At 65.5% G+C, this 57,671-nt stretch carries 50 protein-coding genes and 2 tRNA genes (1 of these 52 only partly in view); 26 read left to right on the plus strand and 26 right to left on the minus strand.

Features of this window, described 5'->3' with window-relative positions; translation table 11 throughout:
* From gltB to KXD98_RS12760, 5 genes are all read left to right on the plus strand, one after another.
* Positions 1–3,708: the 3' portion of a glutamate synthase large subunit gene (gene gltB, locus KXD98_RS12740; protein ID WP_260764744.1), read on the plus strand. 849 nt of this gene lie to the left of the window's left edge; 3,708 of the gene's 4,557 nt are visible here — the last part of the coding sequence; the start codon falls outside the window, past its left edge; it ends in the stop codon at positions 3,706–3,708.
* Complete coding sequence (locus tag KXD98_RS12745; protein WP_260764745.1) at positions 3,701–5,209, plus strand: glutamate synthase subunit beta; 1,509 nt, start codon at positions 3,701–3,703, stop codon at positions 5,207–5,209. The genes gltB and KXD98_RS12745 overlap by 8 nt, the downstream gene beginning before the upstream one ends.
* Before the next feature lie 27 nt (positions 5,210–5,236).
* Complete coding sequence (gene pyk / locus KXD98_RS12750) at positions 5,237–6,655, plus strand: pyruvate kinase (RefSeq protein WP_260764747.1); 1,419 nt, start codon at positions 5,237–5,239, stop codon at positions 6,653–6,655.
* 125 nt (positions 6,656–6,780) lie between these two features.
* Positions 6,781–7,773, plus strand: coding sequence for an IS481 family transposase (locus KXD98_RS12755; protein WP_260764748.1), 993 nt, complete (start codon positions 6,781–6,783; stop codon positions 7,771–7,773).
* A gap of 29 nt (positions 7,774–7,802) precedes the next feature.
* Positions 7,803–8,702, plus strand: coding sequence for an acyl-CoA thioesterase II (locus KXD98_RS12760; RefSeq protein WP_260764749.1), 900 nt, complete (start codon positions 7,803–7,805; stop codon positions 8,700–8,702).
* Here KXD98_RS12760 and KXD98_RS12765 read toward each other — a convergent pair.
* The 6 genes from KXD98_RS12765 to KXD98_RS12790 all read right to left on the minus strand — a co-directional run bounded on the left by KXD98_RS12765 (position 8,680) and on the right by KXD98_RS12790 (position 15,438).
* Positions 8,680–9,165, minus strand: a complete 486-nt coding sequence (locus KXD98_RS12765; protein WP_260764750.1) for a DUF4190 domain-containing protein — start codon at positions 9,163–9,165, stop codon at positions 8,680–8,682. The two genes, KXD98_RS12760 and KXD98_RS12765, sit on opposite strands and share 23 nt — an antisense overlap.
* Positions 9,162–10,643 (minus strand): ATP-binding cassette domain-containing protein, encoded by a 1,482-nt coding sequence (locus KXD98_RS12770; protein WP_396883020.1) that lies wholly within the window; start codon positions 10,641–10,643, stop codon positions 9,162–9,164. Before KXD98_RS12770 ends, KXD98_RS12765 begins: the two co-directional genes overlap by 4 nt.
* On the minus strand, positions 10,630–12,192 hold the full coding sequence (gene cydD, locus KXD98_RS12775; protein WP_260765169.1) for a thiol reductant ABC exporter subunit CydD: 1,563 nt from the start codon (positions 12,190–12,192) through the stop codon (positions 10,630–10,632). Before cydD ends, KXD98_RS12770 begins: the two co-directional genes overlap by 14 nt.
* Before the next feature lie 53 nt (positions 12,193–12,245).
* Positions 12,246–13,286 carry a cytochrome d ubiquinol oxidase subunit II gene (gene cydB, locus KXD98_RS12780; RefSeq protein WP_260764752.1) on the minus strand — a complete coding sequence of 347 codons (1,041 nt, stop codon included), beginning with the start codon at positions 13,284–13,286 and terminating at the stop codon, positions 12,246–12,248.
* A gap of 14 nt (positions 13,287–13,300) precedes the next feature.
* Complete coding sequence (locus KXD98_RS12785; RefSeq protein WP_260764753.1) at positions 13,301–14,764, minus strand: cytochrome ubiquinol oxidase subunit I; 1,464 nt, start codon at positions 14,762–14,764, stop codon at positions 13,301–13,303.
* Positions 14,765–14,844: 80 nt separating this feature from the next.
* Positions 14,845–15,438 (minus strand): HdeD family acid-resistance protein, encoded by a 594-nt coding sequence (locus tag KXD98_RS12790; protein ID WP_260764755.1) that lies wholly within the window; start codon positions 15,436–15,438, stop codon positions 14,845–14,847.
* A 192-nt stretch (positions 15,439–15,630) separates the two neighbouring features.
* Between KXD98_RS12790 and KXD98_RS12795 the strand changes: the two genes are divergently transcribed.
* The 7 genes from KXD98_RS12795 to KXD98_RS12825 are packed head-to-tail and all read left to right on the plus strand — an operon-like array spanning position 15,631 to position 22,418.
* Positions 15,631–16,548 (plus strand): ABC transporter substrate-binding protein, encoded by a 918-nt coding sequence (locus KXD98_RS12795; protein ID WP_260764756.1) that lies wholly within the window; start codon positions 15,631–15,633, stop codon positions 16,546–16,548.
* Between the two features lie 17 nt (positions 16,549–16,565).
* Positions 16,566–17,477, plus strand: coding sequence for an amino acid ABC transporter permease (locus tag KXD98_RS12800; RefSeq protein ID WP_260764757.1), 912 nt, complete (start codon positions 16,566–16,568; stop codon positions 17,475–17,477).
* Positions 17,478–17,512: 35 nt separating this feature from the next.
* The gene (locus tag KXD98_RS12805; protein WP_260765170.1) at positions 17,513–18,265 is read left to right on the plus strand and encodes an amino acid ABC transporter ATP-binding protein; all 753 of its coding nucleotides are present in this window, start codon (positions 17,513–17,515) and stop codon (positions 18,263–18,265) included.
* Positions 18,262–19,395 carry a MacS family sensor histidine kinase gene (gene macS / locus KXD98_RS12810; RefSeq protein WP_260764759.1) on the plus strand — a complete coding sequence of 378 codons (1,134 nt, stop codon included), beginning with the start codon at positions 18,262–18,264 and terminating at the stop codon, positions 19,393–19,395. The genes KXD98_RS12805 and macS overlap by 4 nt, the downstream gene beginning before the upstream one ends.
* A complete protein-coding gene (locus tag KXD98_RS12815) occupies positions 19,392–20,042 on the plus strand; it encodes a response regulator transcription factor (protein WP_260764760.1) in 651 nt (216 codons plus the stop codon). Before macS ends, KXD98_RS12815 begins: the two co-directional genes overlap by 4 nt.
* 43 nt (positions 20,043–20,085) lie before the next feature.
* Complete coding sequence (locus KXD98_RS12820; protein WP_260764761.1) at positions 20,086–21,879, plus strand: DUF2339 domain-containing protein; 1,794 nt, start codon at positions 20,086–20,088, stop codon at positions 21,877–21,879.
* A 41-nt stretch (positions 21,880–21,920) separates the two neighbouring features.
* Positions 21,921–22,418: a Dps family protein gene (locus tag KXD98_RS12825; protein ID WP_260764762.1), complete on the plus strand. Its 498-nt coding sequence runs from the start codon at positions 21,921–21,923 to the stop codon at positions 22,416–22,418.
* Here KXD98_RS12825 and KXD98_RS12830 read toward each other — a convergent pair.
* Together KXD98_RS12830 and KXD98_RS12835 are read right to left on the minus strand one after the other, a co-directional pair.
* Complete coding sequence (locus KXD98_RS12830) at positions 22,393–23,658, minus strand: adenylate/guanylate cyclase domain-containing protein (protein WP_260765171.1); 1,266 nt, start codon at positions 23,656–23,658, stop codon at positions 22,393–22,395. The two genes, KXD98_RS12825 and KXD98_RS12830, sit on opposite strands and share 26 nt — an antisense overlap.
* Before the next feature lie 68 nt (positions 23,659–23,726).
* Positions 23,727–24,104 (minus strand): VOC family protein, encoded by a 378-nt coding sequence (locus KXD98_RS12835; protein ID WP_260764763.1) that lies wholly within the window; start codon positions 24,102–24,104, stop codon positions 23,727–23,729.
* Between KXD98_RS12835 and KXD98_RS12840 the strand changes: the two genes are divergently transcribed.
* Positions 24,088–24,915, plus strand: coding sequence for a TetR/AcrR family transcriptional regulator (locus KXD98_RS12840; RefSeq protein WP_260764764.1), 828 nt, complete (start codon positions 24,088–24,090; stop codon positions 24,913–24,915). The genes KXD98_RS12835 and KXD98_RS12840 overlap by 17 nt on opposite strands.
* Before the next feature lie 90 nt (positions 24,916–25,005).
* Here KXD98_RS12840 and KXD98_RS12845 read toward each other — a convergent pair whose 3' ends face one another.
* The 4 genes from KXD98_RS12845 to KXD98_RS12860 form a co-directional block, all read right to left on the minus strand.
* Positions 25,006–25,848, minus strand: a complete 843-nt coding sequence (locus KXD98_RS12845; protein WP_260764765.1) for a class I SAM-dependent methyltransferase — start codon at positions 25,846–25,848, stop codon at positions 25,006–25,008.
* 7 nt (positions 25,849–25,855) lie between these two features.
* Entirely contained in the window at positions 25,856–27,382 is a 1,527-nt protein-coding gene (locus KXD98_RS12850; RefSeq protein WP_260764766.1) for an amidase, read from the minus strand.
* A 10-nt stretch (positions 27,383–27,392) separates the two neighbouring features.
* Positions 27,393–28,103, minus strand: coding sequence for a TetR/AcrR family transcriptional regulator (locus tag KXD98_RS12855; protein ID WP_260765172.1), 711 nt, complete (start codon positions 28,101–28,103; stop codon positions 27,393–27,395).
* Positions 28,104–28,369: 266 nt separating this feature from the next.
* Positions 28,370–28,446 (minus strand) — tRNA-Leu (locus tag KXD98_RS12860).
* Positions 28,447–28,516: 70 nt separating this feature from the next.
* Between KXD98_RS12860 and KXD98_RS12865 the strand changes: the two genes are divergently transcribed.
* Together KXD98_RS12865 and KXD98_RS12870 are read left to right on the plus strand one after the other, a co-directional pair.
* A complete protein-coding gene (locus KXD98_RS12865; protein ID WP_260764767.1) occupies positions 28,517–29,149 on the plus strand; it encodes an ANTAR domain-containing response regulator in 633 nt (210 codons plus the stop codon).
* A 128-nt stretch (positions 29,150–29,277) separates the two neighbouring features.
* Entirely contained in the window at positions 29,278–30,606 is a 1,329-nt protein-coding gene (locus KXD98_RS12870; protein WP_260764768.1) for an ABC transporter substrate-binding protein, read from the plus strand.
* Positions 30,607–30,670: 64 nt separating this feature from the next.
* On the opposite strand, the gene KXD98_RS12875 is transcribed toward KXD98_RS12870, so the two are convergent.
* From KXD98_RS12875 to KXD98_RS12890, 4 genes are read right to left on the minus strand one after another with little or no spacing between them, the layout of a single operon-like run.
* On the minus strand, positions 30,671–31,477 hold the full coding sequence (locus KXD98_RS12875; protein ID WP_260764769.1) for an ABC transporter ATP-binding protein: 807 nt from the start codon (positions 31,475–31,477) through the stop codon (positions 30,671–30,673).
* Entirely contained in the window at positions 31,474–32,442 is a 969-nt protein-coding gene (locus tag KXD98_RS12880) for an ABC transporter ATP-binding protein (RefSeq protein WP_260764770.1), read from the minus strand. Before KXD98_RS12880 ends, KXD98_RS12875 begins: the two co-directional genes overlap by 4 nt.
* Entirely contained in the window at positions 32,439–33,425 is a 987-nt protein-coding gene (locus KXD98_RS12885; protein ID WP_260764771.1) for a branched-chain amino acid ABC transporter permease, read from the minus strand. Before KXD98_RS12885 ends, KXD98_RS12880 begins: the two co-directional genes overlap by 4 nt.
* A 7-nt stretch (positions 33,426–33,432) precedes the next feature.
* Positions 33,433–34,734: a branched-chain amino acid ABC transporter permease gene (locus KXD98_RS12890; RefSeq protein ID WP_396883186.1), complete on the minus strand. Its 1,302-nt coding sequence runs from the start codon at positions 34,732–34,734 to the stop codon at positions 33,433–33,435.
* Between the two features lie 426 nt (positions 34,735–35,160).
* Here KXD98_RS12890 and KXD98_RS12895 point away from each other — a divergent pair, with 426 nt between their 5' ends.
* The gene (locus KXD98_RS12895; protein WP_260764773.1) at positions 35,161–36,285 is read left to right on the plus strand and encodes a branched-chain amino acid ABC transporter substrate-binding protein; all 1,125 of its coding nucleotides are present in this window, start codon (positions 35,161–35,163) and stop codon (positions 36,283–36,285) included.
* A 36-nt stretch (positions 36,286–36,321) separates the two neighbouring features.
* Here KXD98_RS12895 and KXD98_RS12900 read toward each other — a convergent pair whose 3' ends face one another.
* On the minus strand, positions 36,322–37,530 hold the full coding sequence (locus KXD98_RS12900) for a lipid-transfer protein (RefSeq protein ID WP_260764775.1): 1,209 nt from the start codon (positions 37,528–37,530) through the stop codon (positions 36,322–36,324).
* The gene (locus KXD98_RS12905; protein WP_260764776.1) at positions 37,527–37,964 is read right to left on the minus strand and encodes a Zn-ribbon domain-containing OB-fold protein; all 438 of its coding nucleotides are present in this window, start codon (positions 37,962–37,964) and stop codon (positions 37,527–37,529) included. Before KXD98_RS12905 ends, KXD98_RS12900 begins: the two co-directional genes overlap by 4 nt.
* A 182-nt stretch (positions 37,965–38,146) precedes the next feature.
* Between KXD98_RS12905 and polA the strand changes: the two genes are divergently transcribed.
* Complete coding sequence (polA, locus tag KXD98_RS12910) at positions 38,147–40,807, plus strand: DNA polymerase I (RefSeq protein ID WP_396883188.1); 2,661 nt, start codon at positions 38,147–38,149, stop codon at positions 40,805–40,807.
* Between the two features lie 25 nt (positions 40,808–40,832).
* Here polA and KXD98_RS12915 read toward each other — a convergent pair whose 3' ends face one another.
* Positions 40,833–41,996 (minus strand): PrsW family intramembrane metalloprotease, encoded by a 1,164-nt coding sequence (locus tag KXD98_RS12915; RefSeq protein ID WP_260764778.1) that lies wholly within the window; start codon positions 41,994–41,996, stop codon positions 40,833–40,835.
* A 108-nt stretch (positions 41,997–42,104) separates the two neighbouring features.
* On the opposite strand from KXD98_RS12915, the gene KXD98_RS12920 reads away from it, so the two are divergent.
* The 3 genes from KXD98_RS12920 (at position 42,105) to coaE (ending at position 46,132) form a co-directional block, all read left to right on the plus strand.
* A complete protein-coding gene (locus KXD98_RS12920) occupies positions 42,105–43,364 on the plus strand; it encodes a threonine/serine exporter ThrE family protein (protein WP_260764779.1) in 1,260 nt (419 codons plus the stop codon).
* A gap of 88 nt (positions 43,365–43,452) precedes the next feature.
* Positions 43,453–44,895: a 30S ribosomal protein S1 gene (rpsA, locus tag KXD98_RS12925; RefSeq protein WP_260764782.1), complete on the plus strand. Its 1,443-nt coding sequence runs from the start codon at positions 43,453–43,455 to the stop codon at positions 44,893–44,895.
* Positions 44,896–44,983: 88 nt separating this feature from the next.
* The gene (coaE, locus tag KXD98_RS12930) at positions 44,984–46,132 is read left to right on the plus strand and encodes a dephospho-CoA kinase (RefSeq protein ID WP_260764784.1); all 1,149 of its coding nucleotides are present in this window, start codon (positions 44,984–44,986) and stop codon (positions 46,130–46,132) included.
* Here the strand turns inward: coaE and KXD98_RS12935 are convergent.
* Together KXD98_RS12935 and KXD98_RS12940 are read right to left on the minus strand one after the other, a co-directional pair.
* Complete coding sequence (locus KXD98_RS12935) at positions 46,129–46,689, minus strand: hypothetical protein (RefSeq protein ID WP_260764787.1); 561 nt, start codon at positions 46,687–46,689, stop codon at positions 46,129–46,131. The genes coaE and KXD98_RS12935 overlap by 4 nt on opposite strands.
* Positions 46,690–46,699: 10 nt before the next feature.
* Complete coding sequence (locus KXD98_RS12940; RefSeq protein ID WP_260765174.1) at positions 46,700–47,206, minus strand: DUF402 domain-containing protein; 507 nt, start codon at positions 47,204–47,206, stop codon at positions 46,700–46,702.
* A gap of 68 nt (positions 47,207–47,274) precedes the next feature.
* Between KXD98_RS12940 and uvrB the strand changes: the two genes are divergently transcribed.
* From uvrB to KXD98_RS12955, 3 genes are all read left to right on the plus strand, one after another.
* Complete coding sequence (gene uvrB, locus KXD98_RS12945) at positions 47,275–49,434, plus strand: excinuclease ABC subunit UvrB (RefSeq protein ID WP_260764789.1); 2,160 nt, start codon at positions 47,275–47,277, stop codon at positions 49,432–49,434.
* A 39-nt stretch (positions 49,435–49,473) separates the two neighbouring features.
* A complete protein-coding gene (locus tag KXD98_RS12950; RefSeq protein ID WP_260764791.1) occupies positions 49,474–50,901 on the plus strand; it encodes an MFS transporter in 1,428 nt (475 codons plus the stop codon).
* A gap of 47 nt (positions 50,902–50,948) precedes the next feature.
* Positions 50,949–51,019: transfer RNA gene (locus KXD98_RS12955), tRNA-Cys, on the plus strand.
* A gap of 11 nt (positions 51,020–51,030) precedes the next feature.
* Here KXD98_RS12955 and KXD98_RS12960 read toward each other — a convergent pair.
* From KXD98_RS12960 to KXD98_RS12980, 5 genes are read right to left on the minus strand one after another with little or no spacing between them, the layout of a single operon-like run.
* Positions 51,031–51,444, minus strand: a complete 414-nt coding sequence (locus tag KXD98_RS12960; protein ID WP_260764794.1) for an ATP-binding protein — start codon at positions 51,442–51,444, stop codon at positions 51,031–51,033.
* Entirely contained in the window at positions 51,431–51,772 is a 342-nt protein-coding gene (locus KXD98_RS12965; RefSeq protein ID WP_260764795.1) for an STAS domain-containing protein, read from the minus strand. Before KXD98_RS12965 ends, KXD98_RS12960 begins: the two co-directional genes overlap by 14 nt.
* On the minus strand, positions 51,772–53,748 hold the full coding sequence (locus KXD98_RS12970) for a glycosyltransferase family 2 protein (RefSeq protein ID WP_260764797.1): 1,977 nt from the start codon (positions 53,746–53,748) through the stop codon (positions 51,772–51,774). The genes KXD98_RS12965 and KXD98_RS12970 overlap by 1 nt, the downstream gene beginning before the upstream one ends.
* Positions 53,745–54,977 carry a PP2C family protein-serine/threonine phosphatase gene (locus tag KXD98_RS12975; protein ID WP_260764798.1) on the minus strand — a complete coding sequence of 411 codons (1,233 nt, stop codon included), beginning with the start codon at positions 54,975–54,977 and terminating at the stop codon, positions 53,745–53,747. The genes KXD98_RS12970 and KXD98_RS12975 overlap by 4 nt, the downstream gene beginning before the upstream one ends.
* A gap of 1 nt (position 54,978) precedes the next feature.
* A complete protein-coding gene (locus KXD98_RS12980; RefSeq protein WP_260764799.1) occupies positions 54,979–55,857 on the minus strand; it encodes a glycoside hydrolase family 26 protein in 879 nt (292 codons plus the stop codon).
* Between the two features lie 289 nt (positions 55,858–56,146).
* On the opposite strand from KXD98_RS12980, the gene KXD98_RS12985 reads away from it, so the two are divergent.
* From KXD98_RS12985 to KXD98_RS12995, 3 genes are all read left to right on the plus strand, one after another.
* The gene (locus KXD98_RS12985; RefSeq protein WP_260764800.1) at positions 56,147–56,497 is read left to right on the plus strand and encodes a multidrug efflux SMR transporter; all 351 of its coding nucleotides are present in this window, start codon (positions 56,147–56,149) and stop codon (positions 56,495–56,497) included.
* A gap of 4 nt (positions 56,498–56,501) precedes the next feature.
* On the plus strand, positions 56,502–56,822 hold the full coding sequence (locus KXD98_RS12990; RefSeq protein WP_260764801.1) for a multidrug efflux SMR transporter: 321 nt from the start codon (positions 56,502–56,504) through the stop codon (positions 56,820–56,822).
* Between the two features lie 169 nt (positions 56,823–56,991).
* Entirely contained in the window at positions 56,992–57,627 is a 636-nt protein-coding gene (locus KXD98_RS12995) for a cutinase family protein (RefSeq protein WP_260764802.1), read from the plus strand.
* Positions 57,628–57,671: the final 44 nt, after the last annotated feature.

Genomic DNA, 57,671 nt, shown 5'->3' on the forward strand with positions numbered 1-57,671 from the left:
CGATTGTCGCCGGTGTGCACGCCGGGGGCGTCGGACTCGGCTTGTTTCGACGAAGTCCTCGAACTTCTGCACCTCGGTGGACGCAGCCTGCCGCACGCGGTCCTGATGATGATTCCCGAGGCGTGGGAGAACAATGCCGCCATGGACGCCCAAGAGCGGGCATTCTGGCAGTTTCATGCCTCGGTGATGGAGCCGTGGGACGGCCCTGCGTGCGTCACCTTCACCGACGGCACGTTGGTCGGAGCGGTACTGGACCGCAATGGGTTACGACCGGGTCGGTGGTGGCGGACCCTTGACGACCGGATCATCCTCGCCAGCGAGACCGGTGTTCTCGATGTACCGTCGGCGCAGATCGTGGCCAAAGGCAGATTGCAGCCGGGCAAGATGTTCCTGATCGACACCGATGCCGGACGCATCGTGCCCGACGACGAGATCAAAAGGGAGCTCGCCGAATCGGAGGCTTACGGTGAGTGGCTGCACGCCGGACTGCTGGATCTGAAGTCGCTGCCTGATCGAGCACGGGTGCAGCCCAACCACGAGTCGGTGGTGCGACGCCAGATCAGCTTCGGCTATACCGAAGAAGAGTTGCGGATCCTACTGGCCCCGATGGCTGCACTCGGTTCCGAACCGCTGGGCTCGATGGGCACCGACACCCCGACCGCTGTGCTGTCCCAGCGGTCGAAGCTGCTCTACGACTACTTCGTCGAGCTTTTCGCACAGGTCACCAATCCACCTCTGGACGCCATCCGCGAGGAGATCGTCACGTCGATGTCCCGTGTGATGGGGCCAGAACAGAACCTGCTGGAACCCACCGCGGCGTCATGCCGGCAGATCGTACTTCGCTGGCCGGTGCTGGACAACGACGAACTGAACAAGATCGTCCACATCAACGACGACGGGGAGCATCCCGGGCTGCGTTCCACGGTGCTGCGCGCACTCTACGACGTCGAGCGAGGCGGCGAAGGTCTGGCCGACGCGCTCGAAGAGCTGCGCCTGCGTGCATGTGAGGCGATAGCCAAAGGGTCGCGCACGCTGGTCATCTCCGACCGAGACTCCGACCATCGGAAGGCCCCGATTCCGTCGCTGCTGGCGGTATCGGCGGTGCATCACCACCTGGTGCGAACCAAACAGCGCACCAGCGTCGGTCTCGTCGTCGAGAGCGGCGACGCGCGCGAAGTACACCACATTGCCATGCTCATCGGTTTCGGCGCCGCCGCGGTGAACCCATACCTGGCCTTCGAGTCGATCGAGGACCTGATCCGTGAGGGCGAGCTCACCGGCGTGGAACCTGCTGCGGCGGTGCGTAATTACCTCAAGGCCCTCGGGAAGGGCGTGATGAAGGTGATGAGCAAGATGGGCATCTCCACCGTCGCTTCCTACACCGCAGCACAGGCATTCGAGGCGATCGGCATCGACAAGGACGTCATCGACGAGTACTTCACCGGTACCCCGACACAACTGGGCGGAATCGGTCTGGAGGTGATCGCCGAGGAGGTCAAACTTCGTCATCGCCGCGCCTACCCGGAGAACCCCACCGAACGGGTGCACCGCCGCCTCGAGGTCGGGGGAGAGTACGCCTATCGGCGAGAGGGTGAACTGCACCTCTTCACCCCCGAAGTCGTGTTCCTGCTGCAGCATTCCACCCGCACCGGACGGTACGAGGTGTTCGAGAAGTACTCCGATGAGGTCAACCGGCTGGCCCGCGAGGGTGGCGCACTTCGTGGCCTGTTCACCTTCCGCACCGATCTGCGCCCGTCGGTGCCCGTGGACGAAGTGGAACCGGTGGAGTCCATCCTCACCCGGTTCAACACCGGTGCGATGAGCTACGGGTCCATTTCGGCGGAGGCCCACGAGACGATGGCGATCGCGATGAACAACATCGGTGGTCGATCCAACTCCGGGGAGGGCGGCGAAGATGTCGACCGGCTCTATGACCCGGTTCGGCGCAGCGCCGTCAAGCAAGTCGCCTCCGGCAGGTTCGGGGTCACCAGCGACTACCTGGTCAATGCCTCAGATATCCAGATCAAGATGGCCCAAGGCGCCAAACCTGGTGAAGGCGGACAGCTTCCGGGATACAAGGTGTATCCCAACATCGCCCAGACCCGGCATTCCACTCCGGGGGTGGGGCTGATCTCCCCTCCGCCGCACCACGACATCTACTCGATCGAGGACCTCGCCCAGCTGATCCACGACCTGAAGAACGCCAACTCCGACGCCCGCATCCATGTCAAGCTCGTCAGCTCGGTCGGCGTCGGGACGGTCGCTGCGGGGGTGTCCAAAGCCCACGCCGACGTGGTGCTGATCTCGGGCTATGACGGCGGGACCGGGGCCGCACCACTGACCAGCCTCAAACATGCCGGCGCACCATGGGAGATCGGGCTCGCCGATACGCAGCAGACATTGATACTCAATGGGCTGCGCGATCGCATCACCGTCCAGTGCGACGGTGGTATGCGCACGGCACGGGACGTGATGGTCGCCATGCTGCTCGGCGCCGAGGAATACGGGTTCGCCACTGCTCCATTGGTCGTCTCCGGCTGCATCATGATGCGGGTGTGTCACCTCGACACCTGCCCGGTGGGCGTGGCAACCCAGAACCCGGAACTTCGCGACCGCTTCAACGGCAAACCCGAGTTCGTCGAGAACTTCTTCCGCTTCGTTGCCGAGGACATTCGAAAGTATCTGGCCGAGCTGGGTTTCCGCAGCATCGACGAAGCAGTCGGGCATGCCGAGGTGCTCGACACCGCCACAGGGGTCGCGCACTGGAAGAGTGCCGGTCTGGACCTGACACCGATCTTTGCGGTGCCGAGCGCAGGTGACGATACCGAGCCCACCGTGCGCCGACGGGTGCGCGCACAGGACCACGCCCTCGACGAGGCATTGGACCAAACGCTGGTTCAGCTCGCCGAAGGCGCCCTGGAAGACGCCCACCCGGTGCGCCTCGAGCTGCCGGTGCGCAACGTCAACCGTACGGTCGGCACGCTCCTGGGCAGTGAGGTCACCCGGCGCTACGGGGCCCAAGGACTGCCCGAGGGCACCATCCACGTCACGTTGACCGGTTCGGCGGGGCAGTCGATCGGCGCGTTCTTGCCGCCCGGGATCACTCTGGAGCTGATCGGGGATGCCAACGACTATGTCGGCAAGGGACTTTCGGGTGGCAGGGTGATCGTCAAGCCGCAGGATGATGTGCTGTTCGTACCCGAGGACAACGTCATCGCCGGCAACACATTGCTCTACGGCGCGACATCGGGTGCGGTCTATCTCCGCGGTCGGGTGGGTGAGCGGTTCGCTGCCCGCAACTCCGGAGCGTTGGCTGTCGTCGAAGGTGTCGGTGACCATGCCTGCGAATACATGACCGGTGGGCGTGTGGTGGTGCTGGGCCGAGTCGGGCGCAACATGGCGGCGGGCATGTCCGGCGGCATCGCCTTCGTGCTCGGGCTGGACCCCCGCCGGGTCAACACCGATATGGTGGAGCTGCAACGGCTCGAACCCGAGGACCTGTCGTGGCTGCACGACGTGGTCGCCGACCACGTGCGCTACACAGGCAGCACCGTGGCCGCCTCGATCCTGTCGGACTGGCCACGCCGCAGTGCACAGTTCACCAAGGTGATGCCGCGCGACTACCAGCGCGTACTGCACGCCACCCGGATGGCCAAAGCCGAGGGTCGCGATGTGGATACCGCCATCATGGAGGCCAGCCGTGGCTGACCCGTACGGATTTCTCGAGGTCGGTAAGGCCGACGCGCCCAAACGACCGGTCGACGAACGCGTCGGCGACTGGCGGGAGGTGTATGAACGCCAGAACCCGCACGAGCGCGCCGGCGAGGTGTCTCAGCAGGCCCGCCGCTGCATGGACTGCGGGATCCCGTTCTGCCACTCCGGGTCAGCGGGCTGCCCGCTGGGCAATCTCATTCCGGAGTGGAACGACCTGGTCCGCCGCGGACGGTGGGACGCTGCCAGCGATCGGCTGCACGCGACCAACAACTTCCCGGAGTTCACCGGCCGGCTCTGCCCCGCACCGTGTGAAGCGGCCTGCGTGCTGTCGATCGCCGAGGAGCAGACCGGCGGCAGCGTGACCATCAAGCGCATCGAACAGACCATCGCCGATCAGGCCTGGATGGACGGCCTCGTCGAGCCCCAGACGGCGGCCATCGCCACCGGCAAGCGGGTCGCGGTGGTGGGGTCCGGTCCGGCGGGTCTGGCCGCTGCCCAACAGCTCACCCGGGCCGGCCACGACGTCACCGTCTATGAGCGCGACGACCGTATCGGCGGCCTGATGCGCTACGGCATCCCCGAGTACAAGCTGGAGAAGTCCACCCTCAACCAACGACTGGCCCAGATGCGTGCCGAGGGGACACGGTTTGTCACCGATTGCGAGGTCGGGGTGGACGTCAGCGTCGACCATCTGCAGGCGCAGTATGACGCTGTGGTCCTTGCCGTCGGCGCGCTGAAGGCACGTGATGCCGAAAGCGAAGGTCGTCACCTCGACGGTGTGCACCTGGCGATGGAACATCTAGTCCCGGCCAACAAAGAATGTGAAGGTGACGGTCCCAGCCCGATCAGCGCGGCCGGCAAGCACGTGGTCATCATCGGCGGCGGCGACACCGGCGCCGACTGTCTGGGCACCGCGCACCGGCAGGGGGCGCGTTCGGTCACCCAACTGGACTACAACCCCGAGCCGCCCCAGCGCCGTGACGACTCCCGTTCCCCGTGGCCGACCTGGCCGATCGTGATGCACACCCGGCTGTCCCCGGCGCACGCCGAGGGCGGCGATCGCCGCTACGAGGTCGCCGTCCAACGGTTCGTCGGCGATGAGCACGGCCGCGTGCGGGCCGTCGAGATTGCCGAAGTGCGCGTCGAACGTGACGAGCATGGCCGGCGCCGCATCACCCCGGTCGGTCAACCGATGCAACTGCCCTGTGAATTGGCCTTGTTGGCAATTGGTTTCGAGGGTGTGGAGCAGATGCCACTTCTCGATGACCTCGGTGTCCGGGTCAGCCCGCGCGGAACGGTGCAGTGCGGTCAGGACTGGCAGACTTCTGTCTCGGGCGTGTTCGTGTGCGGTGACGCGCAGCGCGGCGCGTCGCTGATCGTCTGGGCGATCGCCGAAGGCCGCAGCGCCGCGCACGCCGTGGATGCCTACCTGATGGGCGATTCTGATCTACCGTCTCCGGTCCGGCCGGGTGCACTACCGCTGACCGCCGTCTGAATCGATACACGACTATGCTCAAGTCCCGTGAATAGACGCGGAAAGATCGTCTGTACGCTCGGCCCCGCGACAGCCTCCGAGGAGGCTGTCCGCAGGCTCGTGGAGTGCGGGATGGACGTGGCCCGGCTCAACTTCAGCCACGGTGACTACCCGGATCACGAAGCCAACTACAAGAGGGTCCGGGCCGCCTCGGATGCCACCGGACGCGCTGTCGGAATCCTCGCTGACCTGCAGGGACCCAAAATACGGCTGGGCCGCTTCGCTGACGGGCCAACCTTCTGGGACGCCGGCGAAACGGTGCGGATCACCGTCGAGGATTGTGAGGGTGATCACGACCGGGTGTCGACTACCTACAAGCGACTGGCCGAGGACGCCAAACCCGGTGATCGGGTTCTGGTCGACGACGGCAACATCGGTCTGGTCGTCGATCACATCGAGGGCAACGACGTGGTGTGCACCGTCACCGAGGGTGGCAAGGTCAGCAACAACAAGGGCATGTCGCTGCCGGGCATGAACGTCTCGGCACCCGCGCTGTCGGAGAAAGACATCGAGGACCTCGAGTTCGCGGTTCGTCTGGGCGTGGACCTGGTCGCGCTGTCGTTCGTGCGGTCGCCCGCCGATGTCGAACTCGTCCACGAGGTGATGGACCGCGTGGGCCGCCGGGTACCGGTGATCGCGAAACTGGAGAAACCTGAGGCCATCGACAACCTGGAGGCCATCGTGTTGGCCTTCGACGCGATCATGGTCGCCCGCGGTGATCTCGGTGTGGAGCTCCCGCTCGAAGAGGTGCCGCTGGTGCAGAAGCGGGCCATCCAGATGGCAAGGGAGAACGCGAAACCGGTGATCGTGGCGACCCAGATGCTGGAGTCGATGATCGAGAACTCCCGACCAACCCGCGCCGAGGCCTCCGACGTCGCCAACGCGGTGCTCGACGGCGCCGACGCGGTCATGCTCTCCGGGGAGACGTCGGTGGGCAAGTATCCGTTCGAGACGGTCAAGACGATGGCGCGCATCATCTCGGCTGTTGAAGAAAACTCCGTGGCCGCGCCGCCGTTGACCCATGTACCGCGCACCAAGCGCGGGGTCATCTCCTACGCCGCCCGCGATATCGGCGAACGACTCGACGCCAAGGCGTTGGTGGCCTTTACCCAATCCGGGGACACGGTGCGCCGCCTGGCCCGGCTGCACACCCCGCTGCCGGTTCTGGCGTTCACCGCGCTACCGGAGATTCGCAGCCAGCTTGCGCTGACCTGGGGCACCGAGACCTTCATCGTGTCGCACATCGACACCACCGACGGCATGATCCGCCAGGTCGATCAGTCGATGCTGGAGATGGGCCGTTATAAGCGTGGCGACCTGGTGGTCATCGTCGCGGGCGCTCCGCCGGGCACAGTAGGCTCCACGAATCTGATTCACGTACACCGAATCGGAGAGGATGACGTCTAGGTGTACTGCCCAGGCAGGTTGGTTGAGAAAGTGTGACGACGCGCTATAGCGATCGTTGATCGGCGAAGGTCTCCTGTCGTGGAGTGGAGCTGCTACCACTTCACTTCAACGAACAGGAGACCTTCGTGGTCCACGCTAACGCTGTTCTGACTCCGCGCGGGCGCTTGATGCTCGCTCGTCTGATCGTCGACGAGGGCTGGCCGATCGTTCGGGCCGCCGAGCACTTCCACGTGTCCTGGCCGACGGCCAAACGCTGGGCGGTCCGTTATCTGGAAATGGGTCCGGCGGGCATGGCAGATCGATCCAGCCGGCCCCATCACTGCCCCCATCGCACACCTTCGGCAATTGTGCGCAAGATCGTTGAGCTGCGATGGAGACATCGGCTCTCACCGCTGGCGATCGCGTCGCGACTGTCGATGGCCGCGTCTACCGTGCATGCCGTACTGGTGCGGTGCCGCCTGAACCATCTGTCACACGTCGATATTCGCACCGGCGAGATGATCCGTCGGTACGAACATGGCCAGCCCGGCGCAATGATTCACGTTGATGTCAAGAAGCTCGGCAACATCCCCTTCGGCGGCGGATGGCGCTTCGTCGGTCGCGCGCAAGGCGGGAAGAATCGACGCCTAACCCCGGGCAAGGCTCGCAGCAAGTACCACCACGAGCTGATCGGACATGCATTCGTGCACACCGTGATCGACGATCACTCACGGGTTGCTTACGCCGAGATTCACGACGATGAAACGGCCACTACAGCCGCCGCGGTATTACGACGCGCCGTGGGGTGGTTCGCCGCTCGCGGAGTCACGGTCAGTCGAGTGCTCTCCGACAATGGTGGCTGCTACCGCTCCTTCGTCTGGCGCGATACCTGCGCCGAGCTGCAGATCAAACACGTCCGCACTCGGCCCTACCGGCCGCAGACCAACGGCAAGATCGAGAGATTTCACCGCACGATGGCCAACGAATGGGCGTTTGCCCGCCACTACCGCGACGAACGCACCCGTCGCTCAGCACTGCCAGGCTGGCTACACACCTACAATCACCATCGGCAACACTCGGCGATCGGCAAGGTCCCACCCATCACCCGATTGATCAACCTGCCTGGGCAGTACATCTAGCGGCGGGCGCCGCAAAGAGGAGGTTGGTGGTGTCGGAGGCCGGGTCGCCCCGCAGTGACTTCGACGAACTACTGGCGATCCTGGATCTCGAGCAGCGCGACGAGGACGTTTACCTCGGCGGGCACCCGAGCAAGAACCCTGTTCGAACCTTCGGTGGCCAGATGATGGCCCAGGCGTTCGTCGCGGCCAGCCGCAGCCTGAGCCACCCGGTGGCTCCCAGCGCGATGTCGGTGCATTTCATCGCCGGCGGCGACCCACAGTTCGACCTGGAGTTTCATGTGGTGCGCCTGCGCGACGAGCGACGGTTCGCCAACCGACGTGTCGATGTCATGCAGGGTGGGCAGCTGCTCACCACGGCCATGGTGTCCTACCTGACCGGAGGGCGTGGACTCGAACACGGCGTCGGCGCGCCGGCTACCGCCGACCCCGAGACACTGCCGCCGATCGACGACCTGCTCACCGGCTACGAAGAAGTGGTCCCGCACTTCGTCGACGCGTTGCGTCCCATCGAGTGGCGCTACGCCAACGACCCGGCGTGGATCATGCGAGACAAGGGCGAGAGTCTCGACCACAACCGGGTGTGGATGAAGGCCCAGGGTGTCATGCCCGACGACCCGGTGCTGCACGCCGCCGCGATGGTCTATTCATCGGACACCACGGTCTTGGACTCGATCATCACCACACACGGGTTGTCGTGGGGCCATGACCGCATCTTCGCGGTCAGCGCAAACCACTCCGTGTGGTTCCACCGGCCGGTGCATTTCGACCAGTGGGTGCTCTACGCCACGGCGTCGCCGGTGGCCGCAGAATCCCGCGGACTCGGCGGCGGGCACTTCTTCGACCAGCAAGGTCAGCTGCTCGCCACGGTCGTACAGGAGGGGATAGTCAAGTACTTCCCGAATCGGGCTACGGGTTCGGCGTCATCGTGATCGAGAACTTTTCCTCGACGCGCTGACTGAATTCGTCTGCGCACCGCTGCGCCGCCTCGGAGTCGGCGCCGGCTCGGCTCAGACAATCGACGTAATCAGTGCCGCCGACCTGGTTGAACAGCCCGATGTAGATCGGAATGAACACCAGGGCCGCCACGATCGCCACGATCCCCAAGACGACGCCGGCAATCGCCACGCCACCGTTGGTGGCCTCACCGCGCTTGACCCGGCCGCGAGCGACAAACCCGATGATCACCGCGCACAGGCCCAAGATGATGCCACCGGCGACAGTCCAGCACAGCACCAGACCCACGATCGCGAGCACCAGCGCCGCGATGCCCAGCCCGTTCTTCGGTGCGACCGGCATCGGTGGTGGATAGCCCCCGTACTGCATCGGCGGTGGCGGTGGATAGCCCCCCGGGGTCGGCCCGTAATGCGGTGGTGGCGGCGGCGGTTCGCTCATAGGGGCGAGATTACTCGCACAGCGAGGCTTTCCGGCAGGTGATGAGTAGCCACGACCACGGTGCGATCGGGTCCGAACATCCGACCGGGGGTCAGCAGGTCAGTCAGGATGTGGGCGGCGTCTCGTGCATCCAGGTGTTCGGTGGGCTCGTCGAGCAACACCGTGGGTGCGTCCGAGACGATCGCCCTGGCCAGCAGCAGTCTGCGCCGCTGCCCCGCCGACATCGCGGTTGCGCCGCCAACGAGCACCGTGGACAGGCCATCCGCCAGTCCCGCCAGCCAGGACTGCAGACCCACCCGGGCCAGGGCGGCGCGCAGTTCGTCGTCGGTAGCGTCGCCGCGGGCCACCAGGAGGTTGTCGCGCACGGTGGTGGCGAACACGTGGGCGTCTTCGGCGAAGAATGTGCCGTCGGTCTGCATGAGCAGCGTCGTCTTTCCGCATCCACTGGGCCCGACGACGGCGAGCCGATCGCCGGGGCGAAGGTCCAGCGGCGCCACGACCGGGCGGCGTCGGTCGTCACCCTCGATGTCGTCGGTGAGCTCGAGCACACGCCGTGCGGCGATGCGGGCCCGCGTCAGCGCCACCGCGGCTCCCGGCAGGGCTGTGCTGGCTTCGAACGCGGACAGCGGAAGCAGCATCAGAATGGCGACGGTGGTCGGAGCAACCGTGTCCGCCAGGGCGATTCCCGCAAGCAACGCGCCGAGCACACTGACCCCGATCGCTGCCGTGGGCGTCGCCGCTGCCCATGCGGCAGGCGCTGCGGCGCGGTCCATCGCCCGTCCCCACCGCCGCTGTTCGTCACCGGCCTGGGCGATGACATCGGCCAGGCGGCCGCTGACCCGCAGCTCAGGGGCATGCTCGAGGGCCAGTAGTGCCGCGCTGTCGCGTTGCGAATGATGCTCTGCAGCAATACGTTCGGTCGAGGTGGTGGCACGTGCTGCGATGGCCGGCGCGGCGACACCGGCCAACAACATGCTCAGCGCGAGCACGACGGCGGCGGCAGGGGAGATGAGCGCGATCGTCGCGGCGGCGGCGGCCCCGAGGACGGCGGCCACCCCGATCGGGACCACGGCGCGCACCAGGACGTCGGAAAGCTCGTCGACGCCCGCGCCGGCGCGGGCTGTCAGCTCACCGCTGTGCCGGCGCAACACGGCGTCGACCGGTGCGGTGGCCAACCGTGCGAACAGCTGCTCACGGGCACAACCCGCGGCCCGCAGTGCGGTGTCGTGCGATGCCAGACGCTCGCAGTATCCGAGCAGGCCCCGCGAGATTCCCAGTGCGCGCACAGCGACCACGGCGACGGTGAGGTCCAGCACGGGCGGCATCTGCCAGGCCCGGGTGATCAGCCACGCCGATACCCCGGCAAGGGCGAGCGCGCTGCCCAGCGATACCGCACCGAACATCACCGCCATCGCCACCCGGGGCAGACGCGGGCGCATCAGCGGCCAAGCCAGCAGCAGAGGATCAGGGCGCGACACCGACACCCCCCATGTCGACGATGGTGTCGGCGATGGCCAACACCGGGGCCCGGTGGCCCACGACGATGACCGTGGCGCCGCGGGCTGCGCGCTCGGCGATCGATTCCAGAACACGGCCCTCGGTGGCCTCGTCGAGATGGGCGGTGGGCTCGTCGAGCAACAGCACTGCGGCGGCCGAGCCGAGAACGCGGGCCAGGCCGAGTCGCTGTCGCTGGCCGAGCGACAGCCCGACGCCGTCGCGGCCGACGACGGTGTCCAGCCCACGAGGCAGATCGGTGAGCACCTCGTCGAAACACGCTGCCCGACAGGCGCTGGGCACGTCGCGTAGCGGCCCGAAGAGTTCGAGGTTCTCGCGTATCGTGCCAGGAATCAGGACGGGTCGGTGCGCCAACCAGGCCACCTCTGACCACCACCGGTTCAGGTCCAGCTCGCCGATGTCGATGCCGTCGACACGGACGCGTCCCGACGTCGGTGGATTCAGTCCGAGCACGGCCTGCAGCAACGTCGACTTACCTGCCCCGTTGGGCCCGGTGATCACTGTCACGTGCCCCGGGACCGCCGACAGGGACGGGCTGTCGGCCTGCACGGTGTGCGCGCTGCCGTGCGGTGCCGCGGTGCCCGATACGACGGGTGTCGCCGTGTCGATGAAGTCGAAGGCAGCCGCGACGGCGGTCTTTCCGTCCTGAGCGGAGTGGAATGCGGCGCCCACGCGACGCAGCGGCCAGAACACCTCTGGCGCCAGGAGAAGTGCGGTCAGAGCCGTCTGTAGCGGTATGTGACCGTACACCAGGCGCATGCCCACGCTCACCGCCACCAGCGCTACGCCCAGGGTTGCGAGCAACTCGAGCACCAGCGCAGACAAGAAAGCGATCCGCATGGTGGCCATCGCCGAACGACGGTGTGTCGCATTGAGTTCGGCGATCTGGGTCACCGAACCTTCGGCGCGGCCCAGTGCCCGCAGTGTCGGTAGGCCGGCTAGCAGGTCGAGCAGCCGGGCCTGCAGCGTGGTCATCGCGGCCAACGCCGCCGCCGAACGATCCGTGGTGGCCAGGCCGATCAGCACCATGAAGATCGGGATCAGCGGTAGCGCGATCAGCACTATTGCCGCTGACTGCCAATCGATCACAGCGATCACCAGCGCGGTGGCGGGTGTGAGGACGGCGGCCAGAAACAGTGACGGCAGGTAGGTGGCGAAGTACACCCGCAAACCGTCGAGACCCCGGGTGATCAACGTGGCGGCGTCGTCGCGTCGACGGGCGAGTTCGCGCGGCGGCCCTGCGGTGGCGGTGACCAGCACCTGTTCGGTGAGGTCGGCGATCACCGAACTGGCTCCGCGCTGGGAAAGCCTGCCCTGCAGCCACTGGGCGAGCGTGCGAACAGACCACAGCACCAACAGGATCAGGATCGAGGGACCGAGCGCGTCCCACGAGCGAGCGGCGGGATCACTGATGACCCGCGCCACGATGCCGGCGAGTACCACGGCCGAGGCGATCGTGGCGCCCGCGATGAGTAGGCCGCACGCGGTGGTCGCCGCCAAGAATCGGCGCATCGCCGCCGAGACCCGCCACAACCGCGGATCTATCGGGGCCCGCCCGCTGTCGGTCAGGACCGACGCCTCGACAATCCGACGGACGCCGGGATGGAGTCGGCGGTGATCCGCTTGCGAAAGACCCAATAGGTCCACGCTTGATAGCCGATTACCAGCGGCAGCAGCGTCAGCGATGCCCAGCTCATGATTTTGAGGGTGTACGGCGTCGAAGATCCGTTGTAGATCGAGATGCTCCACTCGGGGTTCAGCGTGGAGGGCAACAGGTTCGGATACAGCGAACCGAAGATGAGCACCACCACAGCAGCGACCACCACGACCGTCGCGATGAACGCGACGCCTTCGCGGCGTCGGCCCCACATCAGCGCCACCGCGATCAGCAGTGCAGACACCGCGATTGCCAGCGGGATCCAGGTCCACGTCTTGCCCCGAGCCAGTTGGGTCCACAAACCGAAACCGCCGACGTGCGCGATCACCGGTAGCGACAGCGCCCGCGCGAAGGTGATGGCATCCTCGCGTACCGGTCCGGCGGTTTTCAGTGCCACGAAAACCGCCCCGTAGAACGCGAACAACAAGGCGGTCGCGAGCCCGCCGAGCAGCGTGTAGCCGTTGACGAGGTCAGACAGCGCAGCCTGCGAACGTCCGTCGGCATCGATCGGGAGTCCTTGCAGCAACACCGCGAACGCGACACCCCACAGAATGGCGGGCAGCCACGATCCAACCGCGATCCCGATGTCAGCCCACCGGCGCCAGCGGGGGTCGTCGATCTTGCCCCGCCACTCGATACCGACGATGCGCAGAATCATGCCGAAAAGGATGGCCAGCAGGGGCAGGTACAGCGACGAGAAGACAGTGGCATACCAGACCGGAAAGGCAGCGAACATCGCAGCGCCGGCGGTGATCAACCACACCTCGTTGGCATCCCAGACCGGTCCGATCGTGTTCAGCGCCGCGCGTCGATGCTTCTCCCGATCACCCTTGCCGATGGCGCCGAACGGAATCATCAGCATGCCGACGCCGAAGTCGAAGCCCTCCAGAATCAGGAAGCCGAGAAACAGTGCGGCGATGAGCAGGAACCAGAGTTCTTGTAGTCCCATGAGATCGCGTCCTCTCAGTAAGCGAAGGACAGAGGTGCCACGTCGTCGTCACTCGGCGGCTTCGGCGGTGCAGGTTCGGTGTCGTGCTCCTGCGGTCCCTCGACGACGTACCGGCGCATCAGCCAGAACCAGATCACCGCCAGCCCGCCGTAGACGAGGGTGAAGATGACCAGAGAGAACAACACCATGCCGGTGGAATGTCCGGACACGCCGTCCTGCACCGTCATACGCACCATCTGGTCGCCGGTGGGGTTGGGTACCACCACCCAGGGCTGGCGACCCATCTCGGTGAAGACCCAACCGGCCGAATTCGCCAGAAACGGGGTGGGGATGGTCAGGATGCCGAACCGCCCATACCACCGCTGATCGGGGATCCGACCGCGACGAGTCAGCCAAAGACTGACAAGCGCGAAGGCAACAGGTATCAGCAGCAGGCCGATCATCGCGCGGAACGACCAGTACGTGACGAACAGGTTGGGACGGTAGTCGCCGGGGCCGAATCGTTGTTGATACTGCTGTTGCAGATCCTGCACGCCCTCCAACGTCACGCCGCTCAGCCGGCTCTCGGCCAGGAACGGCAGCACATACGGCACTTCGACGAGGTGAATGACACTGTCGCAGTTGTTGTGCGTACCCACCGTGAGAATGGAGAACATCGGATCGGTTTCGGTGTGGCACAACGACTCCGCCGAGGCCATCTTCATCGGCTGTTGGACGAACATCAATTTGCCCTGGAAGTCGCCGGTGACGAACAGCCCCAGTGCGGCTACGACGGCGACCATGCTGCCCAGGATGGTTGCCGGTCGGTACAGTCGTCGGGCGTCGTCGGGGTCGGTGTTCGACCGCCTGGTCGATCGCACCATCAGCCAGGCCGAGACACCGGCGACGAACGCACCGGCGGTCAAGAACGCGCCGGCGACAGCGTGCAAGAAAGCCCAGATGGCGGTGTTGTTGGTCAGCAGCGCCACGAAGTCGGTCAGCTCGGCGCGGCCGGTCTCCGGATTGAACCGTGCGCCGACGGGGTGCTGCATGAACGAGTTCGCCGCGATGATGAAGTACGCCGACGCATTGACCGCGAACGCCACGATCCAGATGCATGCCAGGTGCACAGCTCGAGGCAGCCGACTCCATCCGAAGATCCACAGACCGATGAAGGTGGATTCGAAAAAGAACGCGATGAGACCCTCGAACGCCAGTGGCGCGCCGAAGATGTCGCCGACGAATTTGGAGTACTCACTCCAGTTCATCCCGAACTGGAACTCCTGGACGATGCCGGTGGCGACGCCGAGGGCGAAGTTGATCAGGAACAACTTGCCGAAGAAGCGGGTCAGCCGGTACCACGCGGTGTCGCCGGTGATGTGCCAGGCGGTCTGCATGGCGGCGATCAGCGGGGCCAGCCCGATGGTGAGCGGGACGAATATGAAGTGGTAGACGGTGGTGATTCCGAACTGCCACCGGGACACATCCAACGCGTCCATGCGCCACTCCAAGGTTGATCGCTATACTACGACGCAGTGTAGTAGATTTTCTCTTGTTTCACTCGCGACCGTGTCCGACTTCACTCGGGTGCGGGAGCGGTGACTTCCTGCCGCGCTTCGGGCAACTTCTTGCTCTCCTTGCGGATCCCGAAGGCCGAAACCACCTCGAAGATGCCGAGCACGATCAGCCAGATGCCGACCACCAGGGTCAATGTCGCCAGCGACTCGAAAGGGGAGGCCAGGATGACTACGCCGGCGATCAGGCTGATGACGCCGATGAAGATCTCCCACGCCCGCCCGGGCAGGGTCGGGTCGCTGATCGCCGACACCGCGGTGGCCACGCCGCGGAAGATGAACCCGATGCCGATCCAGATGGCCAGCAGCAGGACCGACTCCTGCAAGCTGCGGAAGCACAGGACCGCAAGAATCAGTGCGGCTGCGCCGCTGAGAAACAGCAGCACCCGCCCGCCGGCGGACACGTGCAGGCTGAAGGCAAAAATCACCTGGCTGATACCGGTGACCAACAGGTAGGCGCCGAAGAAGATGGCCGCGACAACGATCGTGATCGCCGGCCACAAGAGCACCATCACACCCAACAGCGCCGTCAGGACTCCCGAGAACAGGACGTTCTTCCACAGATGCTGCAGCAGGGTAGGGGTCGCAGTGGTTTCCATGCGGCGCAGTGTGACACATCGGCGCTGGCAGTCGGTCCTTTTTGGCAGCACGGCTGTGAGGTGGCAGTGCGGTCGTTAACGTTCCGTTACCGACACTGCACGCCGGCTTGCCGGTCATTAACCTCCATGGCGCAAGTGGCCGTACGTATTCGGCCGCCCGCGACATAACCCCTACAGAAGGTGGAGGCGACTGTGCTGGCTCAATGGAAAGACCGCCGGACGCCGATATGGCGTGCCTCCGCAGTGGTCATCGCAGCGGGGGCGCTGATGCTGTCGGGCTGTTCGAGTAACACCGAGACCACCGGGCCCGCGACGGAGACAACCGCAGCCAATGCCGAGCGGGTCGATGCCATCGCCGGCACCGTCCCCGCCGAGATCAGAGAAGCCGGGACGTTGGTCATCGGTGTCAACGTGCCGTATCCGCCCAACGAGTTCAAAGACTCCGACGGCAAACTCGTCGGTTTCGATGTCGATCTGATGAATGCGATCGCGGCGACATTGGACCTCACGCCCGACTACCGCGAGGCGGACTTCGACAAGATCATCCCGTCCATCCAAGGGGGAACCTACGACGTCGGCATGTCGTCGTTCACCGACACCAGACAGCGTGAAGAGGTTGTCGACTTCGTCACGTACTTCTCTGCAGGCTCGGCGTGGTTGCAGAGGGTCGGTGCGGGTGTCGATCCGGAGAATGCATGCGGCAAGAAGGTCGCTGTGCAGTCGAATACGACCCAGGCGACCGAGGAGTTGCCGGCCCGCAACCTGAGGTGCACCGAAGCCGGTGCGCCACCGATCGAGATCATCCCGTTCGATGGCCAGGACGCGGCGACCAACGCGGTCGTGCTCGGTCAGGCCGACGCCATGTCGGCAGACTCGCCGGTGACGCTGTACGCCATCAAGCAAAGCGAGGGCACGCTCGAACAAGCCGGGGAGGTTTTCGACTCCGCTCCGTACGGCTGGCCGGTGGCCAAGGGGTCACCGCTCGCGCAGTCGCTGCTGCAGGCTCTCGAGCACTTGATCGACAACGGCGCCTATGCGCAGATCGCCACCAACTGGGGCCTGGAAGAAGGGCTCATCGACAAGCCGGTCATCAACGGGGCGATCAACTGAGCGGGCGCACCGCAGCGATGAACGACGTCGACAACGCGCCTGAGTCGATCAACGCGGTGCCGTTGCGGCACCCGTGGCGCTGGGTCGCGGCAGGAGTCATCGTCGTCTTGGTCGGACTGTTCCTCTACGGTGCGGCGACCAACGATGCCTACCGCTGGGCGACGTTCTGGCAGTACCTTTTCGACGACCGTATCCCCAGCGCGATCTGGTACACGGTTCAGCTGACGGTTCTGTCGATGGTGCTGGCGGTCATCCTCGGGGTGACGCTGGCGGTGATGCGGCTGTCGCCGAATCCGGTGTTCCGGTCGGTGTCGTGGGTTTATCTGTGGATCTTCCGCGGCACACCGGTCTACGTGCAGCTGGTGTTCTGGGGGCTGTTCCCGACGATCTACCAGAACATTCAGCTCGGTGTGCCGTTCGGTCTGACGCTTTTCCATCTCGATCTGCAGAGCCTGTCCATCCCGTTCCTCCTGGCGATAATCGGGCTGGGGCTCAACGAGGCCGCCTACATGGCTGAAATCATCCGCGCCGGAATCAGTTCGGTGCCGGAGGGGCAGATGGAGGCGTCGACGGCGTTGGGTATGTCGTGGGGCCTCGCAATGCGTCGCACCGTGCTCCCACAGGCGATGCGGGTGATCATCCCGCCGACCGGTAACGAAATCATCAGCATGCTCAAGACCACGTCGCTGGTCACCGCGGTGCCGTTCACGCTTGAGCTGTACATGGTCACCCGCAATATCGGCGCGGTCCGCTTCGAACCCGTACCCCTGCTCATGGTCGCCGCCGTCTGGTATCTGGTCATCACCAGCATATTGATGGTCGGACACTACTACCTGGAGAGGTATTTCTCCCGTGGTGCGTCGCGCAAGCTGACCGACAAGCAACTCGCAGCGCTTGCCAAGGCGCAAACCGGTACCGGGGCGATGTGAGCGCGGTGCTGGACCCGTCCGCGATACCGCACCCGATGGTCCGAGCGGAGAAGGTGTGCAAGGACTTCGGGGCGCTGAAGGTACTCAAGGGTGTCAGCCTCGAGGTGAACAAGGGTGAGGTGCTGGTCCTGGTGGGGCCATCGGGATCGGGCAAGTCGACCTTCCTGCGTTGCATCAACCACCTCGAGACCGTGACTGCCGGGCGGCTCTACGTCGACGGTGAGCTCGTCGGCTACCAGGAACGTGGTGGCCGGCTCTATGAGATGAAACCCCGGGACGTCGCCAAGCAGCGTCGTGACGTGGGCATGGTGTTTCAGCATTTCAACCTGTTTCCGCACCGTACCGTTCTGGGGAACGTCATCGAGGCACCGATGAAGGTCAAGGGCGTCGCCAAGGACGAGGCCGTGCACCGCGGACGTGAACTGCTCGACCGAGTCGGGCTGTCCGAGAAGGTCGACGCCTATCCACTGCAGCTGTCGGGCGGCCAACAGCAACGGGTCGCGATCGCGCGTGCGCTCGCGATGGAGCCCAAGCTGATGTTGTTCGACGAGCCGACTTCCGCACTGGACCCGGAGCTGGTGGGCGAGGTGCTCGGGGTGATGAAAAGCCTCGCCGCGGAGGGCATGACAATGATTGTCGTCACCCACGAGATGGGCTTTGCTCGGGAAGTGGCCGATGAGTTGGTATTCATGGATGCTGGTGTCGTCGTCGAGCGTGGAAGCCCTCGCGAGATGATGGCCGATCCGCAACACGAAAGGACCAAGACGTTCCTGTCCAAGGTGATGTGAAGCCTGATCCGACCACGCCGTTGTGGCGGGCCGCCCAGGTGTTCCGTCTCCTGAGCTGTGTCTACGCGCTGGGCTTTGCGGTGGCGGTCAACCGGGACCTGGAGCATCCGCTGGGGGGCTGGGTCCTGCTGGCTGTTCTGATCACCTGGAGCGTCGCGTGCGCGGTGGCCTATTTGCAGGGCTTCGGACGGCGCCCGCTGTGGGTGCTGGCCGAGATCGTGGTCGTGGTTGCCTTGATGCTCAGCACCGAGCTCGTCGCCTCGGATCAGTGGATCCTGGACAACCAGTCACTACCGACCACGTTGTGGGCGACCAACGCCACCATCTCGGCGGCCATCCTCATCGGCCCGGTCGCTGGAATGTGCACCGGGTTGCTGGTGATGGCCGCCGGCGCGGCGCTGAAGGGATACGTGCACATCGATCTGGGCCGCAACGCCACCATCATCGTCGAATTGGCGGTCGGGCTGGCGGTGGGAATGGCGGCGCAGACCGCGCGCCGCGCTCACACCGAGCTCGAGCGCGCAGCTCGGTTGTCGGCATCCCTGGAGGAACGCGACCGACTCTCCCGGCAGGTCCACGACGGCGCCATCCAGGTTCTGGCGCTGGTTTCTCGACGTGGTCGCGAGATCGGTGGAGAGACAGCGGAGTTGGCCGAACTTGCCGGAGAGCAGGAACGTGCGCTGCGCCGGCTGGTCAGCGCGGCCGGCGACCTGCGCTTTGGTGATACGGTGACCGTCGACCTGGCCGCGATGCTGCGGGGCTGTGCCGGCGACCAGGTGTCGGTGGCGGTGCCCGCCGAGCCGGTGCTGCTCGATGCGGCCACCGCCGACGAACTGTTGGCTGCAGTGACCAATGCCCTCGATAACGTTGTCGCGCACGCCGGTCGGTCCGCGCGGGCCTATGTGCTCCTCGAGGATCTCGGCGACTCGGTGACGGTCAGTGTGCGCGACGACGGTGTCGGAATTCCGGATGGCCGGTTGGCCGAGGCCGAACAGCAGGGCCGGGTCGGTATTTCGAAATCCATTGTGGGTCGTTTGGACTGGCTGGGCGGGCGGGCCACGCTGACCACATCGCCGGGTGCGGGTGTGGAGTGGGAGCTCAGCATTCCGCGACGGAAAGAGGCCCGATGAGCGAGGACGCAGTGACCGTCATGGTCGTCGATGACCACCCGATCTGGCGTGACGCGGTGGCCAGGGACCTGGCCGGTGCGGGCTTTGACGTGGTCGCCACCGCCGACGGGGTGGCCACAGCCAAGCGACGCGCGGCCGTCGTCAGGCCTGCGGTCGTGCTGATGGACATGCGGCTGGGCGACGGCGATGGCGCCCAAGCCACCGCCGAGGTGCTGGCGGTGTCGCCGAGCAGCCGGATACTGGTGTTGTCGGCATCCGATGAGCGCGACGACGTCCTGGAAGCGGTGAAGGCCGGTGCCACCGGTTATCTGGTCAAGAGTGCGTCACGCCAGGAGCTGGTCGACGCCGTGGAGGCCACGGCGCAGGGCAGGGCGGTGTTCACCCCCGGTCTTGCCGGTCTGGTGCTCGGCGAGTACCGGCGCATCGCCAGGGACACCACGAATCCGGCCGCTCCGAGTTTGACCGAGCGGGAGACCGAGATCTTGCGCCACGTCGCCAAAGGCTTGACTGCCAAGCAGATCGCGGCGCGACTGTCGCTGAGTCACCGCACAGTGGAAAACCATGTCCAGGCGACGTTCCGCAAGCTGCAGGTCGGCAATCGCGTCGAGCTGGCCCGTTACGCGATAGAACACGGTCTCGACGAGTAGTTGTACTCATCCGCCCGGGGGCGAAACCGACGACGATGGGTCCATGACCGAACCGCCCAATGTCGTCATCGCGCGACTTTCTGCTGAGTTCGCCGCGATGTCTCACCAACTCGCCCGAGCGTCTGCCGATCTACGTCAGTTGAATCTGATGCTGACGCCGCACGGCGCGGCCGCGCCGATGCCGGCACACCCCGCAGTGTCGCCGGGACCGGCGCCACCCGTCGTGCCCCCACCCGGGCCGTATCCGCAGTACCTACCGCCACCGCCACCGCCAAGGCCGCCGGTGCGCTCAGGGCCGGTGGAACCACCCGCGCAAGGCTGGATCGGCAAGCTGCTGGCGATTGCCGGCGTCGGCGTCACGCTGATGGGCGTGGTCCTGCTGCTGGTGCTGGCGGCCCAGGCCGGGATCCTGCGTCCCGAGTTCCGGGTCGCCGCGGGTGCGGCGCTCGCCGCCGGCCTGGTCGGTGCGGGGCAGTGGCTGTCTGGCCGTTCCGGTGGCCGGGTCGGCGCGATCGCGTTGGTTGCCACCGGGGTGGCCGCGGCGTACATCGATGTCATCGCGGCGACGACCATCTACGACTGGATTTCGGCCCCCGCCGGGCTGGTGCTCGCCGCGTTGGTCGCGGGCGCCGGACTGACGCTGGCGCGTCGTTGGGACTCCGAACAACTCGGGTTGCTCGTCGTGGTTCCGCTGGTGGTGCTCGCGCCGATAGTCACCGGCGGTATCACCTTGCTGCTCATCGGATTCATGCTGGCGCTGGCGGCTGTGTCGGTTCCGGTTCAGCTGGGCCGAGACTGGATCTGGTTGCACGGCGCACGCATCGCGGCCGTGGTCTTGCCGCTGCTGGCGGCGCTGGTCGTGCGCCATTTCGACGCGCGGGAGGACCTGGCGCTGGCGGGTGCGTGTGCACTCGGCGCGGCGCTGGCCGTCGTCACTGCTCTGATGCTGCTGCCCAGCACCGCCAGGCCTGCCGTGATCGCCGTGCTGACCGCGGCGGGCACGACCCCGCTGCTGGGGGTCAATCTTGCCGTCGACGACGGCCTCGCAGCGTTGCTGGTGGCCGCACTTGCGGCGTCCCTGCTGACGTTGGTTTTGCTGGTTGAGCGACTGCCGGGGGTGGCAGGGCCGGCGCAACAGGTGTTCGCCGTGTGGGCGGCCGTGGCGGCGCTGGTGGCCGTCGTCACCGCGTTCGACGGCACACTGGCCGCGCCGATTCTGCTGGCGATGGCACTGCTGGTGGTCGTGGCGGTGCGTCGTGATCGAGTCGCGCGCTGGGTCAGCGTCGGATTCGCGGTGGTGGGTGGCGCGGGGTATCTGATCAACGCGCCGATCGTCAATCTTCTGACCCCGTGGACCATCGACACCGGCACCAGTCTGTCGATCCTGTTGTCCAGCGTCCTGCTGGCCGCGGTCGCGATCGTCTGGACCGGGACGGCCGGCAGTCCCAGCGGAGTGCTCTGGACGGCGACTGCAGCAGTTGTGGTCTACGCGATCACCCAGTTCAGTGTCACCGCCGCGACGCTGATCGCTCCGGACGCCTGGGGGTTCTATGCCGGCCATATGGTCGCGACGATCTGTTGGATCGCGATGGCCGCCGCCGTGTTCGGCTACGCGCTGCGCCTGGACCGGTCTGCGCGGTCGGTGCCGATCAGCGGGGGACTGGGGCTTGTCGGCGCCGCCGTGGCGAAGCTGTTCCTGTTCGATCTGGGTGCCCTCGACGGCATCTTCCGGGTCGCAGTTTTCATCGTGGTGGGCCTGATTCTGCTGGCCATGGGCGCCGGATACGCCCGGTTGCTGGACCGGCAGGACCAGATGGCTGTGACCAACGACACCTGATAAACTGGACTCAGTCCAAACTAGGAGGCGTTGTGACGAACATGAGTGCAACAGTGAACAATCGCAGGACAGAAGCAGAGGTCACGGGTTTCCAGGCCTCGCCGGAACTGAATGCGGCGCTGCAGCGGGTGCTCGTGGACCTGATCGAGCTGCATGTGCAGGGCAAGCAAGCCCACTGGAACGTGGTCGGATCAAACTTCCGCGACCTCCATCTGCAGCTCGACGAGGTCGTCGACTTCGCCCGGACGGGCAGCGACACCATCGCCGAGCGGATGCGCGCTCTCGACGGCGTGCCGGATGGCCGCACCGATACCGTGGCGGCATCCACTTCGCTGCCGCAGTTCCCGTCCTACGAACACAGCACCGCCGACGTGGTCGATCTGATCACCGGTCGGGTCTATGCGGTGGTCGACACGATTCGTGAGGTCCACGACGGGGTCGACGCCGAGGACCCGGTAACTGCTGACATCCTCCACGCGCTGACCGACGGTCTGGAGAAGCTGGCCTGGCTACTCAAGTCGGAGAACCGGAAGGTGTAGCAACTCCGGAGCGATGGCCGACCAGGTACCAGGTGTGCATCAGGCCCTTGCCTTTCACCTCGACCAGTCCACGCTCTTCAAGGTCAAACGACGAGCGAAGCCTCAGATAGACATCCTCGGGCACCTGAATTCGGCCCTCGATATCGGTGGTCTCCATCCGTGAGGCGACGTTGACGGCATCGCCCCAGACGTCGTAGAAGAACTTCTTCGCGCCGACCACCCCCGCGACAACCGGTCCCGCTGCCATCCCGATGCGCAGCGGGACCGCGCGTCCTTGCCCGTCTTTCATGTCGGTGACGGCATCGGCCATGTCGAGGGCCAACGCGGCCAGGGCTTCCAGGTGGTCTGCGCGCGGGGTCGGCACGCCGGCGACCACCATGTACGCGTCGCCGCTGGTTTTGATCTTCTCCAAACCGTGCCGGTCGACCAGTGCGTCGAGATCAGTGTAGAGGCGGTCGAGGAAGCGAACCAGCTCCGCCGGTGTGGTGTTGCTCGCGCGCTCGGTATAGCCGGCGATGTCGGCGAACAGAATCGACGCATCGTCGTACTTGTCGGCGATCACGGTGCGCGCCGGTTCTTTGAGCCGCTCGGCGATGGTCTCAGGAAGTATGTTGGCCAGCAATTGTTCGGAGCGCTGATGCTCGGCTTCCATGGCCTGTTCGGCTCGCTCGATCTCGCGCAACGTGTACCAGATGGTGGCCACCAGCATCACCGCCGAAGATGCCACCGAACTGAGAAAGCCGGCCGTCAATGTCCACGACGGACCCAGTCCACGGTCGTGGGGCACCGTCATCTCCAGCACGATGCAGATCGCGACGCCGACCGCCGCGATCGCCGAAGCCAGCAGGATGCGGTGGATGCCCAGGATCAGAACGGCCAGCGCTGCGGCGACCAGGAAGTAGAACTGCAGCCCCGACCCGGTGCCGATGGTGTAGCAGATGAAAGTCACCGAGACGTAGGCGAATCCGACGAAGGTCAGCGGCGCGACGAGTTCGCCGAGCGGGCACAACCGAGGAATGGCAAGAAAGACTGCGGCGCAGAACATGTTGGCCACGCCCAGCCACCACAACGCGCCGCCGAGGCTGAGTTGGAAGACGCCGAACAGCGCCGACACCACGGCCGCGATCCAGCCCGCGATCGTCATCACCCGCAGGCGGCTGGCGGCACTGTCGGAGCGGTGGCGTTCAGGGGAGAGCACGCGACTCTGCGCCGCCACCTCGGGTACGCACACCGGCCGCACGTTCAGCACGGACGCAGCCTATCGCCGAAAGGCAGCTCGACCTGCTGAAATGACGACATCTGCGCCGGTCACATCCACTCCACGAATTGGATGATGATCCCGTTGGGATCCTCGAACTGGCAATACCGCTCGCCCCAGGGTTCGGTCTCCGGGGCAGTGACGGGGTGGGCGCCCGCAGCGCGAGCGGATTCGTACGCCGCGTCGACATCCTCGACGACAAACGCCAGTAGTAATCCGTCGCCGGCGCTGCCCGCGCGGTGCGCGGGTTTGAACGTCGGAAGGCCCGTTCGCAGGTAAATCACGTTCGGTCCGCCGTCGGGATGGTGCAGCGACACGAACCCATCCGCGTGCATCACCACCGCGTATCCGACGTGCCGGGACAGGAAGTCTGCGGATGCTTGCGGGTCGGCGACGTTGAGGGAGATCGCTGTGGCGGTGACGTGCATGAACACACTTTCTCGTATGCTGTACGAAATCCAGTATCCGTACACTGCACGGAAATGCAACCGCATCGGCAAAAGGGGCGCCGTGGACACCATCGACCTGCTCTGGCGCAACGTGATGCCGGCACGAGCGCGCCGAGGCCGGCCCCCACGCTTCACCGCCGACCAGGTGGTTACCGCCGCCATTACGGTGGCAGACCGAAGGGGGTTGTCTTTCACCCTGCGCGATATTGCCGAAACCCTTGGCGCGCCGGTGATGTCGGTCTACTCCTACATCGACAGTCGCGAGCAGCTCCTCGAACTGATGGTGGATCAATGCCGCCTCGACATGGATTACACCGAGCTCTCCGGAGATTGGCAGGCGCGGTTGCGCGCCGTCGCCGCCGACAACATGACGTTGTTTGACACGCACCCGTGGATGGCCGACATCGAATCCGAACGCGCCGTGCTCGGCCCCGGAACATTGGGCAAGTACGAGCGGGAACTGGCCGCCGTGGACTCCCTTGCCCTGGCCGATCCCGACAAAGACGCTGCATTGACGTTGGTGTTGGACTTCGTCCGATCGTGTGCGCGCGCTCGTGCGCACGCCGATCGCGAGCGTCGACACGAGACACCGGAGCAGTGGTGGCAACGCGAAGGCGCGAAACTTGCCGCCCTCGGAGTCACCGAAAGCTACCCACGGGCTTCACGCATCGGGACTGCAGCGGGCCAGGCTCACGCAGCTGCCCACAACGCCGACGCCGGCTATGAATTCGGCCTGCAGGCCATCCTGCACGGCATCGACACGCTGAACCAGCACGTTGGTCTTGGATGACGGCAGGAGCACTGACCGCGCCGCAGGCCCAAGCATGCCCGCCGGTGAACGCGATCTCCAGACCGGCGTTGCGTCGCTCCGGACGCCCCGCTAGCCGCACCGTTCGAAGGTGTGCACACGGTAGCCGTCGCCGAGCGTGCGCAACACGGTACGCAAAGCCAGGGCAGGGACACGGAATGCCTTGAACTCGCGCGCCCGGCCCACGATGGACACCGGCGGCCGTGCTTGCCGGTATCCGAGGTGGAGGAAGATCTCCTCTGGATACTCTTCGACGAACTTGAACTCACTGCCCAACGCCAGGATCTGCTTGTACAGCTTGCCCATATGCCTTGTGAAGAACACCCGGTTCATCAGGTCGCAGATCAGCGTGTGGTCGGGAAAACCATCCGACAGTGTGGCGAGCAGATGGTGCACTTGGGTTTTCTCGAGATACATGAACACGCCCTCGATCACGATGAGTGTCTCGACATTCGGGTCGCATTCGCGCAGCGCGGCGGGGAGTTCGCCGGCCGAGAAGTCGACAGCTCTGCGTCGCAGTACATTCGGACATTTTTCAGGGGCCAGGATGGTGTTCTTGTGTTCGATGACGGCCGCTTCGTCGAACTCGAACCAGCGACCGCCGGCCAACCGATAGGCGCGGGTGTCGAAGCCGGTGCCGATGTTGATGATCTGCAGGTCTTTGTTCGCTTTGAGGCGTCTGGCGATCTCGTCGTAGATGATCCGTGCCCGTACCACGTTGCTGAGGTTTCGGCGGGTGCCGCCAGAGAACGGGGCATATACCGTCCTGCCTTCGCCGGTCATGAAGTCCTCGGCGTAGATGTCGGAATATATCGAGCCCGGTGCGCGGGCGTCGTCGGCGCGGATGCCACAGCAGAAGAAGGCGGTCTTGGATATCGGGTTCATCTGGGCTCCGGTGAATTTGGATGCGGTCATGGCTGTGCTAGGCGTGGATCGGCGGTCGGCCGATGAGGGCTCCGGCCCCTTCGATCTGAGCGGCGACACGCAGGAGAAGGTCCTCCCGTCCGTAGGCGGCAACGAGTTGCACGCCGATCGGCAAGACGCTGTCACTCAGCCGAACCGGCAGGGAAATGGCCGGTTGTCCGGTGATGTTGAACGGCATGGTGAATGCGAGCAGTGAAGCGGTGCGCAGCCACGCGTCGAGGGGCTTGGCGGGGTCGGGGCGCAGCGCGCCGAGCCGTGGCGGCAGGTCGGTGAGTGTGGGAGTGAGGAGAAGGTCGAAGCCGTCCTCCCACCACGCCGTCATACTTCGGGTGAAGTTGTTCAGGCCGGTGAGGGCGGTGAGATAGTCGCTGCCCGTGGTGCGTTGGCCCACGCGGGTGATGAGCCAGTTGTCGGTGTCCATGTCGGCTTCACCAATCGGACGCCCGAGTGCCACGCTCATCCGCTCGACGAAGTTGGCTTGGCTGCAGGCGAGGATGGGCATCACGAAGACTCCGGCACCTGTGAGCATCGGCGCCGGGAAAGACGGCTCCACATCATGGCCGAGGTTTCTGAGCAATTCGGTGGTAGTCGTCACGGCGGCGCTGCACTCAGGGTGAACGGAAGCGGCGGGTGGATCAGGTACGAAGCCCAGGGCCTCGATGAATCGGCCGAGCATGGGCAGGGCTTCCGGCAGAAGCGTGGCGTCTTCGGTGCCGGTGGGGAGTTCGGTGATGAAGCCGATGCGCAGCCGTCCGGGCTCGGCCCCGATCTCGTCGCGGTACCGACGTGTGGGAGTGGGTGCGACGACGGTATCGCCCGGCATGGGTCCGGAGACGAGATCGAGCACCGCGGCGGTATCGCGCACGCTGCGGGTCACGGCGCACTCCGCCGCCAGGCCGGCCCACATCGCATCCGAGGATTCGGGACCGACAGAGACCCGGCCACGGGAGGGCTTGAGCCCGATGATGCCGCATTGACTTGCCGGGTTCCGGATGGAGCCGCCGCCGTCGCTGGCGTGTGCCAGGGGCACCATGCCGGAGGCGACGGCGGCTGCCGCGCCCCCGCTGGAGCCGCCGCTGGCGTACTCGGTGTTCCAGGGGTTGTGCGTTGGTCCGTAGGCGTCCGATTCCGTGGTCGCCCAGGCGCCGAGTTCGGGAACGTTGGTGCGGCCGATGTCGACGAATCCGCCGTGGAGAAGCTTTTGCACCAGGTACGACGTTCCCGGCGCGCGGTAACCGGCGCTGCGCAGAAAACGGGTGCCCCAATGGTAGGGGTCGCCCGCTCGATTCCCGGCCGCGATGTCCTTGAGCAGGATCGGCACGCCGCAGAACGGCGCTTCCGATCGCAGGGACCCAGCTTCGCGACGCGCCCGTTCGAAGTTGCGGTGGATGACGGCATTCAGCTGTGGGTCGATGTGCTCCACCCGCGCGATGGCTGCGTCGACGAGTTCGTGAGCCGAGATCCTTCCCGTGCGCACCAACTCCGCCTGGCCGGTGGCGTCGAGTAGTGCCAGCTCGTCGGGCATCAGTTCTCCGTCATCGGGATTGTGGTGGGTTCTGTCTGGGGTCGGGTCGGGGTAACAGCGTCGAGAGGTCCAGACCGTCGACAGCCTGCCCGAGGCAGACGGCACGAAGGACACTGCTGGCAAACGCTTCTGCGTCACCCCAGGGCAGGTAGGGCCTGGTGACCAATAGGGAGGCGACACCGTGGGCAGCTGCCCACAGTTGCAAAGCCGGACCCAGGGAATCGGTCGGCGGGAAGAAAGCTTCGTCGATGAGCTCCTGCACGGTGTGTTGAAGATGGACGAAGGCTGAGTTGACGAGAGTCTCGTCGAACTCACTGGGTTGCGTCGGTGCGGTGTCGGTGGCCACGCGGTACATCAGTGGGGTCCGCACGGCGAAACGTACGTAGGCCATGCCCAGGGCGTGCAGGCGTTCCAGGGCGGTCGGTAGGCCGCGGGTGGCGTCGCGCATCGCCTGACCGAGCTGGCGGTAGTACTTCGCACACACCGCAGCCAGAAGCTCTTCCTTGTCCGCGAAATGGCGATACAGCGAGGGAGCCGTGATGCCGAGCGCCTGGGTCACTTCACGGGTCGAGGGTGCTTTGGCGTCCTGTGATACGAGGATCAATTCGGTTGCGGTATCGATGATCTGGTCACGCAACAGGTCGCCGGACCCTTTCGGTAGGCGCGGTCGGGGTGCATCACCGGACCCGCCCGCCCGCCCCCTTGCCCGTGACTGCTCCATCACGCTCCTCAACATAGTGGCGCTACCGTAGCGCCGCTACGTTACGGTCGTCAACACCGGTCGAGCTCGGTCATTACCTCGTCCTCGGCAGCGGCCCACACCGCATCACCAGCGACAACCATCAGCCGGTGCGGGCCGGCGGCGAGTCGCGTGATTACGGACAGTTCTCTACCGGGCAGGGCGGTACCGGCGGTACACGCCTGCGGGCTGGAGCTTCGTGCGGGCTGAGTGGTCAATCTGAAAACTCGCCCTGATCTGGTCTCTGCTGGTGCCCTCGGTGAGATTCGAACTCACACTGTACGGGTTTTGAATCCGTTTCCTCTGCCAGTTGGGATACGAGGGCGTGCGGCCTCCCACCATAAAGGATGGCCCCGCGGTCGCTCATCCGGCCTGCGGCCGCCACAATGTCTGTCATGTCAGCCTCAACCGGGTCGCCGCCAGATTCTCCCGCGCCGCGCCGCGTTCTCGTCGCCGAGGACGAGGCCCTCATCCGGCTCGACCTGGCGGAGATGTTGCGCGAAGAGGGCTACGAGATCGTCGGTGAGGCCGGCGACGGCCAGGAGGCGGTGGACCTCGCCGAGTCGTTGCGGCCCGATCTGGTGATCATGGACGTCAAGATGCCCCGGCGCGACGGCATCGATGCCGCCTCGGAGATCGCAGGCAAGCGCATCGCCCCGATCGTCATCCTGACCGCCTTCAGCCAGCGTGAACTGGTTGAACGTGCCCGTGATGCCGGGGCGATGGCCTATTTGGTCAAACCGTTCAGCATCACCGATCTGATTCCGGCCATCGAGGTTGCCGTCAGCCGTTTCGGCGAGATCGCGGAGCTGGAGAAGGAAGTTGCGTCCCTGTCGGATCGGCTGGAGACTCGCAAGCTTGTCGAACGGGCCAAAGGCTTGCTGCAGACCAAGCAGGGGATGAGCGAGCCGGAGGCGTTCAAGTGGATTCAGCGTGCTGCGATGGACCGCAGAACGACGATGAAGCGCGTCGCCGAAGTGGTGGTCGAGACGCTCGACGACTCGGGAAGCGCCACTTCCGCGAGCTGATCAGCTCGGACGGCGTTTGGTAACAGATTGGTCACGACGGCCGTCTGGGGCGTCACCCGCAACGGTCACCCATTAGCGTCGAGTCCGATCTTTACCACCCTGCCCCGTGAATTCTAGGAGCATTCTTGATGAAGAATCGAACCCTCGGTCACGTCGTCGCGCTGGCGGGTGTGGCCGCGCTCGCGCTGACATCGTGTGCCTCCGGGGACAACGGCGACGCCACCACCACCCCCGAGACCACCGCCGAAGCCCAGGCTGAGGTCGTCACCACGGATTGTGAACCGGAGCAGGCCACCGCGGGCGCCACCCCGGACACGAGTCCGCTCAAGATCGGCACCTTGCTGCCGGAGACGGGCACGCTCGCCTTCCTCGGACCTCCCGAAATTGCCGGGGTGCAGGTGGCGGTCAACGAGATCAACGACGCCGGCGGGGTCCTCGACCAGCCGATCGAACTGGTCACCGGTGATTCCGGCGACACCACCACCGACACCGCCAACACCACGGTGGACCGGCACCTCGCCGGGGGTGTCGATGTGATCATCGGCGCAGCCTCCTCGGCGGTGTCGCTGAAGGTGATCGACAAGATCGTCGGCGCGGGTGTGGTGATGTTCTCCCCGGCCAACACGTCCGACCAGTTCGTCTGCTATCCCGACCGGGGCATGTACTTCCGCACCGCCCCCACCGATGTGCTGCAGGCCCAGGCGCTCGCCCAACTGATCACCGGTGACGGCGCTCAGCGAGTGGCGATCCTCGCGCTCAACGATCCGTACGGAACCGGCCTGGCTGCCAATACCGTCGAGGATCTGAAGAGTGCCGGCATCGCCGAGGATCAGATCACCAAGATCATCTACGACCCCAACGCACAGTCGTTCAACGCCGAGGTCGATCAGGTCAAGGAGTTCAATCCGGACGCGGTCGCGGTGCTCGGCTTCGAGGAGACCGCGAAGATCATCACCCGAATGCACGAGGTCGGCATCGGCCCGTCCGACGGCATGCTGGTCTACGGCACCGACGGCAACATGGGTAACGCGCTCGGTGAGGGTGTGGCGCCTGGTCTGCTGGAGGGCATGAAGGGCACCGCCCCGATGACCGAGGTCGGCCCGGAGTTCCAGGGTCGCCTTACCGCAGTCGACCCCGGGCTGGTCGACTTCAACTACGCGGGCGAGGCTTTCGATGCCGTGGTGATCTCCGCGTTGGCCGCCGAGCAGGCACAGTCCACCGCCGGTGTCGACATCGCGGCCAACATCAACTCGGTCACCCGCGAGGGAGCCAAGTGCACCTCATTCGTCCAATGCCGCGACCTGATCCGGGCCGGCGAGGATATCGACTACGACGGCGTGACAGGTGAGTTGGAGTTCGCTCCGGCCGGCGAGCCCTCTGTGGGCTCATACGGCAACCTGCAATTCGGGCCGGACAACACGATCAACGTAGCCGACTACATCGTCGTGCAGGGCTGAGGCTCACCAGCGTGATTCGGGCCGGGCGGCATCTGCCGCCCGGCCCGAATTGCTCCGTCGAGCACTATTTTTGACGTTTGCCGCCCAAGGTGCCCAGGTAGAGCTCGATCACCTTGGGGTCGTTCATGAGGCTGCGGCCGGTGTCGGTGTAGGCATTGGTGCCCTGATCGAGTACATAGCCGCGGTCGCAGATCTGCAGGCAGCGACGAGCATTCTGCTCCACCATGATCACCGAGACACCGGTGGCATTGATCTGTTTGCAGCGAATGAACACCTCGTCCTGGAACATCGGGGACAGGCCTGCGGAGGGCTCGTCGAGCAGCAGCACCGACGGTTCCATCATCAGTGCGCGGCCCATCGCCACCATCTGGCGTTCGCCGCCGGACAGCGCGCCGGCTTTGACCTTTCGGCGTTCGGCCAGCAGCGGGAATAGCCCTGCCACGACATCGAACCGCTCGCGGAACTTTTTGGGGCGCAGATAGATCCCCATCTCCAGGTTCTCTTCGATGGTCAGAGCCGCAAAGACGTTCTGGTTCTGTGGGACATAGCCGACACCCTTGGTCACCAGGACATGTGCCGGGGCGGAGGTGATATCTTCGCCGCGGAGCGCGACTGTGCCCGAACGGATGGGTATCAGTCCGAACAGTGTTTTGAGCAGCGTCGACTTGCCGGCCCCATTCGGCCCGATGATCCCGACGATCTCACCGTCGCGCAGGTAGAAGTCACACCCCCGCAGGATGTCGACCTCGGGAAGATAGCCGGCGATCAACCGGTCGGCACGTAGCAGCGCGCCTTCGGCCAGCCGGTCGTGCACAGCAGGAGTGGCAGCCAGTTCGGCTGGGCTGAGCGAGGATGCGGTGGAGTCGGTCATGGCCTGCGCGGACTCTCCGGGATCTCGGACTCGGACAGGTCACCGCCGGATTCGATGGTGTCGACGACGGCTTGCTCGATTTCTTCGGCCAGTTCGGCGGTGGCACCGACCGGGTTACCGGCGTCGTCGAACTCCAGCGCCTGATCGTGGTGACTGCCCAGATAGGCGTCGACGACGGCATTGTTGTCGGCCAGTGCCTCGGGAAGGGACTCGGCGATGACTGCACCCTGGGCCATCACCACCACCCAGTCACTGATATCGCGGATCACGTCCATGTCGTGCTCCACGAACACCACCGTCATGCCTTCATCTCGAAGCGAGCTGATGTGGACGAGCAGATTCTCGGTCAGCGCCGGGTTCACCCCCGCCATCGGTTCATCGAGCATGACGACCTTGGGTTCGGTCATCAGCGCCCGCGCCATCTCCAGCAGCTTGCGCTGCCCGCCCGACAGCGACCCGGCCATGTCGTTGGCTTTGGCGTCGAGTTTGAACCGGACCAGCATCTCGTGCGCCCGTTCGGTGATCTGGGCTTCTTGCTTGCGCCATCGGAAATGGAACAGCGAGTTGAGGATCCGCTCACCAGTCTGATGAGTGGCACCCAGCCTGACGTTGTCCAGAACCGACATCTTGGCCAGTGCGCGGGTCAATTGGAAGGTGCGCACCACGCCCCGGCGGGCCACTTGGTGCGGGTGCATCCGCGACAGGCTGACCCCGTCCAGCGACCAGGTTCCCGTGTCGGCGCGATCGAAGCCGGTGAGCAGGTTGAAGAAGGTTGTCTTGCCGGCGCCGTTCGGACCGATCAGACCGGTAATGGCGCCGCGTTGAACCTCCAGGTGCGCGACGTCGACGGCTCTGAGGCCGCCGAAGGATCGAGTGATGTTGTCCACCAGAATGATCGGATCCGGCTTGGCAGATCCTGGCTCGGCGGACACGTCGGCGAACGGGGATGGCGCGACATCGGTCAATTGAGTGCCACCTCCCGCTTTCTGCCCGTGATCCCCTGCGGTCGGAACACCATCAACACGATGATCAGGATGCCAAGCAGGATGAACCGGGTTGCTCCGACCTGCGCGTCGGTCAACGGCAACACCGGATCCGGTCCGGCGATGGCCTGACGCAGTAGCGCGTCGGGCACGGCCAGCAGGAACCAGAACAACATGGCCCCCAGCACCGGGCCGAACACGGTGGCGGCACCGCCCAGTAGCAGGGCGCCGAAGGCGTAGAATGTCTGCGACGTCGAATAGAAGTCGGGGTGGATCGATTTGGTTTGCAGCGCGTTGAAGATGCCGCCGATACCGCCGATCATGCCGCCCAGCACCAGCGCCTGCAGTTTGTAGACGAACACGTTCTTGCCCAGGGCGCGGGCCGCGTCCTCGTCCTCACGCACTGCCTTGAGTACTCGCCCCCACGGGCTGTGGATGAGGAGGTAGACGAATCCGCACAGCAGAATCACCACCGTCCACCCCACGACCATCGCCCAGAGGTCGTCGCCGACGAATCTCATCCCCAGCAGTGAGTACTGCTTGCTGGAGTCGAAAGGGCTGATCCGGGTGAACGGTTCGGCGTATCCGTAGAGCCCATTGGTGGAACCGGTGACCGGGTTCGCGGCGGTGGACCGGAAGATCAACCGCAGAACCTCCGCGGCCGCGATGGTCGCAATGGCCAGATAGTCGGCACGCAGACGCAAGGTGGGGATGCCCAGCACGATGGCCAGCAGGCCAGCGGCCGCCAGCCCGACGAGCATCCCTACCCATAGCGGCTGTTGGTAGGTGACCGTCATGATGCCCACGCCGTAACCGCCGAGCAGAGCGAACCCGATCTGGCCGAAGTTCAGCAGACCGGTGTAGCCGAAATGCAGGTTGAGGCCGATCGCCAACAGCGCGTAGAAGATCGCCGATGGTCCGATGAGTTGTGCGCCGGCAACCTGCAGTGCACCCAGAATGTCCATCCGTGACTCACCCGACCCTTTCCCGCGAGCCGAGAATGCCCTGTGGGCGGACGATCAGAATGAAGATCAGGATCAGCAGACCGCCGATGTACTTCAAGTCCGGATTGATCACCAAGGTTGACAACTGCACGAGCAGGCCGACAATCAGGCACCCCAGCAGCGCACCGTAGGCGGTGCCGAGCCCACCAAGAGTGATGCCGGCGAACATCAGCAACAGCAGCTTGAACCCCATCTCCCATTGGACTCGGCCGCCCAGCTCGGAAACCGCCAGCAGCACACCGCCCAGGGCCGCCAACCCACCCCCCAGGCACCAGACATAGGTGATGACACGTTCGACATTGATGCCCGACGAAGCGGCCAGATCCTTGTTGTCGGCAACCGCACGCATGGCCTTCCCGATCTTCGTCTTCTGCAGCAGTAGGGCCACGGCGACCAACACGACCAGGCTGATAGCGATCGTGATGATGTTGATGTCGGTGATCGCCACCGGCCCCCACTGGCGTTGCGCGGTCACCGAGTAGCCGGCGAAGGCCTGGGTGCGGTCGGAGAACAACATCAAAATCAGATAGCGCAGTGCGATGGCCAGGCCAATAGACACCACCAGCTGCGGTATCAGCCCGATTCGTCGTTTGCGCAGTGGCCTCCAAATCGCGGTGTTGTTCAACCAGCCGATGGCCACCCCGACGACGACGGCCAGCAGAGCCGCCGGTAGTAGACCCATGCCGAAGCTGACGTTGAAGACCCAGGCCGTGACGGCGCCGAGTGTCACAAGTTCGCCGTGCGCGAAGTTGGTGAGCCCCGTGGTGCCGAAGATCAGGCTCAATCCCACGGCGGCGACGGCGATGACCAGACCGAACCGTAAACCGTCGATGGTCAGCCGGATCACCCGTTCGTAGAGTGGGGTGGCCATCGAGGTACGAACCTCACCGAAGGTGAAAACGACGGTGTTCGGGCGGCCGGCCACCACCTGCCGGGTGACGGTGCCCTGCACCGTCACCCCTTCGGGCAGGCTTTCGGGGTCCACCTCGAAAGTCCTTTCCCCGACCGGCACCTCAAGCGACCACCGGCCGTTGTCGTCCGAGGTGGTCACGGCGATCTCGTCACCACCGGAATCGAGCGCGCGTACCCGCGCGTCGGCGACGGGCTCGCCGGCATTGACCAGCCGACCCGAGACCGTCGCCGTCTCCTCCACCGCCGCGGCGGTGCCGGCCGAGACGAGCCCGGCCAGCAGCGGAAGAAACAGCACTATCAGTGCTCGCAGCACGATGCGCGTTCCTCGGGAGCCCGTCCCCACTGATGAACCTCCGATGCGGTTGGTCGCACGTTCCGGGCCATTTCCCGATTTTGGGACCTTATAAGGTTCAGTCACACCTGGCGCGCTTCTCGGCGTCCGCCTGTTGTATCGGTTGGGTTTCGAGAATGCCGATCCCGGCGACGCGGCCCGCCCCTTGTGGCGGAATATGTGTGCAGGCTGTCACTGCTGGCGCTTATCCGCGGCCGGTCGGAGGTGCCAGTCTTGTCGACATGGCGATGCTGGTGCTTTTCCTCGGCATGCTCGTCGCTGCTTCGGTGGCGGCGCTGTTCGAGTTGACTCCCGACACGCACCGGGAGTGCAGCCAACACGGCGACTTCGAGTTCTGAGCTCAACACCGGCGGCGTCGGTTGACTATGTTTAGCCGGATAGTCAACCGGCCGGAGGTTCGATGTGCTTGGGAGGGCAGCGCGGACAGTCGCGGTGCTGAGTACGGCGGCGTGGTTGGCCGCCACCGGCTGCTCCGTCTTCGACGCGGGTACCCAGGTTCAACACTCCGATGCGCGGATCGTCGAGCAGTTCCCGATCGACCGCTACGGGGCCCCGACGGCGGGCGCCCCTTCCGACATCGACCCGGCCGGAAACGGCACCACGGTGTGCCCGCCGCTGTCGATCGCGGTGGCAGTGCCACTGAGTGGGCCGGATGCCACGCTGGGCCGCGGTATCCGGAATGGCATCCAGCTTGCCGTCGACGAACACAACGGTGCCAACGCCGGGTGTCAGATACAACTGAAACCGTTTGATACCGAAGGTGACGCCGGTGCTGCCGAGCAAGCCGCTCGCCAGCTCGTCGACGACGCGTTCACTATCGGTGTGATCGGCCCGGCGGGCTCCGACGAGGCGGCGGTGGCGGGCCCGGTGTTCGACGATGCCGGGATCGTGGCCATCACTCCCTCGGCCACCCGCCCAGAACTGGCGGCACGCGGCTGGCGCACCTTCTTGCGGGGGCTGGCCAACAGCGCCGTTCAGGGCGTCGCGGTGGCCAACTATTTGCGACGAACCATGGGCAGCTCCGGCGTATGTGTGCTCGACGACGGGGACCCGGCCGGTGCCGAGGTCGTTCGGGTGGTCCGCGAAACGCTCGGCCCCGCCGCGGATCCAGCCTGTAGCGCGACTGTCGGTGACGATCCCCACGCCCTCGACGCCGTCATCGCGGCCGAGCCGGATGCGGTGTTCTTCAGCGGTGGCGACACCCAGGCCGCGGTGCTGGCGGGTCGGTTGCGAGGCTCGGGCGCAGACCTGCAGTTCCTCACCGTGGGCGGTGTGCCCGAGCCCGAAACATCCATGCAGGCAGCGGAGTCGGTGACATATCGAGAGTTCGTGGCGGCCTACACGGACAAATTCGGGGAACCGCCGGCGGCGTTCAGCGCCACTGGGTACGACCTGGGCGCAATCCTTCTCAACGGAATCGATGCCGGAGCCTGGACCCGGCCGGCCCTGTTGGACCGTGTGAGGGCCTCCACCGCCCGCGGTCTGGATCGCACATACCGGTGGAGCGTGAACGGCGAACTGGTCGATCCGCCCGTGTGGGTGAGCCGGCTCCAGTGATGCGACTGCGGGAAACAGCCTGTGCCAGAGGCTAGTTCACCGGGCGACGACGACGGATGAACCATGGCCGAACAGGCCCTGGTTGGCGGTAACGCCGACCTTTGCATCCTCCACCTGTCGGCCCGTGGCCTGTCCGCGGAGCTGCCACGACAGTTCGCAGACCTGGGCGATGGCCTGCGCGGGAATCGCCTCACCGAAGCAGGCGAGTCCACCCGACGGGTTGACCGGGATTCGACCGCCGATCGTCGTCGCGCCGCTGCGCAACAACTGCTCGGCGTCACCCTTGTCGCACAGTCCCAGATGCTCGTACCAGTCCAACTCCAGCGCCGTAGAGAGGTCGTAGACCTCTGCCAGGCTCAGGTCCTCAGGCCCGATACCGGCTTCGGCGTACGCAGCGTCGAGGATCTGGTCCTTGAACACTCGGTCCGGCGCGGCGACCACCGCGGTCGAGTCGGTCGCGATGTCCGGCAGTTCGGGCAGGTGCTGTGGGTACCGCGGCGTCTGCAAGCTGATCGCACGTACCGAGGGCACGCCCTGGACCGAGCCGAGGTGCTTCTCGGCGAATGACTTGCTCGCCACGATCAGCGCCGCTGCACCGTCAGAGGTCGCGCAGATGTCGAGCAGGCGTAGGGGATCGGAGACCACCGGGCTGGCCAACACGTCGTCGACCGAGGCCGCCTTGCGGTAGCGGGCATTCGGATTCTCCAGGCCATGACGTGCGTTCTTGACCTTGACCTGGGCGAAATCTTCGAGCGTCGCGCCGTAGAGGTCCATCCGGCGGCGTGCCAGCAACGCGAAGTACACCGTGTTGGTCGCACCGATCAGATGGAACCGCTGCCAGTCCGGGTCGTTCTTGCGTTCCCCGCCGACCGGGGCGAAGAATCCCTTGGGCGTGGTGTCGGCGCCGATGACCAGCGCAACGTCGCAGAACCCAGCCAGGATCTGCGCGCGGGCGCTCTGTAGGGCCTGCGAGCCGCTGGCGCAGGCCGCATAACTCGAGGTGACCGGCACGCCGTTCCAGCCCAGTTTCTGGGCGAAGGTGGCACCGGCGACAAAACCGGGGTAGCCGTTGCGGATGGTGTCCGCGCCTGCGACCAACTGAATCTGCTGCCAATCCAGCCCGGCTTCGGCGAGCGCCGCACGGGCCGCCACCACACCGTATTCGGTGAAGTCATGTCCCCACTTGCCCCACGGGTGCATGCCGGCACCAAGGATGTAGACCGGTTCCGGAGTTCCCGTACTCATTCCGCAACCTTCCAGGCATAGACGATGCGTTCCACGCCGTCGTCGTCGACGAAGAGCGGCATGGTGGACAGTTCCATCTCCATTCCGACCTTCAGGTCGGCGGCCAGCGTGCCCTCGACAACCTTGCCGAGCACGATGATTCCCTCGTCGGCCAGCTCGACGGCGGCCACCGCGAACGGCTCGAACGGATCCGGTGAGGGGTAGGGAGGTGGTGGGGCATAACGGTTCTCGGTGTAGCTCCACAACCGTCCCCGCCGAGACAGCGGAACCTGGGCGAGCTCGTCGCTGTCACAGATGGGGTTGGGGCAGTTGTTGGCCCGCGGCGGGAACACGTAGGTGCCGCACTTCAGGCACTTGCCGCCGATCAGGTACGGGTTGCCGGCGCCGTCTGTGGCGAACCACCCGTCGACCGCGGGCTTGATCGTGATTGACACGCGGATCAGCGTACCCAGCGCCGCGGCGACGACTACAACGTGTTCCAGTTCGGTAGCAGCCGGTTGTTGCGCGGCAGCGCCGGCTGTCTCACCGGATGCCTAGAGTGATCTCCGTGAGCCCCGCCAAGACTGCATCGGAGACCCAGGCCGCCGTCCCCACCGAAGGCCAGAAACCCATCTTGATGCTGCTGGACGGCAACTCGCTGGCGTTCCGCGCGTTCTATGCCTTGCCCGCCGAGAACTTCAAGACCCAGGGTGGGCTGACCACCAACGCGGTCTACGGATTCACCGCGATGCTGATCAACCTGCTGCGTGATGAACAGCCGACGCACATCGCCGCCGCCTTCGACGTGTCCAGGCAGACGTTCCGCCTGGAGAAGTACCCGGAATACAAGGCGGGTCGGTCGGCCACGCCCGACGAGTTCCGCGGTCAGATCGACATCACCAAGGAGGTGCTGGGCGCGCTGGGGATCACGGTGCTCGCCGAACCCGGTTTCGAGGCCGACGACGTGATCGCGACGTTGGCCACCCAGGCCCAGCAGGAGGGCTACCGGGTCCTGGTGGTCACCGGCGATCGCGATTCCCTGCAGCTGGTCAGTGCCGACGTCACGGTGCTCTACCCGCGCAAAGGGGTCAGCGAGCTGACCCGGTTCACCCCTGACGCGGTGCTGGAGAAGTACGGATTGACCCCGGCGCAGTACCCCGACTTCGCCGCGCTGCGGGGCGACCCCAGCGACAACCTGCCGGGCATCCCCGGGGTGGGGGAGAAGACCGCGACCAAGTGGATTGCCGAGTACGGCTCGCTGCAAGCGCTGGTCGACAACGTCGACAAGGTCAAGGGCAAGGTCGGCGACGCGCTGCGCGCCAATCTGTCCAGCGTCGTCCTCAACCGGGAATTGACCGATCTGGTCAAAGACGTGCCGCTGGCGCAGACGCCGGACACCCTGCGCATGCAGCCCTGGAACCGCGACCAGATCCACCGCCTCTTCGACGATCTCGAGTTCCGGGTTCTGCGGGACCGCTTGTTCGACACGTTGGCCTCGGCAGATCCCGAGGTGGACGAGGGGTTCGAGGTCCGAGGTGAAGCGCTGCAGGCCGGCGCGCTGGCCGCCTGGCTGGCCGAGCACAGCCACGGACAGCGATTCGGCCTCGCGGTGGTCGGCAACCATCTGGCCTTCGACAGCGATGCCACCGCGTTGGCGATCGTCGCGGCCGACGGCGACGGCCGATACATCGACACCGCGCTGTTGACGGCCGAGGACGAAGCCGCGCTGGCGTCGTGGCTGGCCGACCCGGGTGTTCCCAAAGCGCTGCACGAAGCCAAGTTGGCCATGCACGACCTGCAGGGGCGGGGCTGGACACTGGCCGGCGTCACCTCCGACACCGCGCTGGCCGCCTACATCGTGCGTCCGGGACAGCGCAGCTTCACCCTCGACGATTTGTCGCTGCGCTACCTCAAACGTGAGCTGCGAGCCGATAACGCTGAACAGCAACAGCTTTCGCTGCTCGACGATACCGACGGCGTGGACAATCAGGCGGTGCAGACGTTGTTGCTGAGAGCCAACGCGGTGATGGACCTCGCCGGCGCGCTCGACGAGGAGCTCGCCCGCATCGACTCCTCCGGTCTGTTGGAGAGCATGGAGTTGCCGGTTCAGCGGGTGCTCGCCGAGTTGGAGACCGCGGGAATCGCGGTGGACCTGCCCACCCTTTCGCAACTGCAGAGCGAGTTCGCCGAGCAGATCCGCGATGCCGCCGAGGCGGCCTATGCGGTGATCGGCAAGCAGATCAATCTGGGTTCACCCAAGCAACTGCAGGTGGTGCTGTTCGACGAGCTGCAGATGCCCAAGACCAAGCGCACCAAGACCGGGTACACCACCGACGCAGATGCGTTGCAGGGCCTCTTCGAAAAGACCGGCCACCCTTTCCTGCAGCATCTGCTGACCCACCGCGACGCCACCCGGCTCAAAGTCACCGTCGACGGGCTGCTCGCGTCGACAGCCGGCGACGGTCGGATTCACACCACGTTCAACCAGACCATCGCAGCGACCGGGCGGCTGTCCTCGACGGAGCCCAATCTGCAGAACATTCCGATCCGTACCGAGGCCGGCCGGCGTATCCGCGACGCCTTCGTCGTCGGTGCTGGCTACGCGGAGTTGATGACCGCTGACTACAGCCAGATCGAGATGCGGATCATGGCGCATCTCTCGCAGGACGAAGGCCTCATCGAGGCGTTCAACACCGGCGAGGACCTGCATTCGTTCGTCGCCTCGCGGGCGTTCTCGGTACCCATCGACGAGGTCACCGCCGAGCTGCGGCGCCGGGTCAAAGCGATGTCCTACGGCCTGGCCTACGGCCTGAGCGCGTACGGGCTGGCTCAGCAGCTCAAGATCTCCACCGAGGATGCCAAAGTGCAGATGGAGCAGTACTTCGCCCGATTCGGTGGGGTGCGCGACTACCTGCATGCGGTGGTGGATCAGGCCCGCAAGGACGGCTACACCTCGACGGTGTTCGGCCGCCGGCGCTACCTTCCCGAACTCGACAGCAGTAATCGCAACGTGCGCGAGGCCGCTGAGCGGGCGGCGCTCAACGCGCCGATTCAGGGTAGTGCGGCGGACATCATCAAGGTTGCGATGATCAACGTCGACCGGGCGATCAAGGACGCCGGCCTGAAGTCCCGAATGTTGCTGCAGGTGCACGATGAACTGCTCTTCGAGGTCGCCGAAGGCGAGCGGGACACCCTCGACGCGTTGGTCCGCGACAGGATGGGCAGCGCCTATTCCCTCGCGGTGCCGCTGGAGGTCAGCGTCGGTTACGGGCGCAGCTGGGACGCCGCGGCGCACTGAAGCGGAGTCGGCCGGACCAAGACGGTCAGGGCACCCGGAAGCCTGCCATCCGGTGCAGCGCGGGCGACGATGCCCGGACCGCGTAGACGGCGTAGGTCTCCTCGGTCAGCAGCGCATTGACCCGCGCATCGCCGAATCCGCGGTCGATGCGATCACGCACGAACGCCAACTCGACCACCTGATGGGCGAACTTGCGTACCGATTTTCCGGCCTGCCGGCCGCCGAACCGCCTCGCCTCGGCGATGGCGTGTTTGCGGGTAGGGATGGAGTGCAGCCAGGTCGCCTCGTTGGGGGTGACCACACCCGCCGCCACCATGCCCGGCAGCTTCGCCGAGACAATCCGTTGCTCCCGACGGCGGTTGTAGATGGCGAGGGTGACTGCCAGCGCGAAGATCGGCATCATCCAGAACACGTACACCCCGAAGTAGGCCTCGACACCCAAAAACGAGGACCCGTTCCACATGGCATGCAGCAGGACCGCGCCGGCGTAGCCCGACAGCAGGCAGCCGAGCTGGGCCCATCTGTTGCGCTTGTGCAGTGCGTACCAGACACCCAGGGCGAACAACGTGGTGAACAGCGAATGCGCGAACGGCGCCATGATCAGCCGCAGGGCCGCGGTCAGCAGCGAATCGGCCAATGACTCGCCGTCGGCGATGTACATGATGTCTTCGAGCCAGGCAAAGCCCGCGCCCACCAGGCCGGCATACACCAGGCAGTCGGTCAACGAGTTCATCTCATGGCGGCGCGCGCCGGTCATCATCAGCAGCAAAAACAGGCCCTTGGCAGCCTCTTCGGTGACCGGGGCGCCGATAACCAGCGTCCACGCACTGGTCCCCGCCGCTGCGGGATCCAAAGCCGGGTTCAGCCACACTTCGAGCAGGAGTTGCAAGATCAGCGCGATCACGACCGCGGCTGAGGCGCCCCAGATGAATGCGAACAACAACAGCCGCGGTGGTTCGGGTTCCCACCGGTCCAACCACAGGTAGGCAAGAACCACGACTGCCATCGCGACACTGGACAGCACGAACCCGACCGCTGTCCCGGCGGGATTGACCGCCGTCAGCACGATCACCAGCAGGCCGGTCAGCGTCCCCAAGGCGATGAGAACGCCCAGTGGCGCACCGACCTTGCGCACGCGCTGAGGCAGACCGGGTTGGACCGGGAGCGGGTGCGCTGGGCGGATCGACATCCTCGCAGGGTAAACGGTGGTCCCGAGGCCGGCCCGGTAACACGAACCCGACGCGCCCGGCCGGTCGGGTAGGTTCGATGAGGCTGGCGAGGGCCTCACACATTGACCATGCAGACTTCACGCGCGGACGACCACATCCAGTTCCTCGCGCGCCTGGGTGCCGCGATGGCCGCCGCAAACTATCCGGTCACGCTGATCCGCGAGATGCTCCGACGGGCGTCGAGCGCCTACGGCGTCTCCACTGAATTCGTCGCGCTGCCCAACACCGTGCAGGTGGTCGGACCCGCTACCGCATCGGGTACTGCAGTGAAATCCGCCTCGGTGGAGGCTGACCTGCGGTTCGATCAGACCTTTCCGCTGGCACGGCTGGTTTCGGCTGCGCGCAAGGGTGCCGTGGATCCGGCGGCGGGCGAGGCCGAACTCGAACGGATTCGATCCACACGGCACCGCCTGCCCGCCTGGGTCACGGTGATCGGGTACGGCATCTGGAGTGCGGGCCTGGCGCTGGTTCTGGAGCCGACGCCGCTGAACCTGCTCGGCGCCACGGTGTTCGGACTGATGGTCGGTGCGATCGCGGCCGTCGGACGAGGGTTGCCGCTGCTCAACCAGCTGGTACCGGTCATCAGTGCGTTCGTGGTCACTGCGCTGAGCATCCTGGCGGCGCACCGCCTCGGGCTCGATCACATCGGGCTGAGGGCGCTGATTCCGCCGCTGGCGATGTTCCTGCCCGGGGCCGCGTTGACCCTGGCGGTGATCGAGCTCAACTCGCGCGACACCATCTCAGGGGCCAGTCGGCTGGTCGCCGGGTTCGTCCAGTTGGCCCAGCTGGCCTTCGGCATCTTCATCGCGGTGCAGGTGCTCGGGGAGGCCGAGTCGCAACTGTCCTCGGTCGCGGTCAACAAGCTCGGTTCCTGGGCGCCCTGGGTCGGTGTCGCCGTGTACGCGTTCGGTCTCATGCTGTTCCTCGGTCCACCGCTACGGTTCCTGCCGTGGCTGGTGGTGGTCTGCTACGCGGCCTATTCGGCTCAGTACCTCGGTGACCTGCTGTTCGGCAGCTATGTCAGTGGTTTCACCGGGGGAGTGGTGTTGACCGTGTGCGCGCTGGCGATGGCGAGCCGGGCAGGCGCTCCGCCGGCGATCTCGCTGATTCTTCCCGGGTTCTGGTTGCTGGTTCCCGGGTCGATGGGGCTGATCGGGATCGCCGAGCTGTTCGGCGCCGACGGTGACTCCGCGATCGTCGTCACCTTCATCTCCATGTTCTCGGTGGCTTTCGGGCTGCAGACCGGGTTAGTGTGCTGGCAGCTGGTCAGACGCGCCCGCCGGCCCCGGCGCCACCCGGGTTTGTCCAGCATGCGCCCAGTCGAGTAGTCTCGATCAGTACCTGTGTGCGCGATCTCAGGTCATCAATAAGCAACCTGTGTCCCTACGATCAAACCTGTCCGGAGCAACCCACCACATGCCAAGTCCCTCCGTCACGTCCCCGCAAGTAGCCGTCAACGACATCGGCTCCGCGGAGGACTTCCTCGCCGCCATCGACAAGACCATCAAGTACTTCAACGATGGCGACATCGTCGAAGGGACCATCGTCAAGGTGGACCGCGACGAGGTACTACTCGATATCGGCTACAAGACCGAAGGTGTCATCCCTTCCCGCGAGCTGTCCATCAAGCACGACGTCGACCCCAATGAGGTCGTTTCCGTGGGCGATGAGGTCGAAGCCCTGGTCCTCACCAAGGAGGACAAGGAAGGCCGTCTGATCCTGTCCAAGAAGCGCGCTCAGTACGAACGCGCCTGGGGCACCATCGAAGAACTCAAGGAAAAAGACGAGGCCGTCAAGGGCACCGTCATCGAGGTCGTCAAGGGCGGCCTGATCCTCGACATCGGGCTGCGCGGCTTCCTGCCCGCCTCCCTGGTCGAGATGCGTCGCGTCCGCGATCTGCAGCCCTACATCGGCAAGGAGATCGAGGCCAAGATCATCGAGCTCGACAAGAACCGCAACAACGTGGTCCTGTCGCGCCGAGCGTGGCTCGAACAGACGCAGTCCGAGGTACGCAGCGAGTTCCTCAACCAGCTCACCAAGGGCGCCATCCGCAAGGGTGTGGTGTCCTCGATCGTCAACTTCGGCGCTTTCGTCGATCTCGGCGGTGTCGACGGTCTGGTGCACGTCTCCGAGCTCTCCTGGAAGCACATCGATCACCCGTCCGAGGTGGTTCAGGTGGGTGACGAGGTCACCGTCGAGGTGCTCGACGTCGATATGGATCGTGAGCGGGTTTCGTTGTCGCTCAAGGCCACTCAGGAAGATCCGTGGCGTCACTTCGCCCGCACCCATGCGATCGGTCAGATCGTGCCGGGCAAGGTCACCAAGCTGGTGCCCTTCGGTGCGTTCGTCCGCGTCGAAGAGGGCATCGAAGGCTTGGTGCACATCTCCGAGCTCTCCGAGCGCCACGTCGAGGTGCCCGATCAGGTGGTCCAGGTCGGCGACGACGCAATGGTCAAGGTCATCGACATCGACTTGGAGCGCCGCCGTATCTCGCTGAGCCTCAAGCAGGCCAACGAGGACTACGCCGAGGAGTTCGAGGCCTGGAAGTACGGCATGGCCGACAGCTACGACGATCAGGGCAACTACATCTTCCCCGAGGGCTTCGACGCCGACACCAACGAGTGGCTCGAAGGTTTCGAGAAGCAGCGCGACGAGTGGGAGTCGCGCTACGCGGAGGCCGAGCGTCGCCACAAGATGCACACCGCGCAGATGGAGCGATTCGCTGCTGCCGAGGCCGCCGAAGCTGCCCGCCCGGCCGGCAACGGCGCTTCGCGTCCCGAAGAGCCGAGCGCCGGTGGATCGCTGGCCAGCGACGCCCAGCTCGCTGCGCTGCGCGAGAAGCTCGCGGGCAACGCGTAGTTCCCGACAATCGGCGGCAAGCCCCGGCTCGGTGAGTCGGGGCTTGCCCCTTTCTCGGATCGGTTCGGCTTCCTGACAGACTGATGCGGTGCTGCGCATTGGGTTGAGCGGAGGAATCGGAGCGGGCAAGTCGACGGTGTCGGCCACGTTCAGTGAGCTGGGCGGGATCGTCGTCGACGGTGACCTCATCGCTCGTGAAGTCGTCGAACCCGGGACCGAGGGACTGGCCAGACTGGTCGAGGCGTTCGGCGAGCAGATCCTACAGCCCGACGGATCCCTCAACCGCCCGGCGCTGGCCGCCATCGCGTTCAGCGATGACCACGCTCGCACGACACTGAATGGCATCGTGCACCCACTGGTGGGTCAGCGGCGTTCCGAGCTGATCGCCGGCGCCGACCCCGACGCTGTGATCGTCGAGGACATCCCGTTGCTCGTCGAATCGCAGATGGCGTCGATGTTCCCGCTGGTGATCATCGTGAACGCGGACGAGGACCTCCGAGTCAGGCGGTTGATCGAATACCGCAACTTCAGCGAAGAGGATGCCCGTGCACGGATCGCGGCCCAGGCCACCGAAGAGCAGCGCCGCGCCGTCGCCGATGTCTGGCTGGACAACTCCGGTACCGCCGAGGACCTCGTCGAGATGTCGCGCCGGCTGTGGCGCGAGCGCATCGAGCCGTTCGCCGACAACCTGAAAGCGGGCCGGCCGGCGCAGGCACGGCCCGAGGTCGTACCGGCAGATCCTTTCTGGCAAGCGCAGGGACGACGTATCGTCACCAGACTGCGGACCGCCTGTGGGCACCGGGCCCGGCGGGTCGATCACATCGGTGCGACCGCGATCGTCGGCGTGCCGGCCAGGGACGTCATCGACGTTCAGGTCACCGTCGAGTCACTCGACGTCGCCGACGAACTCGCCGAGTCGCTGCTGGCCGCGGGCTATGTCAAAACTGCCACCACCGACGATGCCGGTCACGCCGACGCGCGCAGTACGGTCACCGAGTTCGACCACACTGACGATCGCTCACCGTGGCGCAAGCGCCTGTATTGTTCAGCCGATCCCGGACGGCCCACCAACGTCCATGTGCGGGTCGACGGTTGGCCCGGTCAGCAGTTCGCGTTGTTGTTCGTCGATTGGCTCGCCGCCAACCCCGCAGAGCAGGACGCGCAACCAGACGATGTCGAGACCTACCGGCGCGCGTGGCGCTGGGCCGACACCGCGGGGTGGCGACCGAGCGCTTAGGTCATCGGTGGGGCAGCGCCAGGCGGCGCCGGTTCCCCCGGTGGGGGAGGCGCGGGGGCTGGATCGGCTGGGACGACGTTGGCGATCCCGCTGACCGGCGCCTCACACGTCAGCGCCCCGTAGTCGGGGTCGTCGCGCTGGGGCAGCACGCGAGGGGCGATGAAATCGTCGGCCTGGGCCACCAATGCGTCGTCGACCAGGATTTCGCAGTGCAGGTTCGCCGAGTACGGCCACTGGATGGAGATCCGCACGTTGGCGATATCCGAGGCAGGAAGCACGGTGTTGGCCTCGAAGACACGCCCGGGCACCATGGTCGGGTTGGCGATCTGAACGACGTCGCCCTCGGCTTCGTAGGCGATCGTTGCTCCGCGTGAGACGCCGTCGACACGGGCCCGGTAGGTGACGTTGTGCAGCAACTCCGAGGCCGGGTTCTCCAGCTCGGACTGGTCGTTGGGTTCGGCTGCCGCGGGTCCCGCGGCAGCCACGAATCCTACCAACGGCAGTGCCGCGGCCACGACGACCGCAGCGGCGGTACGCGCACGTCTCCTTGCACTCACACGGCCGAGTCTATGCCGTCCGCCACGTCAAGATCACGCCGATGCCCAGCAACCACGCAGTGAGGTCGTAGCCGTGGCTGGCGAGCGCGTCGACGGTGTCCACGGCGATACCTACGGCACGCTCGGCGTCGTGTGGGCTGATCAGGCCCTCACGCATCGCCCCAAGAAGTTCGTCGACGTCGGTGAGCTGCACCGATTTCCCCGATCGCAGCACAAGGTCGAGATAGTGGTCGTCGCTGGTCCAGCGCGATGGACCGCTGTCGTACCGGCCGACATCGAGGTAGAAGTCCTGGTCACGCTCATGGCCGGGATTGAAGTGGAAGACGGTGACGCGAAGGCCCAGCGCCGGCAACAGCCACGACTCGAGGTAGTGAAACTGTTCGCGCCCGGGGGTGGGGCGCGCCATGTACAGCCCCCACGAGGTGACGGTGTACTGGTCGACGGCTCGGACCACGCCTTTCGGATCGGTATTGGTCCGGGCGGTGAGGTCGAAGATCTCGTGCTTGGGAGGGTGGATGGAGTTCAGGATAGGGCTTCTCGCCTCGCGGAACAGAACATGTCGGCCCCAGGTTCTACCCTGGTGAAATGGCATTTGCGACCGAACATCCAGTGCTTGCGCACTCGGAATACCGCCCTGTCGACGAGATCGTGCGTACCGGCAGCCGCTTCGAGGTCGTCAGCGAGTACGAGCCGGCCGGTGACCAGCCCGCGGCGATCGAGGAACTGGAACGCCGGATCCGGGCGGGCGAGAGGGATGTGGTGCTGTTGGGGGCCACCGGCACCGGTAAGTCCGCGACCACCGCGTGGCTGATCGAGCGCCTGCAGCGACCCACGCTGGTGATGGCGCCGAACAAGACCCTGGCCGCTCAGCTGGCCAATGAGCTGCGGGAGATGCTGCCCAATAACGCGGTCGAATACTTCGTGTCCTACTACGACTACTACCAACCCGAGGCCTACATCGCGCAGACCGACACCTACATCGAGAAGGACAGCTCGATCAACGACGATGTGGAGCGGTTACGCCATTCGGCGACGTCGAACCTGTTGTCCCGCCGGGATGTGGTCGTCGTGGCGTCGGTGTCGTGCATCTACGGGCTGGGCACCCCGCAGTCCTATCTCGACCGTTCGGTGGAGTTGAAGGTCGGCGACGAAGTGCCACGCGACGCGCTGCTGCGGTTGCTGGTCGATGTCCAGTACAGCCGCAACGACGTCGCCTTCACTCGTGGGACGTTCCGGGTCCGCGGGGACACCGTCGAGATCATCCCGTCCTATGAAGAGCTCGCGGTGCGCATCGAGTTCTTCGGTGACGAGATCGAGGAGCTCTACTACCTGCATCCGCTGACCGGTGACACCATCCGCAAGGTCGACTCGTTGCGCATCTTCCCGGCCACGCACTACGTGGCCGGCCCGGAGCGGATGGCGCAGGCCATCTCGACCATCGAGGCCGAGCTGGAGGCACGGCTGGCCGAGCTGGAGGGTCAGGGCAAGCTGTTGGAGGCGCAGCGGTTGCGGATGCGCACCAACTACGACATCGAGATGATGCGCCAGGTCGGGTTCTGCTCGGGCATCGAGAACTACTCTCGGCACATCGACGGACGCGGACCCGGGACGGCGCCGGCGACCCTGATCGACTACTTCCCCGAAGACTTTCTCCTGGTCATCGACGAGTCTCACGTGACCGTGCCACAGATCGGCGGAATGTACGAAGGCGACATCTCGCGCAAACGCAACCTCGTCGACTTCGGGTTCCGGTTGCCCTCGGCGGTCGACAACCGGCCGCTGACCTGGGAAGAGTTCGCCGACCGGATCGGCCAAACGGTCTACCTGTCGGCCACCCCGGGACCCTACGAGCTCAGCCAGACCGGTGGGGAGTTCGTCGAGCAGGTCATCCGGCCCACCGGGTTGGTCGATCCGCAGGTCATCGTCAAACCGACCAAGGGCCAGATCGACGATCTGATCGGCGAGATCCGCAGGCGCACCGAACGTGACGAGCGGGTGCTCGTCACCACGCTGACCAAGAAGATGGCCGAGGACCTCACCGACTACCTGCTCGAGATGGGTATCCGGGTGCGGTATCTGCACTCCGAGGTCGACACCCTGCGCCGGGTCGAGTTGCTGCGCCAGCTGAGGTTGGGGGAGTACGACGTCCTGGTCGGCATCAACCTGTTGCGCGAGGGTCTCGACCTGCCCGAGGTGTCGTTGGTGGCGATCCTGGATGCCGACAAGGAAGGTTTCCTGCGCTCTCCGCGCAGCCTGATCCAGACCATCGGTCGCGCGGCGCGCAACGTCTCCGGAGAAGTGCACATGTACGCCGACACGATGACCGACTCGATGAAGCAGGCCATCGACGAGACCGAGCGGCGCCGGGCCAAACAGATCGCCTACAACAAGGAGCACGGCATCGATCCGAAGCCGTTGCGCAAGAAGATTGCTGACATTCTCGACCAGGTGTATCGGGAGGCCGACGATACCGAGGCTGTGGAGATCGGTGGATCGGGGCGCAACGCGTCGCGTGGCCGGCGCGCGCCGGGTGAACCGGGCCGCGCGGTCAGCGGAGGCATCGTGGAGGGCCGGGACACCTCCAACATGCCGCGCGCGGAGTTGGCCGACCTGATCAAAGATCTGACCGAGCAGATGATGGCGGCGGCGCGAGACTTGCAGTTCGAGTTGGCTGCGCGAATCCGCGACGAGATTGCCGATTTGAAGAAGGAACTGCGCGGTATGGACGCCGCCGGCCTGAAGTGAGTTGATCGGAACCGCTGTTGAGGTTCTACGGTCAATGCCGTGATCGAGACTGCGACTGCCTCCGCCGGAACCTGGCGCGCGCTCCTCGGGCCGAAGAACCTCGGCGCGTCGACCGTGCTGGCCGGCGGGGTGGCGCTCTACGCGACCAATGAGTTCCTCACCATCAGCTTGATGCCCAGTGCGGTCGCCGAAATCGGGGGTCACCGCTTTTACGCCTGGGTCACCACGGTGTACCTGGTCGGCTCGGTGATGGCTGCGACCACCGTGCATGCGCTGCTGATGAAGGCAGGGCCGCGATGGTCGTACCTCCTGGGATTCAGTGTGTTCAGCGTGGGCAGTCTGGGGTGCGCGCTGGCGCCGAGCATGGAGTTGCTGCTGCTCGGCAGGACCGTGCAGGGGGCCGCCGGTGGCCTGCTGGCCGGGCTCGGATATGCAGTGATCAATACGGCGCTGCCGAGCTCGTTGTGGACCAGGGCGTCAGCGTTGGTGTCGGCGATGTGGGGCGTCGGGACCCTTCTCGGGCCGGCCGCTGGTGGCTTGTTCGCCCAATACGGCTCGTGGCGTTGGGCTTTCGGGGTCCTGGTGATCATGACGGTGGCCATGTCGGTGTTGGTCCCGATCGCGCTGCCCGCACGAACCCCAGCAGCCCGAAAAGCGCTGCCAAGTAGTCGTATCCGAGTCCCGGTGCGCTCGTTGCTGCTGCTCGGCGCTGCCGCATTGTTGGTCAGCGTCGCCGGGGTGCCCCGCGATGTGAGGCTGACGGTGGGGCTGGTTGCGGTAGCGGTGCTGCTCGTGCTGGTGTTCGTGGGCGTAGACCGGCGTGCGGCAGCGTCGGTGCTTCCGCCGAGCACATTCGGGCCGGGGCCGCTGAAATGGATCTACCTGACACTCGGTGCGTTAATGGCTGCGACGATGGTGGACATGTATGTGCCGTTGTTCGGTCAACGGCTTGCTCACTTGACTCCCGTGGCGGCCGGTTTCCTCGGCGCCGGTCTGGCCATCGGTTGGACTGCCGCTGAGATTGTCAGCGCCTCGCTGAAACGGCGCCGCGTCATCGTCGCCGCCGTGACGGTCGCCCCGCTGGTGATGTCACTCGGACTGGGTGTCAGTGCCCTCACCCAGTACCAGGACGCGTCGGCTCTGCTGGTGGCGTGCTGGGCGCTGGGCTTGACGCTCAGCGGCGTGGGCATCGGTATGGCGTGGCCGCACCTGTCGGCGTGGGCGATGGGCAAAGTCGCCGATCCGGCGGAAGGGCCGGTCGCCGCGGCGGCCATCAATACGGTGCAGATCATTTCAGCAGCCTTCGGCGCAGCGTTGGCCGGCGTGGTGGTCAATGTCTCCGACCGCGGCGACGCCACTGCGGCCCGATGGCTCTTCGCGTGTTTCGCGGTGATGGCCGCCATGGCAGTGCTGGCGTCCGCTCGCAGCTCGCGACCGCTGGTGCGTGCCGCCCAACAATCAGCGTGATCGTAAAGCTATGACAATCCTGTTCATTCATGCAGGGTGGTTCTACTGCGGGTGTGGCTGAGTGGTGAGGCACCGGCCTGCAAAGCCGTTCACACGGGTTCGAATCCCGTCACTCGCTCGCAGATGCGCTCACCCACTGAGGCGTCGACACAGCGTCCAGTGGTTGCCGTGTTCATCGCGTCGGTAGGAGAACTCGTCGAGAACGCGGTGGGCTATCGCCAGACCGCGGCCCCGCTCGGCGTTCTCGTCAGGCATGCTGACCCTGGTCAAGTCCACCGGGGCGGGATGGCCGTCATCGGTGAATGTGATTCGCACCGCGTCGGGCAAAATGTTGACGTCCATGCGTAAGCGCACGGCTTTACCGTTGTCGGAATGCTCGATGATGTTCGCGGCGATCTCGCTGACAGCCAGTTCGATGTGCATGCGGACGACGTCGTCGATGGAGTGAGTCGACCATACGTCGTCGAGCACCTGCTGCAGCTGATCCAGGGTCTGCTGCCCAGTCTGCGTCTCGAATACCCGGTGATCGTCAGCCTCGGTCATCGAAGGCGCTCTCAGGCGTGGGATACACACTGAGCACCCGATTGAGGTTCGTCAGCTCGAGTACCGCGGTGACCTGTCGGGTCGGAGCGGCGATCCGCAGGTCACCGCCGGCCTGCCGGGCCACCTTCAGCCCGGAGATCAACGCGCCCAGTCCGGACGAGTCGATCAGTTCAGTCTTGCTGAGATCTACCACAACTCGACACTGGCCCTCGTCGACGAGGGTGTGCAGGTGCTTGCGCAGCACCGGGGCCGCGACCATGTTCAACCGGCCATCAGCTCTGACGACGACGACCCCGCTGTCCAGCGAATGGGTTTCGAACTGGCCCATCACAATTCCTCCGTTTCGTGTCCGCGGTATCGAACGGCCTGGAACACCACGCTGAGTATCACGACGTCGAACAGCACCCAGAACAGGTTCACACCCACGCCCAGCGTTGAGATGGCTCCGAAGTACAGCTGAGCGATGCCGATGACCGAGGCCACCGCGAGCAACCCGATCGCAGCCAGCTGCCACCTGACCAAATGCCACGGAATCGCGCCGGCTTCCTGTTTGGTCTTCGGCGTCACCGCGAAGCCCAGCGGTTTGTCGAAGAACACGTTCATGAACGCTGTCACGCACGCTCTGATCCACACCGGGAAGAGCGCGAGGGCATACTGCTGACCGCGCCATGTCGGGGTGCCGCGACTGATGATGATGAACATCAGCTGGTTGAGCAACAGGAACGGGATGAGCCGGCCGAAGAAGTCCCAGCTGTACGCCTGGACGGGCATGATGCCGAAGATCAGGTACACCGCGGGCGCCGCGATGTAGGCCAGCGCTGCGAAGCCGGCCAGGTAGCTCCACATCGTCGCCCAGTACATGAGCCGTTGCCCGATACTCAGACCCTTCTGCACCAGCGGGTTCTCCCGCAGCATCACCTGAATGGTGCCCTGCGCCCACCGTAGGCGTTGGGTCAGCATCGTTCGAACGTCGTCGGGGGCCAAGCCCCGCGCCAGTACCTCGTGGTGGTATGCCGACTTCCAGCCCTGGGCGTGCAGGCGCATGCAGGTGGCCATGTCCTCGGTGACCGAAATGGTCGCCATGGGCAGCATCGGTTGAGCTTCGTCGTCGCGGCCTACGTCGATTGCGCGGACCATGGCTCTGATCGACTCGATTGCACCCAATGGCGACCACTCCCGGCCCGCCAGTGACTCGAGTGCTACGTCATCGAAAATGACTGTGGTGGAGGTGTGTTCGGGATCCTGCTGCAGCGCCACAATCACTTCGAGGTCAGCGCGCATCGCGGTGATATCTGCCTCGACGATGGCCCTGCCCGCGGTGTCGACAGCCCGCTGGAATTCGTAGGTGATGTCGGCCAACGGGCGCCTCTCGCGCAACTGAGCCCGAGCGTCGCGCACGGCGCGTTGCACGGTCTTCAGCGCATTCTGGGCCTGCGGTTGATCCGGCGGCACCTGCGACAGGGCGCTCTTGACGATCTTCCGCGACGCGTAGAGCGTTCGGCGCACACCTTCCTCCACTGCACGGACGTAACCGCGAATTCCCACCTGCATCAGCGCTTCCCGGCGCAACACGGCGTTCGACCCGCAGAAGTACGCTGCGTTCCAGCCGTCCTTGCCCTGCTGGATGGGTCCGTAGAACAGCGGCGCCTGACTGCCCAGCGGATCGCTGAACGGCACGTTGTGGAAGTACTGCGGAGTTTGCACCAGTGCCATGTACGGGTCGCGGAAGTAGCCCAGCGTGTGGTCGAGGATCTCCGGTTCTGGCACCTGATCGGCGTCGAGGACCAGGATGAACTCGCCCTGCGTTTCGAACAGCGCGTTGTTCAGATTGCCGGCCTTGGCGTGGCGTGGCCTGTCGGCCCAGCTGGCCGATCTGGTGACGTAGCCGATGTCGCGCTCCGCCGCGGCAGCTGCCAGTTCCGCCCGGTTTCCGTCATCGAGGATCCAGGTCTGATGGGGATAGGTGATCGCGGCGGCGGCGGTGGCGGTCTCCATCACCATGTCCACGGGCTCGTTGTAGGTGGTGATGAACACGTCGACGGTGGCGCCCTCCGGTGGTGGTGGTGGTGGTGGGTCACGGCGCAGCAGTCGCCACATTGTCAGACCGAACAACAGGGAGTCGATGACGCTGTAGGTCTCGGCGATGACCAGCGGCACGGCGATCCACCACGCTGACCAGTTCACCGATGCCAGCCAGCGCCACACGATGTAATTGACCCCGAGCAGGGCCACGGAGAGGATCAACAGGCGCAACCACGGCGATGGGTAGGTACCGGCCGATGTCCGCGGGAGACGATGTCTCATGCGCTCTCGCGACGGATCGCGACCAAGGTGACGTCGTCGAGCGGGGGGCGGCGTGCTTGGAGTCGACGTGCCTGTGCGCACAGCTCTTCGGGATCGGCGTAACGGGCCATGAACCTGACGGCGGCATCGATGTCGTCGCCATCGGAGACCAGATCCAGCACCCCGTCCGAGGCGACGACCAAGGTGTCGCCGGGCTCCAGCTGAACCTTCTGTGCGGTCCAACGGTCATCGGACAGAACCCCCAGCGGCAGCCCGTCACTGTTGGAGGGCTCGACGGACCCGTCGCGGCGGATCACCGCGGCGAATCCGTGCCCGGCATCGACGTAGTGCACGGTCCCATCACTGGTCCGCAGCTTCAGGTGGAACAACGTCACGAAACTCTCGGTGCTGTTGAGGTCGTCGACGATCTGGACATAGGTGGTGTTGACGGCTTCCGCCAGGTCCACGCTGCCCGCCTGGTCGACGGCCCGGGTGGCTCCCCGTAACGCCGAGCGCACGGTGGCCGTCAGAATCGCCGCCCCCAGGCCCTTGCCCATCACGTCGGCGACGGTGAAGATCATGCCGTCCTGCACCGGGTAGTGGTCGTAGAAGTCGCCCCCGACCGCGAAGGCCGGCAGGCACAGCGCGCACACCCGGTAGCCCGGCAGGTCACCGAGCGCGGGTGGCAGCAGTTGGCGCTGCACGGTGGCCGCGCGGGCCAGGTCGTCGGCACTCTGCAGTTCGCGCTGTGCCCACATAGCCAGCTCGACGAAGGCCTCGCGCTGTGCCGCGCTGAGCTCTCGTGGCTTGATGTCGTAAATGCAGAAGGTTCCGACCGGGTGACCGCCGGGACCGTACAGCGGGTATCCCGCGTAGAACCTGATGCCTCCAGCGCCGCTGATCGCGGGCAGTTCGCAGAATGCCGACTCCCAGGTGTCTTCCAGGATCAGGGCCGGATCTTCAGGGTGTTCGTAACCGCGCACGATGGTGGCCTGACATACGGTCTGCGCGCGGGGCACACTGCCGTCGAGGTCCAGACCGTCGGACTGTTTGAACCACTGACGATCGCGATCCATCAGAGACACCGCTGCCATCGGTACGTCGAAGACACACCGTGCCATGCGAGTGATCTGGGCGAATCTCTCTTCTGGTGGAGTTCCGAGCAGGTGGAGCTGGTCGACCGCCCGAAGCCGCTCCTCCTCCAGCTCGGCGGGGACAGTGCAGGGCGCTTCGACTGGTTGTGCGGTCATCTCAGCAGGCCCTGGAGCAGGGTGAGCGCTGAGCAGCGCTGAGCGCAGCCGCCATGGCCGCCGCCGATCTTGCTGAACTTGTTGTCCGCCAATCTGTTTCCTTGTCATGCTCGAACCAGGTCAAACCGTCCACATCGGTCTGTTCACACAGGTAGGTCACCAGCGATCGAATCCACTCGGCCTTGTCCCCTCCCGCTTCGGCACAACCCACCTCGCTGATCGTCACCGGCATGTCGCCGGTGATGGCGTGCACTTCGTCGAGGATCTGTGCGAACAACTCGGCAGGCTGCACCCAGCTGCTCCAGACCTGGCTGGTACCCCAGTTGTAACCATCGACGCCGACCACATCCACGTAGGCCGGGCCCGGGAACCACGCTTCCAACGGTGGGCCGCCCGGCAGTCCGGCGGTCGGCGACCACACCCACCTGACGTTGGTGGCGCCCTCTTGTTGAAAGATCCGGTGAATGCGCCGCCACACCCCGATGTAGTCCGCAGCGCTGGTTCCCCCCGCGGTGCTCCACGGATACCAGTAACCGTTGAACTCGTGGCCGAACCGCACATCGACCGTTGTTGCGACACCGGCCAGACCGCGGGCCCACCGTCGCAGGTGGTCGTCGTAGATTCCGGAGTGCAGCATCACCATCGTCGGCGCGGGCCGACGGTCCCAGCGCCACGGCTCCCACGTCAGGACTGGCTGCGCTCCCATTGCCGTGACAGCGTCGATGGCGCGCAGCGGGGGCATGGAGTGGAACTGCTCGAACCACATCACCCGGTCCAGCGGTCGTCCGGCAAGGTCAGCCGCTGATCGCAGTTCGCGGGCAGCAAATGGTCCGCCTCCTGTAGTCACCCCGTACAGGAAACGCTCCCGCGCAGTCCCCACCCGTCCCAGGTTAAGCCACCGGTTTGCGCGTCGGGGTGTGAATCGCACTCGTCATCCAAGATCAAATCCCTGCCGGCGGCACACGGGCCCCTCCTCGGCACCGCTCGACGAATGTCGGCAGCGAAGGGGTTGGAGTTAGCTGGCAACTTCGCCATTGCGGTCGCAGCAACTCGGTCAGTGGTGTCTGGGTGCGGCCGGCCGCCACGAACGGCAGTTCCGGTATCTTCGATTCCTCCGACACCGTGCCAAGCGGAACGCCGCACGCCCACCGGTCCCACCGAGGATGTTCATGACTTGGCTCCTGCTCGCGCTGGCCATCGCCAGTGAGGTGGCTGCCACCCTGTCGCTGAAAGGTTCGCAAACCGTGCCCGCGCTCTACCTGATCGTGGCGGTGGGCTACCTGACATCGTTCACGATGCTGGCACTGGTCCTGCGCCGCGGCATGGCTTTGGGTGTGGCATACGGCATTTGGGGGGCATCGGGCGTGGCGCTGACTGCCCTGCTGTCGACCTTGCTGTTCGGTGAGGTGTTCACCGCGCTGATGGGGATGGGTCTGGCCTGCATCATCGCCGGAGTCCTGCTCGTCGAGTCCGGGTCCCGGGCCGCTGCTCCGGCCGTGCTCGAGCGGGACAGTCGATAACGCGATGGCCTACGTGCTCCTTGTCGTGGCGATCGTTTCCGAAGTCGCCGGCACTCTTGCCCTGCGCGTTGCCGCGACCGGCCGCCCGGTTTTCTACGGCGCCGTCGTAGTCGGTTACCTGAGCGCGTTCACGCTGCTCGCGGCTTCACTGCGGCACGGCATGCCCCTCGGGGTGGCCTATGGCATCTGGACAGCAGCCGGGGTGGCGCTCACCGCGGTTGCCGCACGCGCACTGTTCGGCGAAGCGTTGACGGCCAGAATGATTGGCGGCATCGCGCTTATTGCCGTGGGCGTCCTGCTGGTGGAGGTCGGCGGAGTTCACTGACGGAGCCGCTGATTATCCGCAATCTGCAGCCTTTCGCCAGTTTGTTGCAACACAAATCGGCATCCGTTGGATCACCGTTGCATAGCTGCCGGGGGCTACTTTGCTGAATCTGTGTCAGCGTGTTTGCGTGCGCAGCTTCCAGGTGGTTCGGGCCCTAGGTGCCACGGCTATGTCGGCCGTGCTTGCCTTCTTGGCCGTCGTCCAGGCGCCGACTGCCGCCGCAGTGTCCTGTCCGGACGTGGAGGTGGTGTTCGCGCGGGGGACAAGTTCCCGGGCCGGTCTGGGCACGGTCGGAAAGGCGTTCGTCGACTCTTTGAAGTGGAAGCTGCTCGGCAAGAGGGTGTCGGCCTATGCCGTCAACTATCCCGCCAGTTGGAACTTCTCGAAGTCGACCTCAGACGGAGCCGTCGACGCGAACAAGCACGTGCAGTACGTCGCAGGTATGTGCCCGGAAACGAAGATCGTGCTGGGCGGCATGTCGCAGGGCGCCGGGGTGGTCGACCTGATCCTCATCGGCAATCGCAGGATCTGGTTCTTCACTCCGGCCCCGCTGCCCGATTCGATGGTCAACCACGTCGCCGCGGTGGCCGTCTTCGGTAACCCGGCGCGCAATGTCCCCGGCGGCGGGCCGCTGACAGCCATCAGCCCGTTGTACGGCAACAAGTCGATCGACCTGTGCGCCGATGGTGATCCGTATTGCTCGCGCGGCCGGAACTTCTTTGCCCACTTCGCCTACACGCACAACGGCATGATCGACGAGGCCGCGACCTTTGCCGCTCGTCGGGTGCTGGGTAGGGAGACCTAGGCGAACCGAGACCCCCCGAAGTCGGCGTCGGCCCGCGATGACGG

The organism is Mycobacterium sp. SMC-4, assembly GCF_025263265.1.
Taxonomy (GTDB): domain Bacteria; phylum Actinomycetota; class Actinomycetes; order Mycobacteriales; family Mycobacteriaceae; genus Mycobacterium.

Coding starts and splice junctions, on each gene's coding strand:
- KXD98_RS12765 (WP_260764750.1), bottom strand. CDS start 9,165: ATGAGCGAACCGCCGCCGCCACCACCGCATTACGGGCCGACCCCGGGG.
- cydD (WP_260765169.1), bottom strand. CDS start 12,192: ATGCGCCGATTCTTGGCGGCGACCACCGCGTGCGGCCTACTCATCGCG.
- cydB (WP_260764752.1), bottom strand. CDS start 13,286: ATGGGACTACAAGAACTCTGGTTCCTGCTCATCGCCGCACTGTTTCTC.
- KXD98_RS12785 (WP_260764753.1), bottom strand. CDS start 14,764: ATGGACGCGTTGGATGTGTCCCGGTGGCAGTTCGGAATCACCACCGTC.
- KXD98_RS12790 (WP_260764755.1), bottom strand. CDS start 15,438: ATGGAAACCACTGCGACCCCTACCCTGCTGCAGCATCTGTGGAAGAAC.
- KXD98_RS12800 (WP_260764757.1), top strand. CDS start 16,566: ATGAACGACGTCGACAACGCGCCTGAGTCGATCAACGCGGTGCCGTTG.
- KXD98_RS12805 (WP_260765170.1), top strand. CDS start 17,513: ATGGTCCGAGCGGAGAAGGTGTGCAAGGACTTCGGGGCGCTGAAGGTA.
- KXD98_RS12815 (WP_260764760.1), top strand. CDS start 19,392: ATGAGCGAGGACGCAGTGACCGTCATGGTCGTCGATGACCACCCGATC.
- KXD98_RS12820 (WP_260764761.1), top strand. CDS start 20,086: ATGACCGAACCGCCCAATGTCGTCATCGCGCGACTTTCTGCTGAGTTC.
- KXD98_RS12825 (WP_260764762.1), top strand. CDS start 21,921: ATGAGTGCAACAGTGAACAATCGCAGGACAGAAGCAGAGGTCACGGGT.
- KXD98_RS12835 (WP_260764763.1), bottom strand. CDS start 24,104: ATGCACGTCACCGCCACAGCGATCTCCCTCAACGTCGCCGACCCGCAA.
- KXD98_RS12845 (WP_260764765.1), bottom strand. CDS start 25,848: ATGACCGCATCCAAATTCACCGGAGCCCAGATGAACCCGATATCCAAG.
- KXD98_RS12850 (WP_260764766.1), bottom strand. CDS start 27,382: ATGCCCGACGAGCTGGCACTACTCGACGCCACCGGCCAGGCGGAGTTG.
- KXD98_RS12855 (WP_260765172.1), bottom strand. CDS start 28,103: ATGGAGCAGTCACGGGCAAGGGGGCGGGCGGGCGGGTCCGGTGATGCA.
- KXD98_RS12865 (WP_260764767.1), top strand. CDS start 28,517: ATGTCAGCCTCAACCGGGTCGCCGCCAGATTCTCCCGCGCCGCGCCGC.
- KXD98_RS12870 (WP_260764768.1), top strand. CDS start 29,278: ATGAAGAATCGAACCCTCGGTCACGTCGTCGCGCTGGCGGGTGTGGCC.
- KXD98_RS12875 (WP_260764769.1), bottom strand. CDS start 31,477: ATGACCGACTCCACCGCATCCTCGCTCAGCCCAGCCGAACTGGCTGCC.
- KXD98_RS12885 (WP_260764771.1), bottom strand. CDS start 33,425: ATGGACATTCTGGGTGCACTGCAGGTTGCCGGCGCACAACTCATCGGA.
- KXD98_RS12900 (WP_260764775.1), bottom strand. CDS start 37,530: ATGAGTACGGGAACTCCGGAACCGGTCTACATCCTTGGTGCCGGCATG.
- polA (WP_396883188.1), top strand. CDS start 38,147: ATGCTGCTGGACGGCAACTCGCTGGCGTTCCGCGCGTTCTATGCCTTG.
- KXD98_RS12915 (WP_260764778.1), bottom strand. CDS start 41,996: ATGTCGATCCGCCCAGCGCACCCGCTCCCGGTCCAACCCGGTCTGCCT.
- KXD98_RS12920 (WP_260764779.1), top strand. CDS start 42,105: ATGCAGACTTCACGCGCGGACGACCACATCCAGTTCCTCGCGCGCCTG.
- rpsA (WP_260764782.1), top strand. CDS start 43,453: ATGCCAAGTCCCTCCGTCACGTCCCCGCAAGTAGCCGTCAACGACATC.
- uvrB (WP_260764789.1), top strand. CDS start 47,275: ATGGCATTTGCGACCGAACATCCAGTGCTTGCGCACTCGGAATACCGC.
- KXD98_RS12960 (WP_260764794.1), bottom strand. CDS start 51,444: ATGACCGAGGCTGACGATCACCGGGTATTCGAGACGCAGACTGGGCAG.
- KXD98_RS12965 (WP_260764795.1), bottom strand. CDS start 51,772: ATGGGCCAGTTCGAAACCCATTCGCTGGACAGCGGGGTCGTCGTCGTC.
- KXD98_RS12970 (WP_260764797.1), bottom strand. CDS start 53,748: ATGAGACATCGTCTCCCGCGGACATCGGCCGGTACCTACCCATCGCCG.
- KXD98_RS12975 (WP_260764798.1), bottom strand. CDS start 54,977: ATGACCGCACAACCAGTCGAAGCGCCCTGCACTGTCCCCGCCGAGCTG.
- KXD98_RS12985 (WP_260764800.1), top strand. CDS start 56,147: ATGACTTGGCTCCTGCTCGCGCTGGCCATCGCCAGTGAGGTGGCTGCC.
- KXD98_RS12990 (WP_260764801.1), top strand. CDS start 56,502: ATGGCCTACGTGCTCCTTGTCGTGGCGATCGTTTCCGAAGTCGCCGGC.
- KXD98_RS12995 (WP_260764802.1), top strand. CDS start 56,992: ATGTCGGCCGTGCTTGCCTTCTTGGCCGTCGTCCAGGCGCCGACTGCC.